Origin of the sequence: Cytophaga sp. (assembly GCF_051961495.1) — a bacterium.
Classification (GTDB): Bacteria; Bacteroidota; Bacteroidia; order Cytophagales; family Cytophagaceae; genus Cytophaga.
This window is the reverse complement of sequence record NZ_JBQCDF010000224.1, coordinates 1-43,146: the sequence shown is the minus strand read 5'-3', so window position 1 is coordinate 43,146 and position 43,146 is coordinate 1. Positions and strand designations below refer to the sequence as shown.

The 43,146-nt window shown below is 40.5% G+C and carries 37 protein-coding genes and 1 pseudogene; 13 read left to right on the top strand and 25 right to left on the bottom strand.

Features of this window, described 5'->3' with window-relative positions:
- From ACTHJT_RS12560 to ACTHJT_RS12550, 3 genes are all read right to left on the bottom strand, one after another.
- On the bottom strand, positions 1-851 hold an 851-nt coding region (locus ACTHJT_RS12560; RefSeq protein ID WP_440238682.1), incomplete at its 3' end, for a DUF4401 domain-containing protein.
- Positions 844-1,800, bottom strand: a complete 957-nt coding sequence (locus tag ACTHJT_RS12555; RefSeq protein ID WP_440238680.1) for a DUF2157 domain-containing protein — start codon at positions 1,798-1,800, stop codon at positions 844-846. The genes ACTHJT_RS12555 and ACTHJT_RS12560, both read right to left, overlap by 8 nt.
- Before the next feature lie 157 nt (positions 1,801-1,957).
- Positions 1,958-2,566 (bottom strand): PAS domain-containing protein, encoded by a 609-nt coding sequence (locus ACTHJT_RS12550; RefSeq protein ID WP_440238678.1) that lies wholly within the window; start codon positions 2,564-2,566, stop codon positions 1,958-1,960.
- Positions 2,567-2,876: 310 nt separating this feature from the next.
- On the opposite strand from ACTHJT_RS12550, the gene ACTHJT_RS12545 reads away from it, so the two are divergent.
- The 3 genes from ACTHJT_RS12545 (at position 2,877) to ACTHJT_RS12535 (ending at position 5,442) form a co-directional block, all read left to right on the top strand.
- Positions 2,877-3,554, top strand: coding sequence for a response regulator transcription factor (locus ACTHJT_RS12545; protein WP_440238676.1), 678 nt, complete (start codon positions 2,877-2,879; stop codon positions 3,552-3,554).
- A complete protein-coding gene (locus ACTHJT_RS12540) occupies positions 3,551-4,810 on the top strand; it encodes a sensor histidine kinase (RefSeq protein WP_440238674.1) in 1,260 nt (419 codons plus the stop codon). Before ACTHJT_RS12545 ends, ACTHJT_RS12540 begins: the two co-directional genes overlap by 4 nt.
- 194 nt (positions 4,811-5,004) lie before the next feature.
- Positions 5,005-5,442, top strand: a complete 438-nt coding sequence (locus ACTHJT_RS12535; RefSeq protein ID WP_440238672.1) for a PepSY-like domain-containing protein — start codon at positions 5,005-5,007, stop codon at positions 5,440-5,442.
- Between the two features lie 61 nt (positions 5,443-5,503).
- On the opposite strand, the gene ACTHJT_RS12530 is transcribed toward ACTHJT_RS12535, so the two are convergent.
- From ACTHJT_RS12530 to ACTHJT_RS12510, 5 genes are all read right to left on the bottom strand, one after another.
- Positions 5,504-6,019 carry an RDD family protein gene (locus tag ACTHJT_RS12530; protein ID WP_440238670.1) on the bottom strand — a complete coding sequence of 172 codons (516 nt, stop codon included), beginning with the start codon at positions 6,017-6,019 and terminating at the stop codon, positions 5,504-5,506.
- 500 nt (positions 6,020-6,519) lie between these two features.
- Positions 6,520-7,239 (bottom strand): outer membrane beta-barrel protein, encoded by a 720-nt coding sequence (locus ACTHJT_RS12525; RefSeq protein WP_440238668.1) that lies wholly within the window; start codon positions 7,237-7,239, stop codon positions 6,520-6,522.
- 123 nt (positions 7,240-7,362) lie between these two features.
- Complete coding sequence (locus ACTHJT_RS12520; protein WP_440238666.1) at positions 7,363-9,105, bottom strand: ABC transporter ATP-binding protein; 1,743 nt, start codon at positions 9,103-9,105, stop codon at positions 7,363-7,365.
- 101 nt (positions 9,106-9,206) lie between these two features.
- Positions 9,207-10,094 carry a M48 family metallopeptidase gene (locus tag ACTHJT_RS12515; protein WP_440238664.1) on the bottom strand — a complete coding sequence of 296 codons (888 nt, stop codon included), beginning with the start codon at positions 10,092-10,094 and terminating at the stop codon, positions 9,207-9,209.
- 17 nt (positions 10,095-10,111) lie between these two features.
- A complete protein-coding gene (locus ACTHJT_RS12510) occupies positions 10,112-10,672 on the bottom strand; it encodes a LemA family protein (RefSeq protein ID WP_440238662.1) in 561 nt (186 codons plus the stop codon).
- Positions 10,673-10,989: 317 nt separating this feature from the next.
- Between ACTHJT_RS12510 and yiaA the strand changes: the two genes are divergently transcribed.
- The 4 genes from yiaA to ACTHJT_RS12490 all read left to right on the top strand — a co-directional run bounded on the left by yiaA (position 10,990) and on the right by ACTHJT_RS12490 (position 17,124).
- Positions 10,990-11,400 (top strand): inner membrane protein YiaA, encoded by a 411-nt coding sequence (yiaA, locus tag ACTHJT_RS12505; RefSeq protein WP_440238660.1) that lies wholly within the window; start codon positions 10,990-10,992, stop codon positions 11,398-11,400.
- Positions 11,401-11,614: 214 nt separating this feature from the next.
- Positions 11,615-12,874, top strand: a complete 1,260-nt coding sequence (locus ACTHJT_RS12500; RefSeq protein ID WP_440238658.1) for a TolC family protein — start codon at positions 11,615-11,617, stop codon at positions 12,872-12,874.
- A gap of 4 nt (positions 12,875-12,878) precedes the next feature.
- The gene (locus ACTHJT_RS12495; protein WP_440238656.1) at positions 12,879-13,889 is read left to right on the top strand and encodes an efflux RND transporter periplasmic adaptor subunit; all 1,011 of its coding nucleotides are present in this window, start codon (positions 12,879-12,881) and stop codon (positions 13,887-13,889) included.
- Between the two features lie 76 nt (positions 13,890-13,965).
- Positions 13,966-17,124: an efflux RND transporter permease subunit gene (locus ACTHJT_RS12490; protein ID WP_440238654.1), complete on the top strand. Its 3,159-nt coding sequence runs from the start codon at positions 13,966-13,968 to the stop codon at positions 17,122-17,124.
- A gap of 105 nt (positions 17,125-17,229) precedes the next feature.
- On the opposite strand, the gene ACTHJT_RS12485 is transcribed toward ACTHJT_RS12490, so the two are convergent.
- Positions 17,230-18,687, bottom strand: a complete 1,458-nt coding sequence (locus ACTHJT_RS12485; RefSeq protein WP_440238652.1) for a LamG domain-containing protein — start codon at positions 18,685-18,687, stop codon at positions 17,230-17,232.
- Between the two features lie 156 nt (positions 18,688-18,843).
- Between ACTHJT_RS12485 and ACTHJT_RS12480 the strand changes: the two genes are divergently transcribed.
- The gene (locus ACTHJT_RS12480) at positions 18,844-19,506 is read left to right on the top strand and encodes a GIN domain-containing protein (protein WP_440238650.1); all 663 of its coding nucleotides are present in this window, start codon (positions 18,844-18,846) and stop codon (positions 19,504-19,506) included.
- A 541-nt stretch (positions 19,507-20,047) separates the two neighbouring features.
- Here the strand turns inward: ACTHJT_RS12480 and ACTHJT_RS12475 are convergent.
- The 4 genes from ACTHJT_RS12475 to ACTHJT_RS12460 all read right to left on the bottom strand — a co-directional run bounded on the left by ACTHJT_RS12475 (position 20,048) and on the right by ACTHJT_RS12460 (position 22,231).
- Complete coding sequence (locus ACTHJT_RS12475) at positions 20,048-20,341, bottom strand: hypothetical protein (protein WP_440238648.1); 294 nt, start codon at positions 20,339-20,341, stop codon at positions 20,048-20,050.
- A gap of 73 nt (positions 20,342-20,414) precedes the next feature.
- Positions 20,415-21,050 (bottom strand): hypothetical protein, encoded by a 636-nt coding sequence (locus ACTHJT_RS12470; protein ID WP_440238646.1) that lies wholly within the window; start codon positions 21,048-21,050, stop codon positions 20,415-20,417.
- 39 nt (positions 21,051-21,089) lie between these two features.
- Positions 21,090-22,007, bottom strand: a complete 918-nt coding sequence (locus ACTHJT_RS12465) for a DnaJ domain-containing protein (protein WP_440238644.1) — start codon at positions 22,005-22,007, stop codon at positions 21,090-21,092.
- Between the two features lie 2 nt (positions 22,008-22,009).
- A complete protein-coding gene (locus ACTHJT_RS12460; protein WP_440238642.1) occupies positions 22,010-22,231 on the bottom strand; it encodes a helix-turn-helix domain-containing protein in 222 nt (73 codons plus the stop codon).
- 66 nt (positions 22,232-22,297) lie between these two features.
- Here ACTHJT_RS12460 and ACTHJT_RS12455 point away from each other — a divergent pair, with 66 nt between their 5' ends.
- The gene (locus ACTHJT_RS12455) at positions 22,298-22,528 is read left to right on the top strand and encodes a hypothetical protein (protein ID WP_440238640.1); all 231 of its coding nucleotides are present in this window, start codon (positions 22,298-22,300) and stop codon (positions 22,526-22,528) included.
- A gap of 122 nt (positions 22,529-22,650) precedes the next feature.
- Here ACTHJT_RS12455 and ACTHJT_RS12450 read toward each other — a convergent pair whose 3' ends face one another.
- The 8 genes from ACTHJT_RS12450 to ACTHJT_RS12415 all read right to left on the bottom strand — a co-directional run bounded on the left by ACTHJT_RS12450 (position 22,651) and on the right by ACTHJT_RS12415 (position 33,628).
- The gene (locus tag ACTHJT_RS12450; RefSeq protein WP_440238638.1) at positions 22,651-23,436 is read right to left on the bottom strand and encodes a hypothetical protein; all 786 of its coding nucleotides are present in this window, start codon (positions 23,434-23,436) and stop codon (positions 22,651-22,653) included.
- Between the two features lies 1 nt (position 23,437).
- Positions 23,438-24,631 carry a DUF4062 domain-containing protein gene (locus ACTHJT_RS12445; RefSeq protein ID WP_440238636.1) on the bottom strand — a complete coding sequence of 398 codons (1,194 nt, stop codon included), beginning with the start codon at positions 24,629-24,631 and terminating at the stop codon, positions 23,438-23,440.
- Positions 24,632-24,851: 220 nt separating this feature from the next.
- On the bottom strand, positions 24,852-25,496 hold the full coding sequence (gene pdeM, locus ACTHJT_RS12440; RefSeq protein WP_440238634.1) for a ligase-associated DNA damage response endonuclease PdeM: 645 nt from the start codon (positions 25,494-25,496) through the stop codon (positions 24,852-24,854).
- Positions 25,496-27,937, bottom strand: a complete 2,442-nt coding sequence (locus tag ACTHJT_RS12435; RefSeq protein ID WP_440238632.1) for a ligase-associated DNA damage response DEXH box helicase — start codon at positions 27,935-27,937, stop codon at positions 25,496-25,498. The genes pdeM and ACTHJT_RS12435 overlap by 1 nt, the downstream gene beginning before the upstream one ends.
- The gene (locus tag ACTHJT_RS12430; RefSeq protein WP_440238630.1) at positions 27,934-29,550 is read right to left on the bottom strand and encodes an ATP-dependent DNA ligase; all 1,617 of its coding nucleotides are present in this window, start codon (positions 29,548-29,550) and stop codon (positions 27,934-27,936) included. The genes ACTHJT_RS12435 and ACTHJT_RS12430 overlap by 4 nt, the downstream gene beginning before the upstream one ends.
- Positions 29,534-30,583, bottom strand: coding sequence for a ligase-associated DNA damage response exonuclease (locus ACTHJT_RS12425; RefSeq protein WP_440238628.1), 1,050 nt, complete (start codon positions 30,581-30,583; stop codon positions 29,534-29,536). The genes ACTHJT_RS12430 and ACTHJT_RS12425 overlap by 17 nt, the downstream gene beginning before the upstream one ends.
- Before the next feature lie 469 nt (positions 30,584-31,052).
- Positions 31,053-32,402 carry an SGNH/GDSL hydrolase family protein gene (locus tag ACTHJT_RS12420; RefSeq protein WP_440238626.1) on the bottom strand — a complete coding sequence of 450 codons (1,350 nt, stop codon included), beginning with the start codon at positions 32,400-32,402 and terminating at the stop codon, positions 31,053-31,055.
- A gap of 2 nt (positions 32,403-32,404) precedes the next feature.
- The gene (locus tag ACTHJT_RS12415; RefSeq protein WP_440238624.1) at positions 32,405-33,628 is read right to left on the bottom strand and encodes an OmpP1/FadL family transporter; all 1,224 of its coding nucleotides are present in this window, start codon (positions 33,626-33,628) and stop codon (positions 32,405-32,407) included.
- Positions 33,629-34,064: 436 nt separating this feature from the next.
- On the opposite strand from ACTHJT_RS12415, the gene ACTHJT_RS12410 reads away from it, so the two are divergent.
- Positions 34,065-35,789, top strand: coding sequence for an STN domain-containing protein (locus tag ACTHJT_RS12410; RefSeq protein ID WP_440238622.1), 1,725 nt, complete (start codon positions 34,065-34,067; stop codon positions 35,787-35,789).
- A gap of 72 nt (positions 35,790-35,861) precedes the next feature.
- On the opposite strand, the gene ACTHJT_RS12405 is transcribed toward ACTHJT_RS12410, so the two are convergent.
- Positions 35,862-36,482, bottom strand: coding sequence for a GldL-related protein (locus ACTHJT_RS12405; protein WP_440238620.1), 621 nt, complete (start codon positions 36,480-36,482; stop codon positions 35,862-35,864).
- Positions 36,483-36,641: 159 nt separating this feature from the next.
- On the opposite strand from ACTHJT_RS12405, the gene ACTHJT_RS12400 reads away from it, so the two are divergent.
- Positions 36,642-37,412, top strand: a complete 771-nt coding sequence (locus tag ACTHJT_RS12400; protein ID WP_440238618.1) for a prohibitin family protein — start codon at positions 36,642-36,644, stop codon at positions 37,410-37,412.
- Positions 37,413-37,501: 89 nt separating this feature from the next.
- Here the strand turns inward: ACTHJT_RS12400 and ACTHJT_RS12395 are convergent.
- The 3 genes and pseudogenes from ACTHJT_RS12395 to ACTHJT_RS12385 form a co-directional block, all read right to left on the bottom strand.
- Positions 37,502-39,754: pseudogene (locus ACTHJT_RS12395) on the bottom strand (SulP family inorganic anion transporter).
- A gap of 121 nt (positions 39,755-39,875) precedes the next feature.
- On the bottom strand, positions 39,876-41,270 hold the full coding sequence (locus tag ACTHJT_RS12390) for an ammonium transporter (protein ID WP_440238616.1): 1,395 nt from the start codon (positions 41,268-41,270) through the stop codon (positions 39,876-39,878).
- 173 nt (positions 41,271-41,443) lie between these two features.
- Positions 41,444-41,764, bottom strand: a complete 321-nt coding sequence (locus ACTHJT_RS12385) for a P-II family nitrogen regulator (protein ID WP_440238614.1) — start codon at positions 41,762-41,764, stop codon at positions 41,444-41,446.
- Between the two features lie 234 nt (positions 41,765-41,998).
- On the opposite strand from ACTHJT_RS12385, the gene ACTHJT_RS12380 reads away from it, so the two are divergent.
- Both ACTHJT_RS12380 and ACTHJT_RS12375 read left to right on the top strand, forming a co-directional pair.
- A complete protein-coding gene (locus ACTHJT_RS12380) occupies positions 41,999-42,346 on the top strand; it encodes a hypothetical protein (RefSeq protein WP_440238612.1) in 348 nt (115 codons plus the stop codon).
- 84 nt (positions 42,347-42,430) lie between these two features.
- On the top strand, positions 42,431-42,946 hold the full coding sequence (locus tag ACTHJT_RS12375; protein ID WP_440238610.1) for a TlpA family protein disulfide reductase: 516 nt from the start codon (positions 42,431-42,433) through the stop codon (positions 42,944-42,946).
- Positions 42,947-43,146 lie beyond the last annotated feature (200 nt).

The following is a 43,146-nucleotide window of genomic DNA, read 5'->3' as shown; positions in this document are numbered from 1 at the left end:
ATCAATAAAATCAATACGCCAGTATAAACAAAAACTTTCTGGACTACATTGTTTTTGATCGGATACAACAATGTTATTTTTGAAACGGTGTAAATAACACTCATGATAATTGCTGAAGACGAGATCCAGGAATAATCCGGCATTTCTTCTTCCGTTGAATAATAAAAATTCTGCATCGCTATAATAAGTGTCACTACAATAAAACAACAAACCAGCGACAGATACAGCGGTTGATATAATTTTGAAAATTTTCGCAGCCAGGTGATCAGCAACGCTTCATGCAACGAAACAACTATGAGTGCTATTGTCAGAAATAGTAAATAGAAATGCATCGATATATAAAACGCGTTGTTCAGATTTAAGAGAACACCTATACCGCCGAATATAATTCCGAAGGAAAGCAGAGAAAGTAAAAAGCTCTGGTTTACAAAAAGTACGCCAGTTGCTGCAGCCATCAGTGCCAGACAAATGACATTTTCATCGATGTTCATTTTGTCCATGGCCATACCTACCATGCAGAAACCAATAGCAAATGCTGACACGCAGATTGTATCAATAATTGGTTTGTTATAAAATTTGTTCAACGCCAGCGCACCAGCAATAAACAATATACCGAAGATAAACAATCCTACTTCTGAATTATATAATCCTGCGATCCCTAAAAAACCCAGAAATGCCAGCGTAGCTAAAAATCCGCCGAGTACAGATAAAGCAGTTATGGACAGCGTCGTTTTATTGGCGGCCTGTTCAACGGTTTCTGCAATGATTGTCTGCTCATTAATTTCGAATGATTCTCCTTCTGATTCTTTAAACCGGTTGATCAGTTCTGATATGGATGTTCCTTTACTCATGTGACCAGGTTTTATGAAGTGAAATCAAGCCTTTTATAACACCGGTAACACTGCCGATGATAAATATGAAGATAAAGAAAAATGTTTCGGAGCCACTGCCCGCATTAATAATCAATGCTGATAGGATGATGATTGAACTAAAAGCAATTACCGCCAGATAAAAAATACTTTTTTTGTTGAGTGCATAATAAACACCCAATCCGTAAACCAGCAAAACAGACAGTAGTACAATGTATAAATCACCTTCATCATAATCGATGATTTCAATGGTTGAGCCTACTGTTGCAAAGAATGCAGCGGCAAAAGCCAGGCTATTTATAAACCATACCGGGATATGAAGATTGTTTTTAATTTTCTGCAACATTACTGTAGCTGCCAGCACCGATGTGTTTAAGCAGAAATGGATAAGAAATACCATGCGTTCTTCCCAATGGTCTGCAACCTGTTCGGCATAAAAAAAGAGTGTTGTATTAATCAGTACTATATAAATAAGCCATAGCGGTGCAAAATCCGATACCAGCACACACACCGTAATAAAAACAGTCCACCCCAGAAAGAAATCATAGGCATTTGCACCAGTCTGATAAATCTGTCCAAATACGGCAAACAATACACCCACCAGTACGCATGCTACGGTAAGCATAATGCTTCTGATCGTTTCATTGAATTTCGAAATGAAAATACATGCACCGGCAATAACAAATGCGGCTTCTGCCAGGCCCAGCTTGGCAAACTTATGCAGGCCTTCCCAGTTATAGGCAAAGAAAAAGACAATGCCTGCTACTGTAAAACCTGCACCCAGGGTCAGCAGAAAGATCTTTAAAAAACTGTTCCACTCCGGTTTACCGGCATAAACATGGTCTGTAAGGAATTGCTGAACGGTTTTTTCTTTGAGGTTACTATGTCTGTTTACCCGGTAGATATTCTCCCGGTTGGTATTGTTTATCATCAGGGGTTAAAAATTATTGTAACGTATTTTATATAAGATGAAATTGCCGAATAAAGTAACGGGATTCCGGCATAAAAGTTTTGTCGGGAAGGCGGATTGAAAAAATAAATTATTGTCGCGGATATAAAAGGGCTCCCAATTAAGCCAGTGTATATGTTTATTCGTTTTTTACCTGATCCTGCAGGTCGTTTAAAAAGACCGTAAGTTCTTTTGTAAATAAGTCCAGTGAGCGCAGGGAATCTTTCATATACCGGGTTATCTGCTTCAGATCTTCATGAGAATTAAATTCATGTTCAAGCAGGTTTGACATGCCGATGATCTGCGTAATTGGCTGGCGGACTTTATGTGAGGTCATAAACAACATCTTCTCCAGGCCATAGACGTATTCTGCTTTTTTCTCTTCCGATTTTTTGCGCTCAGAAATATCGATGGAAAGAATGAATAATCCTTCGGGAACTGGCTGTATGCGCAATTCAAACCAGCCTTTAGAACCATCCGGGTAGGTAAATTCATTTTCAAAAAATTCCGGCACACGTTCCTTCATGCATATTTTAAGGATATCGAACAGTGGTGTCTTTTCAATGCCGGGATATTTTTCCATCATGGTAAATCCAAGCAACTCTTCTTTTTTGTATTTGCTGTGTTTTACTACAGCCTCATTCACATATAAATAGCGCCAGTCAAAACTTATGAGCTGAAAGCCTTCCATGAGGTTGTCGAGTGTCGTTTCTTCGTTTTGCTGTTCGTGCAGTTTTTCCTTCATCATTCACCAAATGTTTTGTAAAACATCAATCCGGCTATCCGTAGGTCGCAGGGTAAAAGTATATTACAGACCATTATTCTGAACGTATACTTTTTTACACAACAACACTGACCAAAAAATCAGGTCTAAAAATAGCTGGTTTACAGATTCAAATTACTTATTATTTTTTTATATATTAAATAATGCCCTTGTTTTGCATGATCCGATGGTTTTAATTCATCCTTTTGAAGGGATATTTCAAAAATCTGATTGTGTTTGTTTACATGCGTTACATATTCCCGATTCTTTACAGATTTATAGCTTTACTTGAAGTATGAAAATACTGGTGATAGAAGATGAAACGGCGATGCAGGAAGTGATCCGGGAGACTCTTGAGAAAGAATACTATTTGGTTGAATCAGCAACGGATTTTGAAAGCGCGCTGGACAAGATCGTTTCTTACGAGTACGACTGTATCCTGCTGGACATCATGCTTCCCGGAGGCAGCGGCCTGGATCTGCTGAAAGAAATGAAAGCGCTGGACAAAGCCTCTAACGTAATTATTCTTTCCGCAAAAGATTCCATTGATGATAAAGTTGCCGGACTCAACCTGGGCGCCGACGATTATCTGATCAAACCTTTTCATATTGCGGAGCTGACCGCACGCGTAAAATCTATTTTAAGAAGAAAAACCCTGCATGGAAAAAATGAGCTTGCTCTTAACAATGTGCGGATACAGTTTGATGATCGTGCAGTATACATCGGCAACGAATTGCTCATGCTGAACAGAAAAGAATTTGATGTGCTTGCTTATTTCATGGTGAACAAAAACAGACTCATTAATAAGGCGTCGCTGGCCGAACATGTATGGGGCGATTTCAGCGACCAGGCCGATGATTTTGAATTCATTTATTCGCAGATCAAAAACCTGCGTAAAAAACTCAAGGACCATAACGCTGCCATTGAAATACAGGCTGTATACGGCATCGGATATAAGCTTCATGTTTTATGAAACTACACAACTATACGCTTTTATATATTTCCGTAGCCTTGTTCTTTATCATAAGTATCTGGGCCGCCATTTTTTATGTAGAGATGCTGGATGAAGTATATGACAGCATCGACGACAACCTTAAAAATCATAAATTACTGATTGTACAGAAAGCCGCACAAGACAGTACCATCCTCGAGAAAGTGCATTTTGACGAAAGTAATTATTCCATTCATAAAATAACTTCTGGGCCAACACATAAAATAAAAGACGTATATAAAGATACGCTCATGTATATGCAGCATGAAGATGACCTTGAGCCGGTGCGTTTATTGAAAACCGTTTTCACCCTTAATAAACATGATTATTATGAACTGCGCATTATATCCTCTACGGTTGAAGAAGATGACCTGATCGAAGATCTTTTCTATTCCCTGGTATGGTTATATGCTGTACTGCTCATAAGTGTGTTCCTTGTAAACACGTTCCTGCTGAAAAAAATCTGGAGGCCGTTTTATCAACTGATTCATCAACTGGAACATTTTTCATTAAGCTCAACGGCTTATGTTCCTGTAAAAACAAACGTTGATGAGTTTAAGCTCTTAAACACTACTGTTGATAGCCTGCTGAAAAAAAATGCTGAATTGTTTATCAGTCAGAAACAATTTATAGAAAATGCGGCTCACGAATTGCAAACACCTCTTGCCATCAGCATCAATAAACTGGAGTTGCTTACCGAAAAAAATAACCTTACAGAAGCAGAGTTGTATACACTTGCATCGGTTATTGAAAATCTGCAGCGGCTTACGCGGCTGAATAAATCTTTGTTGCTTTTGTCTAAAATTGAGAACAAACAATTTTACCAAGAAGCAATAGTTTCCCTCTCCTCCATTTGCCGGCGCTTGCACGATGATCTATCCGACCTGGCAACATACAAAAATGTAGCTGTTGAATTTGAAAATGCCGGAGAGCTCACCGTAAAAATGAACAAAGACCTGGCTGACATGCTGCTGAGCAATTTGGTTAAGAATGCTGTAACACATACGCCGGCAGGAGGTTTAGTACATATCCGTTGCGATAAACAAACGCTGATTATTGAAAACAGCGGCACAAAGGCGCTGGACCCGCAGCAAATTTTCAAACGTTTTTATAAAAATTCAGGCGAAACACATTCAACCGGCCTGGGCCTGGCTATTGTAAAAGCCATTACCGATAAATACGGATTTGCGTTGAGTTATTCGTTTGATGGGAAGCATGTTTTCCGGATCCGGTTTTAACGTTCCTTCTAACCTGACAACAAAATCAACCTGTTGTTGTGCCAACGGCCAACAACCCGAAATGTAAAGGTCTTTCACACCTTGCGATCCTGCCGCGGCGAAACAGTTAAGATAAAATTCTTTAATGCATCTTTCATTCCCGATTCTTTCCTGTTTTGCTTTTTTACTTTACATAAACCAAACATCATACGTTTATGAAAAATTTATCAATCGCATTATTAATCCTGAGCAGTGGCTGCATTTCATACGCACAGGAGGTTGCTCCGCAGGATGTTCCCGCAGTGGTTGTAACAGCTTTCCAGCAAAAGTTTCCGCAGCAGGCTGTAGAAGAGTGGGAATTGAAAAAGGGTTTATACGAAGCTGAATTTGAGATCAGCAACATGGACCACACCGTTTACATCGACAGCACCGGAAAGATTGTAAAACACAAACAGGAAATTCCAGTAAGCGAATTGCCTGCAGCTGTTACTGCATCGATCCAAAAAAGTTTCAACGGCTACAAAACCGAAGAAGCTAAAAAGGTTGAAGCCGGTTCAGTAGTAACGTATAAAGTTGAACTGGAAAAAGGCGAAGAGGAACGCAAGGTGACTTTTGCAGCAGATGGAAAAATTATTGAGAACAAAGCGGATTAAAGAAAAAGCGAAACGGATGGTATAATCCGTTTCGCTTTTCTTAACAAACTGTTTGAATAAATTACAATCTGTTTTTATTTGATTTGATTTTTATCACTCTCGTGTCTGTCCAGTAATCATGCGGACAATATTCGCCTAATAAAAAGGCCAGGCTTGCAAAAGGTACGCGTCTGGAAAGAGTTCTTAAAACTCCCTGGCTGAATGATATTCTTTCTCCCTTGATTGTTATAACCTTTGAGCCTGTTAAAATCTTTGCAGGAGTAAAACCAAAAAGCGTTTCATAAAATACATAATACATAAGGGCGCAAATAAAAAAAACAATATATGTTGTAGATGCGTATCCGATGGCATGCTGCAATTGAATCTGTATGTTTGTTGTTAATACGGAATTGACAACAAAAGAACATGTGATCAGGCATAACACAGAATCTATGATCAAATGGACGAAGCGTTGAATTTTTGGTGTATCTGAAAGATTTAACAAATCAATTTTGCCTTTATGATCTGTTTCATGGTCTACAGCCAATACTTTTATAGCATGATAAATCAGATAGGTCCATACTACGCGGTTTATCATGAAATATAGTGTTCTGGGCCATAAGTATGTATCGTTTTTTATGTGCTCATAATAGATCAGGTTAACAGGTATTATAAAAACGATCAATATAACCGTTTGCAGTAAAAAAAGTGCAAAAACAGAATTTCAGTATTTTCGATTTTTTTCCTCTTGAAAAGCCGTAAACTATTCCGCTTAAAAAAAGAAAAATATAAAAGGCCGCATTTAAATAATTGAAAATTGCATTATTACTGAAATTATATTCTTCCAGAGATATGCCGAAAAATATATTATTTGAATACGAAAGGTCTAAGGGTGGTGAAACATAATTCATCCACTTTATAGTTTCAAACAAAAGGCTTGTTCTTTCAATATCAAATACCGCCAGCGATTCGTTAAGCAGCCCGATGATTGAAATGATAAAGGTGAATGCTAAAATTTTCTTGGCCGGTTTCATGTTTGATAATGTTTGTATAAAAACAAAACTGAAACATATGTATGATTCAGTTTTTAACCTTCTTTTACTTTTTACCGAAATGGTATTCAATACCCATCAAAAAGCCAACCGTTATGTTGTGCGATGGGCTTCTGTCTGACTTCCAGTGCATGATTGTGTTCCCTCCACCATTGAATGTATAATCTCTATTTATGGGATCTGTCAAACTGTAATCAGCCCTGCATTTCAAATTAACATATATGTGCTGTAGGATTTCAAAATTGGTTCCTACAGCACCAACTACATCAAAGGTAGACTCATTAAACCATTGCTTATCCCCATTATTCGGTAAATAATATCCATCTCGCATATAAATATCTGCTTTTAGTAAACCCGAGTACTGAAATCCTCCTGAGAATTCGAAAGGAATATTATACTTCATTAATGGCCGGTAGTTTAATGTTATTGGAATTTTAAGATAATGTAGTGTTATGGGCGCATAAAATTCTGTTGAGGTAGAATAATTAACACCCTGTTTTGAACTTCCGAAACCCAAATCCAGGCTTACTTTTTTACTGAAAACAACGCCTGTAGTTATACCGATCATAAATCCCAGTTGCCATTCAGGGCTTGCCGATGGATCTTTTTTTTCGCTGGTATTCTGAATAAAGGTCGATTGCGGCATATAACAACCGCCTAGTTTAAAAGATAGTGTTGATTTTGTAGGAATTGAATCCTGCGCTTGCACGCACAATGAAAAACTCAAAAGTGCGGTTAATGACAAGAAAAAAAATTTTAAATTCATAGCTATAATTGTTTAGGTACAAAGCTATAAATATTTCTGTTCTATAGAACATCTAGTATTTAAATAAAAGACCGCTGCATTAACATACAGCGGTCCTTTTGCTTTTAGCATTAGGCATTGAGCTTAGATTCTCGCCTGGTATGTATGCAGTTCAAAGTATCTTCCTTCTTTCGCGATCAGTTCGGCGTGGTTGCCTTGCTCGGCGATACGTCCATTCTCAATCACCAGAATCTGGTCGGCCTGACGGATCGTACTTAGTCTGTGCGCGATTACAAACGTTGTACGGCCTTTCATCAACTCACCTAATGACTGTTGAATCAATGACTCACTCTGCGTATCCAGGTTCGACGTGGCTTCATCCAGAATAATAATTTTCGGATCGGCCAGTATAGCACGCGCAATGGCAATACGCTGTCTTTGTCCGCCTGAAAGTTTTACGCCACGTTCACCGATCAATGTATCAAGTCCTTGCTCAAATCGATCGGTGAATTCGTTTACATAACCTGCTTTTACCGCGTGCAGCAATTGCTCTTCGGTTGCATCCGGACGCGGAAATAAAATGTTTTCACGGATCGTTCCTTCAAACAGAAAATCATCCTGCAGTACCACACCTAAATTTTTACGGTAGCTGCTTAGCGTTACCCGTGATAAGTCGGTGCCGTCAATCGTAATCTTACCTGCTTCTGGATTCAGGAATGTTGCTACCAGGCCGGCAATAGTTGATTTGCCGGAGCCCGAGGTACCGACAAGTGCCGTAACCGTTCCGGCCGGCGCATCGAAGCTTACATTGTTCAATACTTCTTTTCCTTCCAGGTATGCGAATGAAACCTGGTCAAACTTTATATCTCCTTTAATATCTTTCAGCACAATTGTTCTCTTTTCACGATCCTCCTCCGGATCCATGTTCATGATCTCTTCCGTACGATCCAGTCCGGCGAAGGCCTCTGTAAGCTGGCTGCCGATGCTGCTCATCTGCACGATCGGTGCAATCATAAAACCAAGCAGCATGGTAAATGAAAAGAAATCCCCCTTCGTCATGTCTTCATCAATCATCATATAGCCGCCGATACCCATGATACCGAGCGTAGCCATGCCCAGCAGGAACAAAGAAGCGCTGGTGATCAGTGAGGTTGCTGTTAAACTTTGTTTTACATTTTCAAATAAGCGGTCAACGCCGGTCTGAAATGTTTTGTTTTCCTGTTCTTCCGCATTGAAGCCTTTAATAATGCGTACACCATTTAATGTTTCTGTTAAGCGGCCTGTTACTTCCGCGTTGATCACGCCTCTGTTCTTAAAGATCGGTCGGATGTGCGCGAATGCCCGCATGGCAATAAACGCAAACAATGCAATCGGTAGCAATACATACAAGGTCATCATCGGACTGATTTTGATCAGCATCACCAATGCGACAACCGAAGTAATCGTTCCGCCGATTAATTGTACCAGTCCCGTACCTATTAAATTCCGTACCCCTTCAACATCTGTCATAATGCGCGATACCAGTGCGCCGGATTTATTGTTATCGAAATAATTGATCGGCAGGCTCAGGATTTTACGCTGCACCTGCACGCGTAATTTTGAGATCAGCAATTGAGCTTCCACGCTTAACAGCTGGGTAAGCAGAAATGATAACGCCGTATTGACTGCGATCGAAAGACCAACAACCCAGAGAATGGTATGAAGCATTGCGTAATCTTTATGGTCTACAACATCATCAACTAAATATTTTGTAGCCGCGGGTAATACCAGGCTGGCGAGCCTGCTAATGATGATCAATATCAAACCGATAAAAATGAGTTTTCTTCTTGGCCAGATGATTGTTTTAAAAACCTGACCGATAGTGACTTTGCTTTTCTTTTTTTCCATTAGTAAATATTAAACGAGAAAATGAATGAATTATAAAGGCAACAACACAAAATTTGCCTGTTAAGTTTATGTCGTATGAAAGATATTTTTATTGTATGGATTTAAACAAACTGCTCCAGCAATTCAATTCTTTTCTCTATCGGCGGATGGGTAGAAAACAGATTCCCGAAAAAATTTCTTTCTGTAAACTGCGGGTTGTGCATGAACAGTTGTGCTACGTCCCTTCTGGTAACCGCCTCTATATATGGATCTGCGGAGACTTTCCGTAATGCGGATGCCAGTGCATAAGGTTTCTTTGTGATCTCTGCCGCACCGGCATCAGCAAGGTATTCCCGTTTGCGGGATATCGCGAAATGCAGCAGCCGTGCCATGAAAAATGCAACTACAGAAGTGATTATGGCAATTAAAATAACCGGCAGGTTGTTTCTTCCCTCACTATCTCTGCTTCTGCCAAAAAAACTAACGTTCCGCATCGTCATTTCGGCGATAAAGGAAAAGATGCCGACGAAGATGATCGAAATGATCAGCAAACGTACGTCACGGTTTATAATATGTGAAAGCTCATGCGCGATCACGCCTTCCAGTTCTTCATCACTAAGCTTTTCAATAATTCCTTTTGAAAGCGTGATGGTAAATGTGTCCTGATTGATGCCGCTGGCAAAAGCATTCAGCGAGTCGTCGTTGATGATATTCAGTTTAGGCATGCGCATGCCTTGCGCAATGCACATGTTCTCCAGTAAATTATATACCCGCGGGTTCTCCCTTCGCGACATGGCTTCGGAAGCGGTTGCGCTTTCGATCATTTTATTGTGAAAAAAATAAGCAATCACAAACCAAACAGCCGACAGGCATATGAATAGGAAAGCTACTTCAACAGAGCCGGTCAGGATCACGCCCAACACAACCAGTATGAGTGGAAATAAGAGCAGCAGTAAAACAGATTTTCTGTTGTTCCTCCGAATCTGTTTCTGGATACCGATGTATTTCACGTGTCGATGTTGTTGAATTAAAATTTAAAGGATGGCGGTTCTTCCATTGTCTGTCTCTTCTCTGCACTCAATTCATACATGGCTTCCTTTTTAAAATTATAACGTCCTGCAATGATGTTATTCGGAAACGATTCAACAGAGGTGTTGTATTCTTTTGTAGCTGCATTAAAGAAGCGGCGCGCTGCTGCCAGTTTATTTTCTATGTCACTGATTTCCTGCTGCAGCTGCAGGAAATTCTGGTTTGCTTTTAAATCCGGATATGCTTCAACCGTAACACGCAAGCCCTGTAAGGCCGCGGTTAGCTGGCTGTCTGATTTTATTTTGTCTTCAATGGATGTTGCCGTTACAACACTGTTTCTTGCTGCAATCACATCAGTAAGTGTTTTACTTTCATGTCCGGCATAACCCTTTACAGTTTCAACCAACTGCGGAACAAGATCACTGCGTTGTCTGAGCTGCACATCAATATCCGCGAATGCCTGTTCTCTTCTGTTGCGAAGACCAACTAATGAATTATAGATACCGATCAGCCAGAACACAATCAGCGCAATGGGTATAAGGAGAACTAAAAGATACATGATTTTTGAGTTAAGGTTTGTTGGCAAAAATTTACATATTTAAACGAACAGAAACAATTTGCTTTTAAACAGCAGGTGCACATTCGGTCTTTTGTGTTCAAAATCTATACAAATGACCATAAAGTGCCCGGCTGTTTCTATTAAAAGAATAAGTTAAGGCTATTTTTAAAAGTCAGTTATAATAACCAAAAATGCTATTTTTGATTAAATAGTAACTATTTAATCAATAAATAATAGTCTGTATTTTTCTAAAACCGGCTTTTTAACTTTTCATCTGTGGTCTATTTTCGGGTATACAATTTAAACCAAGACAGATTATGAATCAGAAACCATCAAGTGCTTTTATCGGTGCATCCTGGGTTGCATTGGGAGCGGGAATGATCGGATATTTGATAGGCTTATGGCGATCAGATATGATGTTGAATGAAAAGGGATATTACTTTACAGTGCTTATGTACGGGCTGTTTTCAGTGGTATCACTTCAAAAAGCAGTCCGTGACAGAATTGAAGGTGTGCCCGTTACGGACATTTATTTCGGCCTGGCATGGTTCTCCAGTTTACTCTCCATCCTGCTGCTCACCATTGGTTTGTGGAACGCGCAACTGCTGCCGAGTGAAAAGGGATTTTATGCATTCTCTTTTTTGCTGTCACTGTTTGCAGTTATTACTGTACAAAAAAATACGCGCGATAGCCAGGGTTTTAAAAACAGTACCAATATAGAGGAATAACCTAAATGAAGCCTCAGCATATGATTTATATGCTGAGGCTGTTTTCTGTTCGCAGAAAAGCAGGCAAGATCACATTCAATTCTGTTTATATTCTGTTGACTTTCAATTATAAAGGCAACAATATTTTTTCATTTTACCACTTTCTCCTGCCTATATTCTTGTTTTGTTTCTTACCTTTGGCTTAAGTTAAAAGGCTTTTTAATATACAACACGAATGACCAATAAAAGGAGTGTATATGCCGTAATTGTATGTCTCTTGTGTATTCTATCAGAGACATCCGCGCAGACATCTTATTCATTACAAAAAGCATTGCAGACAGCAAAGGCAAACAATGTTGCCTTACAGGCACAGCAGCTGTCTGTGAATATTTCAGAAGCCGATGTAATTACTGCAAAGCTAAGACCGAATCTGCGTTTGAATAACCAGACTTTATTGCTGACCAATCCATCGTACTATCCTGCCAATACAGACTGGACCAGCGGCAGGAATCAACAGGTGTGGTGGCAGCTGACAAAAACGTTCCAGGCACCGGGCCAGCGTTACAACAGAATTGATGTTGCACAGCATAATGTATTACTCGCAGAGCGCGTATATGCCGATACCGAGCGTGATGTGTTTTTTGATGTGGCCAGTAAATGGCTGCAGGTATGGGTCGATACAAAGCAGATGGTATTGATTACCGAAGTAAAATCAAATATTGATTCGCTGGTTGAAATGAATAAAATACGATTCCGGAATCAGGTCATCAGCGAAACAGATCTGATGCGCACACAATTGCTTTCGGACCAGTATGCATTGCAACTGACGGCAATGAAACAAACATACAGAAGTGATCTCATTGCCCTTAAGGCGGCCATAGGCATACAGGATAGCATTGAAGTTGAATTGAATGATCCGCTGCTGATTTCCTATACAACCCGGTATGACAGCTTACTTGAGCAGGCGCTTGTTAACAGAACCGATATACAGGTTCAGCAGGCAGCTCTGGTTTCAGCAGAATCCAATATCAAGCTACAGAAATCACTTGCCTGGCCGGCCGCAGAATTTGGTGCCATTTACAACCCCCAAAATTCTATCCCTTATTTTGGCTTTTACGGTACGATTGAATTGCCCGTATTTTCACGCAACCAGGGTGAAATCAGCAAATCGCTTTTGCTTAAACAACAGGCCGAACGTAACATTCACGCAATCAATTTTCTCATCCGGGCAGAATTGCGTGCCGCTTACGAAACATTTTCCATGTACCAGCAGAATCTTGATAAATACAATGCCATGATGCTGTTGTCAGAAAAAGTGCTGGGCAATGTCCGTTATAATTATTTAAGAGGCGGTACAAATATTATTGACTTGCTGGAAGCGCAGCGTAGCTGGCTTGATACACAGCAACAGTACAACAATATGCTGAGTGATTATAGAAAGAGCTATATACAACTATTATATTCATTAGGTTTAATCAATCAAATCGCGCAATAATCGCATGAACTACATAACCGTAATTACACTTATTTTTTCATTGGTCTTTTTATCCTGCAAAAAGAAACAGGAAGACACTCAACAGGGAGAGAAAAAATTCTCTACCGTGTTTGATAACGGCAAAAAAATTGAGTTTACTTCTGAAAAAAGTTCGGATGCTTTTTTAACGGAAGAAGTGAAACGCTCCAATATTATTGCAGCCCTTACTTTTCCGGCAAAGATTGCTGCTACAGTAATTCCTTCAGACCAGGAAGGTTCCAGCAATATTATTTTATTTGAAGACCCCGATCTGGCAGGTAATTATACTTCTTTGATTCAGCATATCATTAACATCAACCAGATCAAGAATGTAAATATCGTACAGAAAAAAATAGAGCTGGAGCGTGTGAAGGATTTAAATGCCCATGGTGTGTCTACGGGGAAAGATTTACTTGAAGCCCAAACAAACCTGAGCATGGAAGAAACAAACCTGGCAAACGAAAAAGCTGCGTTGCTTGAATCAGAGTCTAATCTGAACGGCGGCGGGTTTCAGCCGGACATGCTTCGTAAATCAAAAGCCGGTACAGCCTATATAATCTGCGAGGTACCTGAAAGCCAGATGAGCAAAATCAAAAAAGGAGATGTGTGCTCCGTCGAGTTTACATCTATGCCTGGCACCAAATTCAGAGCAAAAATTGACGGCATTGCCGATATCATCGACAACGTAACCCGCATGATCAAAGTGCGCATCAATATTGATAACAGTGAAGGCACGCTTAAGCTGGGCATGTATGGTATGGTGTTTTTTGAAGTTAACGAAGGGGATAATATTAGTGTGAGCAACAGTTCATTGATTACTGTGCAGGGAAAAAATTATGTCTTCCTGAAAAAATCTCCTGTGCTGTATGAACGTGTAGAGGTTTTCGTGGGGCCACAGATTAAGGACCGCGTAATTATTTACGATGGACTTAAAGTCGGCGACCAGGTTGTTACAAAAGGCATTATCCAGTTGAAGGGTCTGAGCTTTGGTTATTAGACCTGCCAATAATCCCTGTTTAACAAAGTCTTATACTCTTTCATTCCTTCTCTCACCAGAAGAATAATTCACAGAAATGATTAAAAACATTATTACTTTTTCGATCAACAACCGCTGGCTTGTTGTGGCGGCAAGCATTGTAATGATGGCCATTGGCTACTGGTGTCTGGTTCATATTAAAATTGAAGCCTATCCGGATATTGCAGATACCAACGTAATTGTAGTAACACAATATCCCGGCCGTGCTGCTGAAGAAGTTGAACAACAGGTAACCATTCCGATTGAACGGGCATTACAGAATACACCCAATGTGCTGGACCGCAGAAGCAGAACCATCTTTGGTTTAAGTGTTGTGCAGCTGACGTTTAAAGATGGTACCGATGATTACTTCGCGCGCCAGCAGGTAATGGAACGCATGGCAAGTGTTGATCTTCCACCCGATGCTACAACCCCTGAGCTTGCACCACTGACTACAGCTGTAGGTGAGATTCTCCGTTACGTTGTAGAAGCCCCTTCTTCTTATACGCCCACACAATTAAGAGATTTGCAGGACTGGGTGATCAAACCATATTTGTTACAGGTGCCCTGCATTGCCGACATCAGTACATTCGGCGGACCGCTGAAACAATTCCACGTAATTGCTTCAGCAGATAAACTGCGCAAATACAACCTCACCATGCAGAACATCATTGATGCCATTCACCAGAATAACCAGAATGCCGGTGGAAACACTGTACTTCGTGGTGAACAGGCCTTTGCGATCCGCGGTCTTGGTGCTGTAAAATCTGAAAGTGATATTGCCAACATTATTCTGCTTTCTTCCAATGGTGTGCCCGTGTTTATTAAAGATGTGGCATCCGTAGAAATTACACCGCCGCCGCCAAGTGGTATTTTGGGTTATACCGTGAATGACGAGAATGTTAATGTCAATAGCGGTGTTGAAGGTATTGTTTTGTTGAGAAGAAAGGAAAACCCCAGTGAGGTACTGGCTTTAATGAAACAAAAAATTGCCGACCTGGAAGAAAATGAATTGCCGGAAGACGTTAGGATAAGACCGCTCTATGACCGGGGCTTCCTGATCAACCATTCGCTTGAAACGGTTTCGCATACACTCTTCATGGGTGTTTCCATAGTTATCATTCTGTTGGTCTTCTTCCTTGGTAATATCCGCAGCGCTTTAGTAGTTGCACTTACCATTCCCTTTGCATTGCTGTTTGCATTTATCCTGATGAAATTAACGGGTATACCTGCAAACCTGTTGTCGCTAGGAGCCATCGACTTTGGGATTATTGTAGACGGCGCCTGCGTAATGGCTGAACATCTTCTCCGAAAATACCGCTCTGCCAGTCCGGAAGAAAAAAGGCAAGGCATTGTAGCGCTCTCTGTTAATTCAGCCAATGAAGTGGGACGGGAAATATTTTTCTCTGTTACCATTATCATTTTAGCGTACATGCCTATTCTCCTGATGACCCGTGTTGAAGGGAAGCTCTTTTCTCCGATGGCATTAACACTGGCGTTCGCGGTAATCGGTTCCATGCTGGCTGCGTTAACAATTATTCCGGTGCTTTTGTCGTTTGCATTCAACAAAATTGTTTCCAATCCCGATATTCCGCTTAAAGAACATAAAAATTTTGTGCTGGAGTTTTTACAGAAATGCTATCGTAAAATTCTTGATATTACCTTAACACATTACAAACGCACAGTACTTATTGGTTTGCTGGTCGTATTTATTATGATTGGCTGCATTATAAAATTAGGTACAGAATTTTTACCAACGCTCGATGAAGGTTCTATTTTTTTTCGGGCAAACTTTCCTTCGGGTGTTACGATTCAGGAAAATGCAACCTATGCGCCTAAGATCCGGAAGATCATTGCCGGCTATGCGCCCGTATCCTTTGTAATTACACAAACAGGGCGCAACGATGACGGTACCGATCCTTTCCCGGCCAACAGAAATGAAATACTCGTAGGCCTGAAAGAATATTCTTTATGGACCGATACCATTTCAAAAGCGGAATTACTGCAACGAATTAAAAATGACCTGGAGCAGGAATTGCCGGCCGTGCGTTTCTCTTCCGGACAGCCAATCATTGATCAGGTAATGGAAATTGTAAACGGGAGCGCCGCTGACTTAGCCATCTCCATTGTTGGTGAAGACCTTGAACTGATGCGTTCTAAAAGCGACAGCATTTTAAAATTAGTAAAACAGACGCGCGGTTCTGATAATGTTAACATTGAGCAGGAAGGCCCGCAGGAGCAGCTCTGTATCCGCATCAACCGCGAACGGACTGCCCGCTTCGGTATTAATGTCGCGGATATAGAAATGCTGATCGAAACAGCCATTGCGGGTAAATCCGTATCAGTATTGTATGATGGTGCAAAGCGTTATGATATTGTTGTGCGCTACTTGCCTGAAGACAGAAATTCCATTGCTACCATCAGCAATGTAATGATCAAATCGGCTGATGGTGCATTGATTCCGTTAAATCAACTGGCCGATATTCTTTTTGTACAGGGCCAGACAAATATTTACCGTTACAACAACAAGCGTATGATTACGGTGCGTACCAATGTGAAAGGCCGCGACCAGGGCGGATTTGTAAAAGAACTGCAGGCGAAAGTGCATAAGAACATTCAGGTTCCGAAAGGCTATGAAATTATTTTCGGCGGGCAATATGAAAACCTGCAACGTGCCGGCAAGCAGCTGCTGATTACCATTCCGCTCACCATCGGAATGATTTTTATATTGTTGTATATACTCTTTAAAAGCATCAAATATACCCTGGTAACGATGTCATGCATTCTATTCGCGCTAGCAGGAGGCATCTGCGGATTGCTGTTGCGTGGATATTATTTCAATGTATCTGCAGGTGTCGGTTTTGTAAGCATCTTCGGTATTTCAGTAATGACGGGTGTAATATTAATATCTGCATTAAATAAATATACCGAAGGTAAAACCGGCGACCAGAAAAATAAAGTGCTCGAAGGTTCTGCGCAACAGCTGAGTGCATTGCTCGCAATTCTCATTGTTGCCATCATAGGTTTGATCCCTGCCTACTCTTCTTCAGGCATTGGTTCTGACGTACAACGGCCTTTATCAACGGTAATTATCGGTGGGCTTACCTGCACATTGATTTTTGCGCCTATTATTCTTCCATCATTGTATTTATGGGTAACGAACGGAAATGGTAAAGAAGATCAGCCAAAAACAGAGAAAGCGCAGCCTGCTTCTTAAGCATGTAATGATTAAATAAAAATGAAAAAAGGAGAAGGTTAATAAGCCTTCTCCTTTTTTTTGTTTTGTAAGAAAATTATTTCCCCAATCCATTTACCTAACAAACTATTCATTGTCGGGTGTTAGATCAATGACAGTTGGATCAATGGTAAGAATTGGCGGAGGCGTCCCCGATGGCAACGTCGGTTCTGGTTCAGCATACAATTCCTGCACTTCGCATTCACTGATGGCACGGTTATAAATTTTCACATCGTCGATACGTCCGTTAAAATTCTGAATATTTTTATTTCCTGCACCAAGTACTCCTGAAGCAGCTGTTGGATTGGAAGGAACTTTTTCCCTTATAGTTTTTTGACCGGCAAATGCGCCATTAATATAAAGTTTCAAAGTTGAATTGTCGCGGATAGCAACAAGATGATACCAAGTGGCAGCCGCTGGAAGTGTTCCTGTTTTAACTTCATTCGATTGGGCATTGGAATAACTACTGAAATCAAAACCTGTAGATGTTCCGTCGTAATTATTTGTTATTGAAATGGTCTGATCTGAATCGGCATTGCCGATCGACATAATTGCCATTGCATTACCGGGAGATGGTAGTGCTTTAATATTCACCCACACAGAATACGAATAAACATCTATGCCAAGTCCTGTTACGGAGAATGAAATATTATCATCTATGCCATCAAAGCTATATGCTGCATGGGGATTGCCAAAACGATTGGCGGCAAGGGTTGCATCGTTATTTACTGTTCCATTATTATTATTTCCGCTTACATCTTTTGCATTTGCATTAAAATAATAGTTTAGTAATAAGCCATCTGAAGATATTGTTGTACGAGTCTGCATACCACAAGTGGTAAGTTCGTACAATGCCTTAACTTCACAACTATTGATTGCGCGATTGTAAATTCGCACATCATCAATACGTCCTTTAAAATTCTGGATGTTGTTATTTCTTGCTCCAAACGTGCCTAAAACAGGTGCCTCATAATATGGCTGGGCTGAACTTGCCAAGGTTTTTCCCGCGAGTGTACCATTGATATAAAGTTTTAGTGTAGTATTGTCGCGCACAGCAACAAGATGATACCAGGTGTTTGTGGCCGGCAATCTTCCTGTTGAATATGAATCCGGTTGTGTAGCAGAGGCAAAATAACTGATGAAGCCAAAACCTGAGGATCCTCCGGTATAATTGTTTGTTAATGAAATTGTCTGATCTGCGCCGGCATTTCCAATAGACATAATCCCCATAGCATTGCCCAGAGATGGGAGTCTGCTAATATTTACCCATACTGAATACGAATAGTTTTTATTGTCAAGACCGGCACCCGAAAATGATATATGATTATGTATGCCGTCAAAACTATACGCATTTGCAGTACATCCACCCCTGCCGGTTGCTGGTGAAGAATCATTTACTGTAGCATTATTGCCATTCATACTTGCATCCTGTGCATTGCCGGCAAATGCGTAATCGCCTACTAATCCCGCTTCAAGATCAATCTGCGCATGTATTTTGCTAATCTGCAATAAAAAAATAAATCCGATAAGAATGTTTTTCTTCATGCTGTTTGGAAGAAGGTTCTATAAAAATTTTTCTGCGTGTTAAATATAATTAATAATATACGTACAAATTGATGTATGCCATTAATTCATTTAATTGATTTTTAAAAACTTTACAAAGCAACCAGCGTATGCATAAACATCAATAAATCTCTATGTATGAAACCTTTTTCTGCCATTCTGATTGTTTCCCTTTTTGTTTTTGCTTCCTGTAAAAAATCGAATGAAGAACCTGAATATGATTATGGACCATTTAACTATGGGCAGATCTCTTCTATTTCTGCCAATGGCAATATTGTTATTGATCTGGTTCAAGGTACTTCCAATGAAGTTGTGCGCATCACCAAAGGCGGTCCGCAGGTAATGTCTTCAGGCGGCGCATTGATTCTTAACGGCGGAGGCACGGTACGGCTTAGTGTGAAGGATCCTTTGTCGATTAGCATGAATGGGTTTGGCGGTGTAAAAAATACCGGTGCTGTTACCATGAAAAGTTTAGGTATTTACAACCAGTCTGGCACAATTTACCTGGACTCGCTCACGACAGAACAGTTTTCCGTAACGCTGAACAACCTGGGTGACTGCCAGGTGTCGGGCCGCACAAGTTACCTGACCGTATCAGCAACAAATCTTCCAACCTTTTATGGATTGGGCCTTGCAGCAGATAGCTGCCTGATCTATGGCAGCACCATGGGACAAATTCAGTTGAATGTTGCGCAGAAACTTGGTGGCATCAGTTACGGCAGCGGCACGATTTTCTACAAAGGGAATCCGGATGTTACGCTGCAAATGCAGGGTGGCGGGAGATTGGTGCATTTGCAGTAAGGTTATAAAAATTCTTATTGATTATAGTAACAATCTATCGACGTTAAGCGAACTCTCCAAGGGATTTAAACCCTTGGAGAGTGCTTGTATCAACAATTCCGCTTGTCTCTTTCAACTTATTTAATTCTTTCATCCTTAAAAATTCCAGCACATCTTTCTGAGTCCTTATTCGAATCATAACGTGAAAATGGTTCGGCATTAAGCAATAAGCGTATGTTTCTGCAATTGGGTGAATATATTCCGTATACTTTTTTAAAAAATAAAAATAATTCTCTTCTCTGTTAAAGAAATTTTCAAATCCGTTGACATGTGTATAGATATGATACACTGCTCCGGGCTTTAGTATTTATTGTTGCATGACAATAAAATATAGCTGGTTAAAATATAATCTATAAAAAATTTATTGAACGTACTCTCCAAGGGTTTAAAACCCTTGGAGAGTTTTGATTGTAATATATAATTTTTACAAAACACATTGAATCTTCACCACCTCCGGGGTTTTGAAAACCTTGGAGGATTCGTATCTCGCCGAGACGACCCTCTACCCTACGAGATAAAAATATAACCCGACATTAACCAATACTACTGCCAGACAAATAGCTGTTGAGATAAAACTGTTGAGCTGCCCGGTCGCTGCGAATTTCTTTTTGTCCGTATAAACGGCAATCGCCACATCTAACAAAATCAGTGCTGTGTTTGTCATCATTCCGGAATCGAATTGTGAAAATGAAACCGGATTGTTAAGCAGTTCAATGGCAAAGTAAAGTCCGAAACCTATAGACGCTGCAATGCTGATCATTCCCTGAATTCGTCTGGCGTTCTGAGGGTGTATCATTGTTGCGGTTCTTTTTTCACTGTGTTTAATAAACCTGTTAAATTTATGGTTGTCTGCGTATACTTTATTTCGTTTACTTCGCTTTGTAAATAAAAAAATTACGGACCGCTTTCGGATCATACGTATGATCAATATCAACAATCAGATTTTTTAAATTTCCGGCATCATTGTATTCGTATCTGTATTGATAAAGGCTGCTCATATTAGGCCGGTCATAATACACATTATGCATCACGGATGAAGTCAGCTGGTTTGAACTGTTGTAATTGAATACTTCTGTACGGTGTTGCTTACTACCCATAAGGTGCAGGTGATCGCATTGTTTTGTGAGTCCATTTTCAATTACAAACCGGCGCAGGTATGCGATCTCACCTTTCTTGGAAAATCCAGGTTCCCAGATCAGGTTTTCTTCACGGATAAAAAAACGATCCCAACCATGGTCGGAAAATTTCTGGATCTCCTTTTCCATCACCACTTCTCCGGCAACATTGAAGCCGCATTCCACATTACCGGAAGGATCTTTGGGTGCTGTCTTTAATATTTTTGCCGGTGCGCCGTAACGGTTTTTTTCATAATAAAATGGTTCGGCTGTGAAAAATTGTTTTTTGCTCCATTTCCATTCAACTACTTCACTTTCGATTTTTTCTTTTAAGGTTCTGTAGTTTTTTTCGAATGTCTTTGCTTGTTTTTGTAGCTCGTTGAGTGTCATACTATTGCTTATTATTAATTATTAAAAAATAAAAGTCATTTATTCCTTCGGATTAAGCCCATATTTGTTTGTTCCTCGAGTACCAGGGGCAAAAAACAAATAAATAATAAATAATGTATTAACAATAGGCATTATCAAAAGAACGCAAAATATTCCACCTAAATTGACATCATGTAATCTCTTTATAGATTGTATCAGTACTGAAAGGCCGATAAAAAAAACTATAATTACCATTAAAAATGTATCAGAATGCTTCCCACTTTCGCCAACAAAAGCATTCAATACAATTGGAATAAATAATAGTAGAAGAAATCTTTTTATATAATCTTTTCGTCTTAATCTTCCTTTTATTGAAAAAAAATTATCTGAAGGCTTTGGATGGAAATGTTCTTTTGAATTATTTTCAGTTGTATTACTTTCAGATTTGAATGATTCTGTTGAAAAGGAATTATTAGTTATTCGAATTGTTTGGTAAACTGTTTTGTTCAGCTTGTAATTAGTAGCTTCGATAATAACTGTTAAATATTCTTTATTAAAATTTGTTAAACGAAATGATTTAGAACCTTCCGATAACATAACACCAAAGGGCTGGATCATTACTTTGTCTGCATAAAGCGTTTTCCATTCGAACGTTATTGTATCACCTGTATAAAAAGATGATTTATCTGAAAGAAAAAATACTATTGACGGATCAGGATCTTTATGCTTTTGATAGTTGTTTGAATATGATTGAGAGTACTGTTTACTTTTTCCGAAATTTCGATCATATGTTGCCTTTTTAGATGGATTACTTAAAATTTCATATGCTTCATTGATCTGTTTAAACATATTTTCAAAAAATTCATCGCCTCCATTTTTGTCAGGATGAAACTTAAGCGATAGTTTCCGATATGCCTTTTTAATATCCTGCGCCGACGCTGTGTGTTCTAATCCTAATATTCTATAATAATCTGTCATGATTATATTTTTAATAATTCATGGACGGAAATTTCTAATCCTCCGGCAATTTTAATTAAAGTAAGCAGTCTTGGATTTGTTTTGCCGTTTTCGATCATGTGCAATTGTGTTCTACCAATTTCACATTCAAAGGCAAATGCTTTCTGATCCATTTCTTTTTCTTCTCTTAATTTCTGAATTTTTTGCCCTAAAAAGCGTAAATATTTTTCTTCTTTCGTGTTCATTATACCGAATATCAAAAAAATTGTTTTACTTAGTGTTCGCAATAACGAACACAGCTATTTACAGCTATGAAAATCGAAATTCCAAAACATTTACAACTAATAAAATTGCCTCCTGCAACAGAAATGACTCTATTCTTGATCGGTGAAGAAATAAAAAACAGGCAGCTCCTGAACCGATTAGAACAAGCAGGATTTGATACCGCCATTGCCGGAGCCGATTTAAGTGTGTTGATATTAAGTCTGATTGGTTTGATCCAAGACCTGATGAATTATATCTGTGGTATGATGAAAAATTGAATCAGGCATGTGAAAAATCTAAACCAACCAATAGCGAAGAATGGAAAGAGGAAGTATTTAATTTCTATATGGAACTGGTCGAAAGGAATAAAAGTTTTGGTTAATAAAATATTGTTATTACATCAGAATTCACTTTCAAATCTATCTAACCCGAACTTTAATGCAATTTCTTCATCTAAATGACAAATAAAGTTTCCCAATTCAATATTAGCTTCTGAAATATCTTCAAAAGTAAATGAAAAATAATAACCTTCATTTAAGTTTTCTAAATGTGGAAATTCTTTTATAAATTCTTTTGTTATTCTTCCTCTATTATGAACTATTAAATTTCTCTGTTTTATTAATCTATTAAACTCAATTTTATCTTCTTTATCATTAAATAAACTAATGCCTAACCTGTCAATAAAATATTTTTCAATGTCATCAATTCCTTTGTAAAACAACTCTGATACCTTCTTTTCAACAAGTGCATTCCTTAAATCTTCTATAGTATCAAAATCTAATATAAAATCTAGACGTTCAGATTCTTTTGATTTTAGTATTTGGGGTCTTTTAATAATAACTTCTGCTAATATATCTTTAAAATAAGTTATCACATTATCAATTACCCTAGCAAATGCCATCTGACCATAATAATGTTCATATTGCCTTATATCAAAAACTGTTTCTAAGACTTCTGGATGAGTATCAAAATAATGAACCATTTTTTTGGATAGCTCGTTTGACTCATCTTTCCAAAGTTCTTTAAATTCTAAAACTGCCTTTTCTTGCTTTTCATCAACAAAATCTTGTGACTTTAACATATAAACAAGAAATAGCTCGTTTGTTTGTAGTTCACCGTAAAACTCCCAAAGCGATTTAGTAAATCTATCTGGAAATGCTGCTCCAAATTTATTGATCCTAATCATCTTAAATATTGCTGTTAGTGCTCATCAATTTCAATTTGTCAATTTTGGCTCCAATCGCATTTGAAAATTCTTCTGTTAAACTTTGAGACTTATTTAATTTTTCAATTAAACCCTCCAATTGTATTAACAGTTGACTTTTAGCAATGTTTATGTCTTTTTGAATCCTAGGCAAATCTTCTATACTTTTATAAAGTGAATGCATGCTGACAATAACTTCAGGAAGTATCTTTCTAAAATTTAGAATAGCCTCCTTTGATTCTAATAAATCTGTAATTGTTTTTTCACTAGCAAAATCTTCCGAAAGATTAATTAAATTACTCCCTGCTTTAATTGCTTCTTCGAAGCTGTGATAAAAAATAGGATTTTCAATGGCTAATCTATTAGAATAATCATTCATTAATTTAGCGACTCTTTTAAAAATTTCTGTTAGAACAATTTTATTAGGAGATTTTTGCTGGGTAATTCTAGAGATTTCTTCTGCCTTTTTAGTCATCTCTTCTCCAACTATTGTTGTAGATTCATTTATTGCAGTTAACGAAATAAGTGTATCATTGATAAGACTTTCAAACATTTCATTATAATCCATCAACCCATAGTGTTCTGTTTCATTAAATGAATCAGCATTTCCAATTTCCTGATTATTTGTAATAAGACGTTGAGATGAATTTTTTATTAAAGTGTCGATTCTCATTGGTATATGAAGTCTTAAAAAATTTTTTAACTCTTCACATGTATCAAAATCCCAATATAATAAATTTGGTGGTAGTGCTTTTTTAAAATTTTCAATTTTAGAAAGTTCTAGCCAATTAACTTCCTTCAAAAGGACGGGGGAATTTTTAAAATAAAATAAAATTTGTATGTTCTTATTTGAAGAAAATAAATGTAATGCTTTATTAAATTCTTCTTCTGTACCTGATCCAGCATTTGATGTTGGGGTGCCAAATCTTTTCCATATTATTCCTAAAAAAATATCGTATTCATCTCCAATATCCTCGTTAATTAATCCTTGAGGGGCAGAAGTAGATATTCCAGGGGCAGAATGTGTTTCCCATTTTAGTAATTCAATAATCAAATTAAGTCGTGAACCGTAAGTTAAATTAAGTTCTTTAATAACTTCTTCAATCGCCGACCTTTCCTCTTTCAAATCTGAAGGAGAACCAAGAAAAATTGAGTATTTAGTTATTGACTTTGCCATGATTTTTGATTTTTGAAAGTTAATACTAAAAATTTTTATTGATCATTTAAAAGGATGTATAAAAATAGCTAGTGTTTAAAGATGATTGCTTTTATTCGAAAAACCAAATTGTAACGTTTCAATTTTATTATTTAAATATTTATTTCTGATCATATACAGCAAGTTCTGTTTACAAATATTTTAATCAGATATCGACGCAAAATATAAATAAAATTCCGCATCAAATCCTATGTACCGCTTCTTCGGTCAGTACAAACACTTCTGCAGTTTTATCATAGGGCATGTGAGCCAAACCCGTTAGCCAACCAAAGGCCGGCATGACCAGCGTATTTTTCTTTTTATAAAAACACGGCAATGTAATACTTTGCCTACCCTTGCCGCTTAATACAAAACCCGGATGAATATGTCCGGTTATACAAAACTGTTTTTCTTTTACAGCTACTTTATCATGGGAAAAAATAAAATCATGTTCATGCAGCGTGTTTGCATGCATTTCAATATCATACTTCTCATAGTGATGATCTTTTAAAATATCGTGATTACCGCGCACCAGCTGAAAAACAATGCTTGCATATTTTCTGCGCAGTGCGCCAAACAATTCCCACTCCTGGTTGTACTCGCTGTGAAACAGGTCGCCTAAAATCAATAATCGTTTAGGTGAATATGTGTTCAGCAAAAAATCCAGCTGCTGCAGATCTTCCATAGCCGAGTCCATCGGAATGGCCATGCCGTTTTTGCGGAAGTGCGAAGCCTTGCCTAAATGCAGATCTGAAATGATCAGCGTCTGCGCATCCCGCCAATACATGGCTTTTTGCGGCAGCAGTTCAAATATCTGTTCATGAATCGTCAACAGCTGTCCGCTCATTATTCTTTCTCCAGTTGTGTTTTCATTTTAAATAAACGATCCTCCAGCTTTTCATTGCTGAACTTGCCCCGCATCCGGTCTACCATGATCGGATATGCAAAAGGTGTAGGTTTATCCGGCCGCACCAGCACAAGTTTCTGTGCATTGATGCGATTGTAGGCCTTGCGCATACGTTGAATTTCCAGCTGAAAATCCAGCACTTCATCATAAGCCTGCCGCAATAACAAATTACTGCTATCGTATTGTTCAAACACTTTGAAAAATAATTCTGCGTTGGCCTGCAAATGTCTTGTCTTGGCAGATTTTCCGGGAAAGCCCTGAAACACCAGCCCGGCAATGGATGCAATTTCCCGGAAACGACGGCGTGCCATTTCGGTTGCATTCACACTGAGTTGAATTTCCTTTTCAAGATTTTCAATTCCGAATAAATCCGACTCCAGTGCTTCTTCAATCGGAATCTCCTGATCCGAAAGTAATTCAAACCCATAATCATTCATCGCAACAGAAAACGTAATAGGCTGAATCTCGGAAATTTTCCGCGCAACAATAGCCGCCATACCTTCGTGCACAAATCTTCCCTCAAAGGGATACATGAATACATGATAACCTTCACGGCTCTGTACATATTCAATCAGGAATTCATTGTTGGTCGGCAGATGCGAGCGTTTGGCCTGCAGATCAAACAACTCCCGCAGTTTTTTTAATTCTTCTTCTTCAATCGTTCCTGCATCAAAAAAGTGGTCGATCTTATAGCGGATCATCTCTGCCAGCTGCGACGACAAGGGCATCCTGCCGCCCTGCCAGCTCGGGATCAATCCTTTCTTTGCCTTGCTTTTCCGCACCAATACATCCATATGGTGAATATGAACAATCTCCAGATTATTTCCTGAAAACCAGAATACATCTCCGGGTTTGAGTTTGGAAATAAAATTTTCTTCAATACTTCCCAGGCGTTTCCCGCTCAGATATTTCACCTGCATGGCCGAGTAACTCACAATGGTACCCATTGACAAACGGTGCCGCGAAGCAATCGTGCGGCTGGTAACCTTATAGACTCCGTCTTCAATAATCACTTTATGAAATTCATCATAGGCATCCAGTGAATTGCCGCCATTGGTAATGAACTGCAAGGCCCAGGCAAACTCTTCAGGTGTGACGCTGGCGTAGCAAAATGTTTTTTTAATTTCGGCATAAATAATTTCCGGTTTGAACCCATCAGCAACAGCAAGTGTGACGAGGTATTGAACCAACACATCAAAACTCCTGATGTATGGAATGCGGCTCTCTACTATACCGCGTTTGATTGACTCACGCATAGCAGCGCCTTCAATGATTTCCAAGGAATTTGTCGGTACAAAATAAATTTTGCTCAGCGCACCCGGACTATGGCCGCTGCGCCCGGCACGCTGCATAAAGCGCGCAACGCCTTTCGGACTGCCAACCTGCACAACTGTGTCCACTGCGCTGAAGTCTACTCCTAAATCTAAACTCGAGGTGCAGATCACGGCTTTTAATTTTCCCGCATGCAGATTATCTTCTACCCAGGTGCGTGTCTTCTGATCCAATGAACCATGATGGAGGGCAATTATTCCCGCGAAGCCAGGCTCTGCTTCCAGCAACTGCCGGTACCAGATCTCGGATTGCGAACGGGTATTGGTAAAAATTAAAACGGAATTACTGGCATGAATGATCGGTACAACTTTCGGTAATAGCTTGGTGCCTACAAAACCCGACCAGGGAAAGTTTTCTACTTTGTCGGGAAAGATGGTTTCGATCTCTACACGCTTCGGTAGCTCTGCACGAATCATCTTTGTTGGGTTACCGTAATTGCCCAACAGCACATCTTTGGCTTCTTCCAGGTTGCCGATGGTTGCAGAGATTCCCCAGATTTTCAATTCCGGATTCAAGCCTTTCAACCTGGAGAGTGCCAGCTCCATCTGCACACCACGCTTGGAACCTATGAGCTCATGCCATTCATCAACTACTACAGTCGACAGATCTTTAAACACATCTGCATAACCTTTTTGCGACAGCAACAGGTGTAAACTTTCTGGTGTGGTTACAAGCAGCTGCGGCATGTTTTTTTTCTGCTTTGCTTTTTGTGAAGTCGTTGTATCGCCACTGCGGATGGCAACTTCAAAAGGAATATCTAAATCTTTGCAGGAGCGGGATGTTGCATATTCAATCTCTTTGGCCAGGGCACGGATAGGCGTGATCCAGAGGGCCTGCAAGCCAGGTTTCTTTTTTGTTTTATAGTCAGGATATTTTTTTAGATACTCCAGCAGAATTCCAAACCAAACCGAATAAGTCTTGCCGCTTCCCGTCGGCGCGTTCACCAGTCCGGAATAGCCGTCCAGCATTGCTTTCCATGTTTCCTGCTGAAAGACGTGTGCTTTCCAGTGTTGATTTTTAAACCAGGCAAGTACGTCCTTTTCTGTCATGCCGGTTTGGATAATTGCTGAATCAGATCCAGCAGGTCTTCTTTGTGATTGGCGTCTTTGATCGACTTATCTTTGCGCCAGCGCAGGATTCGCGGGAAGCGCAGCGCCACACCGGACTTATGTCTCGGTGATGGGTTGATGCCTTCAAAGGCAATTTCAAAAACAAGTTCGGGTGTAACACTGCGCACCGGGCCAAATTTCTCCTTGGTGTTTTTCTTGATCCAATTGTCTACTTCAACCAATTCTTTGTCGGTTAAGCCTGAATAGGCTTTAGTAAACGGAACCAATTCATCGCCGCTCCACACGGCAAAGGTATAGTCGGTATAGAGATCTGCCCTCCGTCCATGGCCGCGCTGCGCATACAACAACACACCATCTATCGTCAGCGGATCAATTTTCCATTTCCACCACTTGCCTCTTCTCCTGCCCGCTTCATACAAACTATCTTTGTGTTTCAGCATCAAACCCTCGCACATGCGCTCGCGCGAAGCTTCGCGTAAGGCAGTCATTTCTTCCGATGTATTACAAACAAATACCGGCGACAATTTTAATACAACTGCGGCTGCCGGATTTTTTATGCGAATTTCTTCGATCAATTTTTCAAGCAAGGCTCTGCGTTCGCTTATCGGCTGCGGACGTACATCGTTGCCTTTGTATTCCAGCAGATCATAGCACATCATGGCCAGCGGTGCATCAGCAAGACTTTTTTTCGAAAGATTTTTCCGGCCAATGCGTGTCTGCATCACATGAAACGGCATGGGTTCATCGCCGTTGAAAGGCAGGATCTCCCCATCGATCACCGTGCCATCGGGTAAGGCTTCTTTTAAGATTTCGAACTCCGGAAATTTATCTGTCATGAGTTCTTCCCCGCGCGACCATACAAACAATTCCCCGCGGCGTACAATGATCTGTCCACGGATTCCGTCGTATTTATATTCGATCTGCCAGTCATCAATATTGCCAAGCGTTTCCAGCGGCACATCCAGCTGGTAAGCCAGGTAGAAAGGATATGGTTTCGACAGGTCTTCTTCTGTATCAGTAGTAAATAAAAGATTTTCCAAGGTTGAAATCTCGGGCACCCAGTTACCCATCAGCCGATGCGCCACATTGCTTTCTACCAGTTTGTAATTTTTTGCCAGCGCTTTAATTACCAGTTGCTGCGAAACACCCACACGAAAACTTCCGGTGATGAGTTTGTTAAATACAAACCGTTCAGTAGTACTTAGCTGCATCCAGATTTCCTGGATAATATGTTTGCGCTGTTCTTCCGTTTTAGTATCCAGCGTTTTCAGCAGCGCCATCATGCCGCTTAATGAATAATCGGTTTGTGTTTCCGATGCGGGCAGCAGCAGTGTTATGGTTTCTGCAAGATCGCCCACTACATGATATGATTCTTCAAACAGCCATTCATGTATACCCGACAGTTCCATCGACCAGGTTTTCAACTCGGAAGTTTTTACCGTACGCTTCGGTTTTTTACCCGTAAGTAATGCTACGGCCCACAAGGCATCGGCAGCGTCAGACACAGCAAAGTAATTGGCCAGCGCATCAATCTTCGCATTGGTCTTCGTAGTCTGATCCAGTTCTGTAAAGAGCTCAGAGAACTTCTTCATACTCCGTGTCCGTTTCGTTGTTGTTCTCTTTTACTTCGCCTTCATTCAAGGATTCCCCTTCATATAAGGTATCTACTTCAACGGCATTCAGGTGCATTTCTTCGCGCAGCCATTTTGCGAACACCGATTTATAGCCATGAGTCACATAAATATTTTCGGCTCCGGTTTCCTGCACGGCTGTATTCAGGCCATCCCAATCCGCGTGATCGGATAATACAAAGCCTCTGTCTGCACTTTTGCGACGGCGCGTGCCACGCAGCTGCATCCAACCGCTGCAGATGGCTACGGAGAAAGGGTCAAAGCGCTTAAGCCAGGGCGTACCGATCGCTGACGGTGGTGCCACGATAATATTTCCTTTGAAACTATTTTTGGTTGTTTCACCTTCCACGCGTAATGTTGGCGGAAGTTCCAGGCCGCTGCTGCTTAACACCCGGTTTAAATTATCTACGGCACCATGCGTATAGATCTTTCCAATTGCCGGATTCAGGTGTTTAATGATGCGCTGGGCTTTACCCAGTGCGTAGCCCACAATCACACTGGCTCTTCCTTCCTCTTTATTTTTCTGCCACCAGCTGTTTATGTCTGCATGTGTTTGCCTCGCTTCAGGAAAACGATACACCGGCAATCCAAAGGTTGACTCCGTTACAAAATGCTGGCAGCGTATAGGTTCAAACGGTGTAGATACCTGATCCTGCTGTAATTTATAATCGCCGGATGCAACCCAGATCTCTCCTTTATATTCAAGCCGCACCTGTGCAGAGCCGGGAATATGGCCGGCAGGATGCAGGCTGATCCGTACGCCATTCATTACAATTTCCTCTCCATATTCCACACCACGGACCTTTATATTTTCGCCTAAACGGAATTTTAAAACCGGAATGCTTAGATGATGCGCCAGGTAGTTTTCATTCCCCCACCGGGCATGATCAGAGTGTGCATGTGTAATAATCGCATACTTTACCGGCCGCCAGGGATCAATGTATACATCGGCCTGCGGACAATAAATCCCATACGGATCAAATTTTAACAGCATAATTATTATTGATTCACTCTATATTAATTTCGTAAATAATTTTCCATTATGCTAGTGTTTAACCCCAAGGAACGCAAAGATTTTCGCAAAGGACTCAGGTTTAAATTCCATTCGCCGCGGCGAACCAAAAAACAAATTCCAAAAAATGTAAAGGAGTTGATGCTTTAAATCATTGACGATATTTTTCCTGGATAAAACTATTTACCCAATTAAGGTCGTTGGCTAAAGCACAACGGCAATGAAAGCTGAATCGTTCTTTCAATAAGTGCTGCTCTGCTATCCGCCGCGGAGGACCGTCACATGAACGTGACGGTCTTTTGACAGTAAAACATTTACACAACTGAGACGGATATCCTGAGCTGTTTGGAATTTGTTTTTTGGAATTTGGTATTTCAAGAATAGGCATAAAAATAGGAGTGGCCCTTACGGGCACCACTCCTATTTTTAAAAAGTAAATGTTATTCGTCCGTTATGGGAATTTCACTCCCGGATATTTTGTAGCATCTACCAATGGCAGTGTTGAACCATACGTGCTGTTGATTGCTTTAATGAATTCATTCGCCAGCATGGCATTTCCTATTGGTGTTAAATGTACACCGTCCAGTGAAAAGGCTCCGCCACTCACAAAGGTTGTGCTCAGGTTGATGCCATTATATGTAACGCCGGTTTCTGTCATCGTCAGGAATTTATTTACATCAACAAATGCCAGTCCGTTTGCCGTTGCCAGACTTTTTATTTTGGTATTGTAATTTGTAACCGCCGTACGGATATCACTGATTTCCGATGCAGTCAGTACAAATGCATCTGGTATGGCTTTCACAGATCCCCATTGTTTACATTTCAGTGAATCCTGTGGAACTGATAATAACACATATTCAGAAGAAGTGATCTGTCTTTTGCCTCCGGGTGCTGCTGCATCTTCAATAATAAAAGCATTTTGTCCTAAGTGGAACGTAATACCCAGCGGAGCATAGGCTGCATTCAAACCATCGACCTGTATCTGACTGGTTAATACTAAACCATTATAAGGTACCGTAGTGAAATAAGGAATCGAAGTAATATCCGGCACATTGGCAATTGCACCTTTTGCTCCGCCTGAAATAAGCGTGCTTACAATCAGATCCATACTTGCATCAAACCCTACGCCCGGGGCACCGGCAGAAGGTGTAATTGCATCTGTAGTTGCTCCGGAAAGTGCGTACAGCAACACATCATTACTTCCGATAAATAATGTAAAGAACGTTGGTTGCTGAGCCATTGCATCGGCAAGCATGGATGTGCTTGCAGGATTTGATGCCATACGGGTAAAGAATGGATTGTAGTTACCAGGTCCGTTTGCCGGATTGCCATAACCCGGATATATCGTAGTGATTGATTTGGCACCTGGTACACCCATGTTGTTGAATGGACCTTGTGCAGCATAAATATTCGACCCGAAGATGGTCAGATCACCAACCGGAGCGGCCGGTACCGGAGCAAGTGATGTTGCACCCAAACAATCGGTATGCGGTGCTAAAATCAGCCGCGCGCCACCCGAGGCGCCAATCCCAACAGAATTCTGGTCTACCAGCGGTTGTTTAAATTCGCCACCACCAATTTTAGCAAACTGCTGCGAAATCAGATTGGCATACGAAACTTTTTGTCCGTCATAATACAATGCATTATCCGCATATCCGGATGTAATTGAATTTCCTATGGCAACATATTTTGAAACATCGAGGCTTCCTTTATCAATGGATGGCTCTTCGATATGTGGTTTACAGGCAACCATGCTTCCGCACATTGCCAATATATAGAGACTTTTTTGATATCTTTTCATGGCTAGTTGAAGTTATAGGTTAATGAAATACCCGGAACAAGGATGCGCGTTTTATAGGTACCGCTCAAATTGGTTTCTGTATTTGTATCGGTTCTTTTCATAAAATTGATGTAGCTGAAAGAAGCATCAATTACCAATTTTTCGCAGGGCTTATAGCCTATACCGCCTGTAAAGTTCAGGCGGTCCGCATCGGGAACTTCCGGTGTTACATAGCCATCTTTAATGGGCGACTTTTCATAGTTGGTACCTAAGCGTGCCATGAATTTATCACTTACTTTATATTGCGCGCCCAAACGTAAGGCATAGCTGTCTTTATAATTCCGTGGGGATTCCGTATCCTTTAAAGAAGAGGTGTTCTGTTCGTAATCAAAAGAAAGTGTTTTATAGCTGCTCCATCCAATGTAGTTCACATCAAAGGCAAGCAATAATCTTTCTGATACGGAATAGCCAAAACCTAACGTAATTACCTGCGGCAATGGCAGTGAAGAAGAGAAGCTGCCGGAAGGAAAGCTGCTGGCCAGCGATGGCGGTACATTAAATGTTGCCGTACCTTTATTTACCTTCATGTTTACCTGCGAACGGTATGATAAACCGATGGAAAGTCTTTCAACGGGTTTATATAAGATACCCAGGTTATAGCCCATGCCACCGGCTGTACCTTTCAGATTGGCGCTTGCATAATCTCCGTTGGAATTGGTTATAGGCAGGTCTTTGCTCAGGTCAATGTTTCCGTAACCATACACAAAACCGGCACCTACACCGAGTTTGTCGTTGATTTTATAGCTTACCGTTGGTTGAAAAAATACAGACATTAATTTCATTTGTGTCAAAGCGAATCTGCCGGACCAGCCATCTTCGTATTTGATCGTACTTCCGAATGGTGTATAGATACCCATCCCGAATTTAAACTTACTTTCTGCGGGGCCCCATACACCATACGCTGTAAATGGCGCGCTTACCGGTGATTTGGTGTGATACTGCTGCTGGCTGTTGTTGTCCTGGAAAGTCGTGCTTTCGGCCGTTAAGCTTACACCGGCACTTACACTGTTCTGCTCCAGGTGTGATATACCGCCGGGATTAAAGAATACGGCAGCAGCATCCAGATTTGTTCCTGCTCCTGCACCACCCATGGCCTGCTGTTTCTGCCCCTGAAGGTTTACCTGAAACCCCTGTGCAAACAGCAATACAGGCGACACTATACAAATAATACTCATTAAGTGTTTCATAGTACGACAGATTACGGTTAATACTTATTGTTAAAAATTACTGGTCTATTAATACAAACATGAAATAACCTGTGGGAAAAATTCAGACAATTCTATTCGTATTAAATCTCTATAGCTTTTTACTTATACGCTGATGAAATAAAAAGGTATAAATAAATATAACAGCTTTTGCGTATAATTTACTATACCCGGGTCAAAATTCTCTATTATTTATCCGGTCAAAAATAAATTGTCCCTTGCTCCGTAGGGGTATCCGGCCTGTTGGTTGTCTAATTATTGAAAGCGTAATTTATATCAGTCAGATAACTTCTAATGCATTAAAAAATGGGTAACAATTGTTAAAATCTTCTTACAGGAACCTTCTGTTAATCTGTTATACTGATTATAAACTTCACACGCTGAATACCATCTAAAGCATTCTTAAAAACATATCGTAATGAAGCATATTAAAAAACTTCATCTGGTTGTACTATGTCTTTTATTTTCTCTTCAATTCTGTCAGGCACAGATTCTGAATCAGAAAGTATCCATGAACTTTCATAACATAACCCTGAATGAAGCAATTAAAAAAATAAAATCTACTTATGCCGTTAACTTTTCCTTTTCTCCGGATCAGATTGATGTGAATCAAAAAGTTTCATTGAATGTTAAAAATGCGACGCTGGACCAGGCATTGCACCAGCTCTTCATACCAACACCAATTACATACCGCGCAGTAGGCAATCAGATTGTACTGAAAAAAGGAAAAGCACCAAGCTCCCTGCCTACTTCCGGCGTTAAATCCATTTCGCCAAAACCTGTTGTTAAAAGCGATACAACGAAAAAAATAACGGCTGTTAAGGATACATCCAACAAGGACCTTTCGCTGCAGGTTAAACCGCTGGAAGTACATGCTACTGATAGTGCGCAGGCAATCAGGGAACTTGATCTATCCTATAACAAAGAGATGACGGAATTGAATACCACTTACCTGCATAAAAAAGACAGCGTTTCTGCGGCTTCTTTTTCAAATAAAATGAAGCTGAAGCAAAGCCTGAAGAAAGCTAAATACGCGTTAGCCGCCGAATACAAGCAAATAAAAGACAGCATCATGTATTCAAAAAAGTTCAAAACTCCTGCTGATAGTAATGGTCTTAAGACGGATGCAGACCAGATGCTGCACGATAATTTTCAGTTCACCGGCGTTTACCCCTTGGGCACACACATGGAAACAAGCGGGCTTTACCGCAATGATATTTCGCTGAACCTGCTGCCGGGTTATAATGGCGCTGTGTCAGGCTTTGAATTCGGCTGCGTAGGAAACATCGTACGCAAAGAAGTACAAGGCTGCCAGATTGCGGGTGTTACAAATATTGTTGGGGAATATACACGTGGTGCACAGGTTGCCGGTGTAGTAAATGTTTGCAGCCAGGAAGTGATCGGCTCGCAGGTTGCCGGTGTGGTAAACGTTGCCGGAGGTTCTATCTCTGGCGGACAAATTGCCGGTGCTGTTAACATCGGCACGGAGCAGCTGGACGGCGTACAGATTGCCGGAGGCGTTAACCAGCATAACGGAACAATTAACGGCGGGCAGATCGGTTTCATCAACCACGCACGTAAGATAAACGGATTTCAATTTGGATTGATCAACGTTAGTGATACCATTAACGGCATACCGGTGGGCCTTGTGTCTATTTCCAAAAACGGTTACGGAAGAATTGAAACGTATTATTCAGAAACTACACAAGCGAACATGCTTATTAAAACCGGCGTGAAAGGCTTTTACAACATCTTCCAGTTCGGCGGCAATTTTACCCCGGATAATTATCGCTGGACATTTGGTTACGGTTTTGGATCTACCATACAAATGAGCAAACGTTCAACCATTTCGTTTGATGTGCTTGCCATGCACATCAATGAAAACGAAGCCTTCACGGATAAGCTGAATGAACAGGGCCAACTGCGGATCATGCTGGGATTGAATTTGTCTAAACGTGTCTCCCTGTTTGCCGGACCAACATTCAACACGATGTTCTCTCAATATCAAAATGCAGATGCCACAATCGGTTCGCAGATGATTCCTGAAAAATCAATAGTATACAAACAAACATTTAAAGACAACAGCGGTAAAGATATTTACAATCCATACTGGATTGGATTTAATGCCGGTATCCGTTTCTAATATCCATTATCAGATAAAAAAATAAGCCTGACCACTTCCATGGTCAGGCTTATTTTTTATTGGTGATTTTTATTATCTCGTTTTTTGATAATCCAGATATTCCTGTCTGTATGCTTCATTATGCGGATTGCTCATATATTGATATTTCAATCTGGCCAGTTCAGGATCATTCCAGTTCTCTACATCAATTTGTGTTTTCAGAGAGGCAAAGTTTAACGCTGCTGCGAATACAAAAAATATTGCCACATGTATCAATTTAAACAGATACTTTTTTTTGATTTCTTCAGTAGTTGCTTTTGATCGTACAAAATACATCCAACCGAAAACAAACGCTAAGCCAACGGTTGCAATAGACAAATAAGGTTTGCTGAATGGCCAGTACATTAACCTGAACAATATACCGATACAGGCAATGGCAAGCAAAATGCCTGTCATGATATTCAACACCCCATGCTGTTTTTCCTCGCGTTGTTCCTGCAATACATCCAATACTTCCGGACTATAGTCTGCGCCAGCTCCTACGCGCTGAAATCCATTTATTATAAAAACAATCGCCAATGTCCCTAACGCAATTATGAGCAGCGGGCCGGAAAAAGGGAGATGATTTATTTTCATGAGGAGGCCTGCTACAAGTGCTGCAAAGCCAATGTATTCCATTTTATTTGTTTTAAACGAACTGCTATTTTCTGTCATATGATTCAAAAGTTAGTATTATGTTTTTAAAAGTACGAAATAAATTTATTGGAAGAATTTTATTTATCGCATTCAACAAATAATTTTTTTAGCCTACAGATTTTAAACATATTTTCTAAATACTATTACTGCATAATCATTTACTTAAACCCTAACACTATGAAAAAAATGTATGTTCTCTTAGCGGCTTCAATAATTATTACAAGCTGTACCATTGTTCGTCCGGGTGAAGTAGGCATGATCCAGAAGGTAGGTGTAATCAAGCCGCAGCCTGTGATTGAAGGTGCCAAGGCCTACAATCCATTTGTTGCAAAAATTATTAAAGTAAATGTTCGTGTTACAGAAGTATTCAGCAAATTGATCGTGCCAACCAAAGAAGGGTTGAGTATTGATGCTGAAATAAGTTTGCTGTATCATATCAATCCCGATAGTGCCAAAGCTGTATATGTACGCTTCGGTCAGAATTTTGAAGAGGTTGCCATCATGACAAACTTCCGGGCAACAACGCGCGAAATTACAGCCAGATATTATGCAACCGAACTTTATTCAACTGAAAGAGAAAAAATTGAATCTGCGATTAAAGAACAGATGACAGCTGCTGTTCACAAATATGGTTTTATCATTGATGCTGTGCTGCTGAAAGATATCGTTCTCCCTGATCAGATTACAAAAGCAATCCAGAACAAGGTACAGGCACAACAGGAAGCGCTGCAAATGGATTATGTAATACAGAAGCAGCAAAAAGAAGCAGAACGTATGATCGTTGAAGCGGAAGGTATTAAAAAATCTCAGGACATTATTAACTCTGCCATGACCGAAGCAGGCTTGAAATATAAATACATTGACATGATGAAACATCTTGCGACTTCCAGTAATGCAAAGGTGATCATTACGAACGGCGAAGTTCCGGTTATGATTGGAAACGAATAATATATTCGAATTTTTAAGAACGAATCTTTCATTACAAACACCGATGCCATCGCTTTAAGTGATGGCATCGGTTGTTTGTAAAGGTATGTTCAGTTTTTCATATTCAGGTTTCGCTGCACATACAATTCATAAATCAGCGCTTTTGTAAAATCAATGAGCGTATTTAAATTTTCAGGTTTGATGCGTCTTGCTTTCTTATAAACAAAAATCATATTGTGTTTTGATTCCAACCGGTAGCCCTTATGCTTCTCGAAGAACCGGATCAACGAGTTGGGAAAGAAATCTACAATGGCAGTCTGGTCGGGGCCTTTTAATAAATAATAATAGGAGAACACCGGATGCTCAGTAAAATCAATGTCCCTGAAGGAACCATCCTTGTGATCGTCGGTAAAACCATCCGGTTCCAGAATGAATTCCGGAATTCGCATTCCGGGAATGGTGAACAGTGCATTGGTCATATTGATATTGTGTGATCTGTTGCCGATGGTGTGCACCAGCACGAGGTCAGACAATTCAAATTCTATTTTATAATGAGAGCCGGTGAGAACGTTACGCTGTAGTTTAATTTCGATGTGTTTGGTCTCCAGGAACCCGTAGAGCTTTGATAAGTTTGAAACGATACGATGGTCGAATGTAAGTCCGTTCTTCGCTGCATAAGCCTGCAGTTGTTCCTGCCGTTCCGTGAGGATCTCTGTATCAACAATCCTTCTTGACGCCAGCGGATGATCGCTTAAATGCTTATGATGATCCAGGCCGGATAATACAATCTGCCCGCCTTTCTTATGAATTTTTTCTTCGTGGTAATACAGATGTTCCAGAAAGGTGTGGTCTACTACTTTTGCTTTTGAAAAATCGAAGGTGACATTTGAATACTCAGGTAACGTCTGCAGAAATTTCTTGACGCCCATGTAGTTCGAAAATACCGCCGCATCATATATGTTCAGCGTGTACGCATTTGCACCAGTTTGCTCTAGCGCTGCAGATGTTTTAAAAAGATTTTTAATCTTTGCGCCAAAATAGATGTGTATGATCAGTTCCAGCACAACCCCGGCAAGTATTCCCCAGAGTACATTGGTAAACAAACAAATGATCATGGTAGTTATAAAAACGATCAGCTGCTCCGTACCAATTTTATAGGTTGCGGCAAGTTGTTTGGGCGAAGCCAGTTTGTAGGCAATATACATGAGTATACCTGCGAGTGCGGCCTGCGGAATCAAACGTATAAAGGTTCCGCCGATCACAACAATCAGCAGCAGGAATACCGCATGGAAAAAATTAGACCAGGCAGATTGCGCGCCATAATTTACATTCATCACACTTCTTTTTGCATCAGAGATCATGGGCAGTCCGCCGATAAGGGCCAGTAAAGAATTGCCGGCGCCTATCGCCAGCAGATCTTTGTTAAGTCTTGATTTGCGGCTTTGATTGTCTGCCATTTAAATAGCCTTGGAACTGAGCAACGACTCCAGACTGCCGGCAAAAGCAATCATCAGAATGTATTGCAACGATGTCAGCGTAAATAACTGAGCAAAATCCGGAAACATAATTCCATCCAGCAGGTTGCCCGGCAACGCAACCAGATATTCATTTCCTGCCGGCATTCCCTGTATATCAAACAGCAGACTCAAGGGTATCGCAACCAGGATCACAACCAGGGGTGCCGGTAAGTATGCTGTCCATGCACCTTTCAGAAAAGACATGCCTATCATGATACCTAGGCTTACGATCCCAATGATTGCAATCTTATTGTTCATGCCGGCAAGCATTACCGGCAGTTCTTTTAATATATCCCATGCAGATTTTGCATGCGACTCCGCACCGATCAACACAGGAAGTTGTTTAATAGCGATCATGATCCCGAAGCTGGCCATCATGCCTAATACCGCAGAGGCAGGAAAAGAGTCTCCCAGCGCACCGAAACGAAGTGTAGCAAAAATCATTTGTAACATGCCGGCAACAAAAAAACAGGCAAGTACATATGGGTATGGATTCGCTGCGTGTTCACCAAACGTATGAACGGCTCCTAAAATAATAACGCACAAACCGCTTGCCGGTCCTTTAATGTCTACATGTGTGCCCGAAATAAATGTTATGATCAACCCACCGGCCAAAGCCGTATAAATTCCCGAAACTGCCGGAAAGCCGCTGGCTACTGATATGCCCATGCATAAGGGCAGCGCAATCAGCGATACCACAAATGCTGCAACTAAATCTTGCTGAAAAGTCTTTGTTAATACAGACACATCCGCTGATGGATTCAGGGCCTCTGAAAACGACCAGCGCTTTTTCGATTCTGGCTCCAGCTCTTCTGCTTCAAATATCAATTCTTCCTGCACTACCATATATGAAAATAAGTAATAAGCAACGCAAGTTATAACCGCAATGCTTATTACAGATGGTTTTTTAAATTTCTTTACTGAAGTTAATGGACTGCTTTGTTAAGCGTCCGAATTCGAATATTATTTATTTGGTCATAAAGTTCGGATACGCTTCCATGTAATGTTCCGATTCATCAAGGCCGAATATTTCTTCTTCTTTACCTACCCGCAGCCCAATGGTGTATTTGATCAGCAGAAAGATCAGGAATGAGCTGCCGAATGCCGCGACAGCAACCGCGCCTACGCCCGTTAACTGTGTGAGCAATTGTGCACCGCTTGCTTTGGCACCGAACAGACCCACAGCAAGCGTTCCCCAGATGCCGCACACCAAATGTACAGACAAGGCGCCAACCGGGTCGTCCAGCCGTAACTTATCAAACATGATTACTGAACCCACTACTAAACTGCCACTCACCAGACCAATGATCGTGGCGTCTAAAATTTTCATTTGATCGGCGCCGGCAGTAATACCTACAAGGCCAGCCAATATGCCATTCAACACCATCGACAAATCAAAGTTTTTGTTGATTGAGAAAATGGTAAACGCTGCTGCTATGGCACCGCAGGAGCCCGATACGCAGGTCATCACCAGCACACGCGAAACAATCCCCGGCTCCGCCGATAACACAGAGCCGCCGTTGAAACCAAACCAGCCTAGCCAGAGCATGAATGTACCGATCACCGCCGAGGTCATGTTGTGTCCTTGTATAGGTTTAATCATGCCCTTTTCGTATTTACCTTGTCTTGCTCCAAGCAGGATCACACCAGCCATTGCGGCCCAGCCGCCAACAGAATGCACCAGTGTTGAGCCGGCAAAATCCATGAAGCCAATGGTGTTGAGCCAGCCCCAGCCCCACTTCCAGCTTCCGATGATGGGATAAATAAACGCGGTGAATATAATAGAGAACACCATAAAACTCATCAGGCGGATGCGCTCCGCAACAGCGCCGGAAACAATGGTTGCAGAGGTTGCCGCAAACATAGCCTGGAAGAGAAAGTCTGTCCAGTAGGTCATGCCCCCGTTATAAGCGGCTGTTTCGCCGCCTTCGGGCAGTTCAATTCCGAATCCTTTAAAACCAATAAAATCCATGGACACTCCGAATTCAAATCCCGGATACATAAAATTAAATCCACAGATCGCATGTGTCATAATACCAATAGCCGGTACAATGGAATTCTTAAATAAAACGTTCGTTGTATTCTTTGCCTGTGTAAGTCCGGATTCAAGCGTGGCAAAACCCAGGTGCATAATAAAGACCAGCGCCGTGGCAATCATCATCCACACATTGTTTATTTTAAAAGACGAGTTACTAAGGGTGTCTTTGGTGATCTGAAGTTCTGTGCGCGTCTTGAACATCAGTTCATTGGTCGCATGCAGGGAATCATTCAATGCTGTCTGTGCTGCGTTCAGACTGTCAACCAGCATCTGCTGCTTCATCAGCATGACAGAGTCATACATTTCAGGGGTTACGTTTGGCATACATTTTTTAATTAAATAAATAAAGAACAAAAGGGTATCGTTCACTATCTGCCGGATAGCTGCATGCTTCAGGAATTCTTTTGAGCTGAATTCCTACGATTCATACAATATGTTTGTTCGTACAGAATGGTGGGGATTCTGTTACTACTGCTCCTGCGTATTTAATAAATGGATCAGATGCTGATCCTGACAGATGTTTTTACATCCTTGACAAAGATCTTTCCGTCGCCGGCAACACCAGTCGTTGCTGCTTTCTTGATGCAGTCAACCACTTCGGCTGCATCGACCTCCGGAACAACAATGTCAATTTTTCTTCTGGAGATGGAACTGGCATCGAAGATGGCCGTTCCCCTGTAAGAACCTTTATGCTCTTTCGTAAAGGTTACTCCTTTCACATCATAAAAAATAAAGAACTCTACGCCGATAGCATGCAAGGCATCTCTTACGTCATCAAATTTCCCTGCACGAATAATAGCACTTATTTCAACCATCATACGGTATCGCTCCTTTCTTACAGATATAACTATATCTATATTTTAATAATAGAAAATCTATTTATTGAAACCAAAAAAATTTAATTGAATTGATCTTTTTATGCTTTTAAAAATATTTAATATTAAAAAAATTCAATTTAAAAATTTTTTCGTCACGCAGGGTTTTATGTTTCATTTTGTATTCCGGCAAGAGTACACGATATTTACAGTCCTTTCCGCCCACGACAAACCCGAATGAGAAACATACGCCATCATGCTCTGATTGTAACCTGCAACGATAGAAAAGTTCTGGAAACTATTCGTGCAAAAATTGTTGAACTCTATAAAACACATATGGAGGCATCCAACGGAGTGCATCTGGTTTCTGAAATTAAAGAAAGTATTGTAAATCATTATGCATCTTTTTTTATTATTCCTGACGGCAGCAAAGAAGGTTATGACGCATCAGACGACGGTGATATTATCCGGGAAAAAATTATTGCCTACATTAATCCTTTATGCGTATCTGAAGCATACCACTTAAGCTACGGCGAGATTTCCTACGGCGCAGACGATGGCAGCACCAGCTTCCGGCATAATTAAATTCCTGCAAACAATACCTGTTTTTATGTAACACACTTTTTGTGCGGTCAGCTATTTTTAATCTGAAATCATTCGCACAAAAACATGAAACGTTTAAAAATATTTTCGGCTGTTTTATTTTCATCATTACTCTTTTTGATTTTTGCTTCATTCATTTATTCTCCGCAATTATTTGTAGGTGATATAGCTCCGGACTTCACCGTTGCTACACTTACAGGCGATAGTATTTCTTTGCATCAATACAGAGGTTCAGTGGTGGTAGTACACTTGTGGAGCCCTACTTGTCCGCATTGCAGAGAAAGTAATAAAACGTTGCCGGAAATTGTCGCGCCGTATAAAAATTCCAACCTGGCTTATATCATGATCGCCATTGATTCTGATACCAGCACACTTCGTCCGGTAATCCGGGAAGATAAATTGAATTTTGCCATTCATGCCTACGACCCGTTTGATGGTGCTGCCAAAACAATGATTGCCTATGAAGCTCCGGGAACACCCAGTATCAACATTGTAGACGAGAAAGGAAATCTGGTAGCAACCAACGTAACTTCTGCTCAATTGAAAAAATACCTGAAAAAACATTTTCCGCTGCCGCATTGATTTCATCATCTGATATGGATCATGTAATTCTGTTCGGTTCTTTGAGCGCTTTTTCGCACTTTTGTTCCGGATAAATTGTATTGCCAAAAAGATGGAGACCGAAACGCTGTATTATCGATTAGGTAAAGAGAACCTGGACCTGCTGGTCGAACGTTTTTATGACCTGGTTTTTGTGAATCCTCAGATTTCACATTTATTCA

Excerpts from the sequence above, each read along its gene's own strand:
- ACTHJT_RS12555 (WP_440238680.1), bottom strand. The coding sequence starts at position 1,800 with ATGATAAACAATACCAACCGGGAGAATATCTACCGGGTAAACAGACAT.
- ACTHJT_RS12550 (WP_440238678.1), bottom strand. The coding sequence starts at position 2,566 with ATGATGAAGGAAAAACTGCACGAACAGCAAAACGAAGAAACGACACTC.
- ACTHJT_RS12545 (WP_440238676.1), top strand. The coding sequence starts at position 2,877 with ATGAAAATACTGGTGATAGAAGATGAAACGGCGATGCAGGAAGTGATC.
- ACTHJT_RS12540 (WP_440238674.1), top strand. The coding sequence starts at position 3,551 with ATGAAACTACACAACTATACGCTTTTATATATTTCCGTAGCCTTGTTC.
- ACTHJT_RS12535 (WP_440238672.1), top strand. The coding sequence starts at position 5,005 with ATGAAAAATTTATCAATCGCATTATTAATCCTGAGCAGTGGCTGCATT.
- ACTHJT_RS12530 (WP_440238670.1), bottom strand. The coding sequence starts at position 6,019 with ATGATAAACCGCGTAGTATGGACCTATCTGATTTATCATGCTATAAAA.
- ACTHJT_RS12525 (WP_440238668.1), bottom strand. The coding sequence starts at position 7,239 with ATGAATTTAAAATTTTTTTTCTTGTCATTAACCGCACTTTTGAGTTTT.
- ACTHJT_RS12520 (WP_440238666.1), bottom strand. The coding sequence starts at position 9,105 with ATGGAAAAAAAGAAAAGCAAAGTCACTATCGGTCAGGTTTTTAAAACA.
- ACTHJT_RS12510 (WP_440238662.1), bottom strand. The coding sequence starts at position 10,672 with ATGTATCTTTTAGTTCTCCTTATACCCATTGCGCTGATTGTGTTCTGG.
- yiaA (WP_440238660.1), top strand. The coding sequence starts at position 10,990 with ATGAATCAGAAACCATCAAGTGCTTTTATCGGTGCATCCTGGGTTGCA.
- ACTHJT_RS12500 (WP_440238658.1), top strand. The coding sequence starts at position 11,615 with ATGACCAATAAAAGGAGTGTATATGCCGTAATTGTATGTCTCTTGTGT.
- ACTHJT_RS12495 (WP_440238656.1), top strand. The coding sequence starts at position 12,879 with ATGAACTACATAACCGTAATTACACTTATTTTTTCATTGGTCTTTTTA.
- ACTHJT_RS12490 (WP_440238654.1), top strand. The coding sequence starts at position 13,966 with ATGATTAAAAACATTATTACTTTTTCGATCAACAACCGCTGGCTTGTT.
- ACTHJT_RS12485 (WP_440238652.1), bottom strand. The coding sequence starts at position 18,687 with ATGAAGAAAAACATTCTTATCGGATTTATTTTTTTATTGCAGATTAGC.
- ACTHJT_RS12480 (WP_440238650.1), top strand. The coding sequence starts at position 18,844 with ATGAAACCTTTTTCTGCCATTCTGATTGTTTCCCTTTTTGTTTTTGCT.
- ACTHJT_RS12475 (WP_440238648.1), bottom strand. The coding sequence starts at position 20,341 with ATGATACACCCTCAGAACGCCAGACGAATTCAGGGAATGATCAGCATT.
- ACTHJT_RS12470 (WP_440238646.1), bottom strand. The coding sequence starts at position 21,050 with ATGACACTCAACGAGCTACAAAAACAAGCAAAGACATTCGAAAAAAAC.
- ACTHJT_RS12465 (WP_440238644.1), bottom strand. The coding sequence starts at position 22,007 with ATGACAGATTATTATAGAATATTAGGATTAGAACACACAGCGTCGGCG.
- ACTHJT_RS12460 (WP_440238642.1), bottom strand. The coding sequence starts at position 22,231 with ATGAACACGAAAGAAGAAAAATATTTACGCTTTTTAGGGCAAAAAATT.
- ACTHJT_RS12455 (WP_440238640.1), top strand. The coding sequence starts at position 22,298 with ATGAAAATCGAAATTCCAAAACATTTACAACTAATAAAATTGCCTCCT.
- ACTHJT_RS12450 (WP_440238638.1), bottom strand. The coding sequence starts at position 23,436 with ATGATTAGGATCAATAAATTTGGAGCAGCATTTCCAGATAGATTTACT.
- ACTHJT_RS12445 (WP_440238636.1), bottom strand. The coding sequence starts at position 24,631 with ATGGCAAAGTCAATAACTAAATACTCAATTTTTCTTGGTTCTCCTTCA.
- pdeM (WP_440238634.1), bottom strand. The coding sequence starts at position 25,496 with ATGAGCGGACAGCTGTTGACGATTCATGAACAGATATTTGAACTGCTG.
- ACTHJT_RS12435 (WP_440238632.1), bottom strand. The coding sequence starts at position 27,937 with ATGACAGAAAAGGACGTACTTGCCTGGTTTAAAAATCAACACTGGAAA.
- ACTHJT_RS12430 (WP_440238630.1), bottom strand. The coding sequence starts at position 29,550 with ATGAAGAAGTTCTCTGAGCTCTTTACAGAACTGGATCAGACTACGAAG.
- ACTHJT_RS12425 (WP_440238628.1), bottom strand. The coding sequence starts at position 30,583 with ATGCTGTTAAAATTTGATCCGTATGGGATTTATTGTCCGCAGGCCGAT.
- ACTHJT_RS12420 (WP_440238626.1), bottom strand. The coding sequence starts at position 32,402 with ATGAAAAGATATCAAAAAAGTCTCTATATATTGGCAATGTGCGGAAGC.
- ACTHJT_RS12415 (WP_440238624.1), bottom strand. The coding sequence starts at position 33,628 with ATGAAACACTTAATGAGTATTATTTGTATAGTGTCGCCTGTATTGCTG.
- ACTHJT_RS12410 (WP_440238622.1), top strand. The coding sequence starts at position 34,065 with ATGAAGCATATTAAAAAACTTCATCTGGTTGTACTATGTCTTTTATTT.
- ACTHJT_RS12405 (WP_440238620.1), bottom strand. The coding sequence starts at position 36,482 with ATGACAGAAAATAGCAGTTCGTTTAAAACAAATAAAATGGAATACATT.
- ACTHJT_RS12400 (WP_440238618.1), top strand. The coding sequence starts at position 36,642 with ATGAAAAAAATGTATGTTCTCTTAGCGGCTTCAATAATTATTACAAGC.
- ACTHJT_RS12390 (WP_440238616.1), bottom strand. The coding sequence starts at position 41,270 with ATGCCAAACGTAACCCCTGAAATGTATGACTCTGTCATGCTGATGAAG.
- ACTHJT_RS12385 (WP_440238614.1), bottom strand. The coding sequence starts at position 41,764 with ATGATGGTTGAAATAAGTGCTATTATTCGTGCAGGGAAATTTGATGAC.
- ACTHJT_RS12380 (WP_440238612.1), top strand. The coding sequence starts at position 41,999 with ATGAGAAACATACGCCATCATGCTCTGATTGTAACCTGCAACGATAGA.
- ACTHJT_RS12375 (WP_440238610.1), top strand. The coding sequence starts at position 42,431 with ATGAAACGTTTAAAAATATTTTCGGCTGTTTTATTTTCATCATTACTC.